The organism is Stenotrophomonas maltophilia (assembly GCF_003970865.1).
In the GTDB taxonomy this organism is placed as follows: domain Bacteria; phylum Pseudomonadota; class Gammaproteobacteria; order Xanthomonadales; family Xanthomonadaceae; genus Stenotrophomonas; species Stenotrophomonas maltophilia_AR.
Window position 1 is genome coordinate 1 of sequence record NZ_RXLZ01000046.1, and the last position, 40,887, is coordinate 40,887.

A 40,887-nucleotide genomic window follows, 5' to 3' on the forward strand; every position below is an offset into this window, starting at 1 on the left:
TTTTTTTTGTTGTTTTTTTTCAGTCTTTTGTTGTTTAAGGTTTGTTTTTATAGTTTTTTCTTATACACGATACGGAAGCCTACCAGACCTCAACGGGTAGAGTGGCAGGCAGGGTCAGATGTTTAAAAGGGACAGGTTCTGGGGCTCGGGGGGATCCTGCTGCTGAGTTTTACAGCGGTGGGCCATCGTGTGCACAGCGATCAGTTGCAGCTGAACGCTTTCGATCGCCTGCTCGCACAGCGGATATATGGCGAAATGATCCGTGCACCGGGCTATACGGATCGGACGCCGGTTGCCGTGGTCAATCGCCGCCTGAGCTGGGCTCATCCGATGTCGTTGGCAACCGCTTGGATGGACCTGAATCTGACGGCGTTTGCCGACAAGCGCGCGTTGAAAGGTCTGCTTGAGCTTTCCAATGGCCGCACTTTGAATCAGGTGCCCGCCGAGCCGGCCGATATCGAAGAATGTGCGGAGCACCCGGCCTGGCCTGATCCAGGTTTTGTTTTGAAGCGACCTGAAGGCGGTATTCTGGTCTGTATTTGACTGCGCACGGAAAGCCGTGCAGCTCATGAATCAATTGCGAAGGGGAAAGATGAGCACGTTTCAATCTGTCATGACGATCAGAACCAAGGATCCCGTCATTCGTCTGCTGCAGGTCTGTGCTGCGGTAGCGGTTATTACTGTCTTTGCGCGATTGCCATTCGTGGTCCAGCATGGCCTGTCCATCGACTCCTACTTCTACGTTCGTGGTTTCCCCACCATGGAGCAGTTGTTTGGACAAGGTCGTTTCGGCCAGTACATGGTGTTCATGGCCGGCGAGTCCCTGGGATTCAATGCTCTGACCTTTGGTACCTTGCTGCAAGGTGTAGGACTGCTGTGCTTCGCAGCCGCCGCCCCCTTGATGTTCACAGCATTCGACCGCAAGGGTGAAGTTTCGCGGACCGGATTGATCCTCAGCAGCTTGCTCATTACCCTCCATCCGTACTCGGCCGAGATTCTTTCATTCTCAGAGGCGTCGTTCACGGCCCAGCTGGCGACCGCGATGGGCATCGGAGCTACTTTCCTGGTCGCGCGCAATCCTCGCCGTTGGTGGGTAGGGGCCATCCTGCTACTACTCGCCCTGTCCATGTATCAGCTGCTGCTGAACTACGTCGCCCTCATGCTGCTGTTCGGAATGATCCAGGTGTTGTTGCAGGATCGCGATGGGCGGTTGCTCGACTGGCGGCGCTATCCGGATGTGGTGGGTACCTTCCTCATGCTCGCTGTGGGGTTTGTTTTCTACATGATTTCCTACAAGCTGGTCATTGCGGCTTATGGCATGAATGAGACCACTCGCAGCCAGTTGTTGCCGCTGGCGATGATCGGCCAGCGACTGGACGAACTGAAGGCTCTCTCGGGGTTCCTTTGGACGCGACCGTACATCGTGCAGGATGCGCCGGTCGCAGCGATGCTTATGTGGATCGCGTCGGCACTGGGATGGCTCAGCCTGCTTGTTTGGGTCTTGATCAAGCGCCCGCGAGGTGCGGTGGCATGCCTGTTGCTGGCAGCGCTTGTTCCAGTAGCGGGCATAGGCGTGATCGCCGCAGGCAAGGCATGGTGGCCGGTGCCCCGTGTCCTGGGAGGCATCGTTGCTATTTGGGGAATGGGGGTGTACTGGTTGTTCTATGTCTTCCGCCGCCGCTGGCAGCTGTGGAGCATCGCAATTCCAGTAGGGGTTTCACTGTTGGGTGCTGCTGCCATCGGTCATCGCATCCATTCCGATCAGATGCTGGTCAATGGATATGACAAGGTTCTGGCAGCAGCCATCTATGATTCACTCAACAAGCATCCTGAGTTCAGCGACTCGACGAAGATCGCAATCGTCAACCGCAACATGCGGTGGGCGCATCCTTCGCCGTTGCCGACAGCCTATATGGACCTGAACATGACGGCGTTCGCTTTGACGGGCTCGCAGCAGGGGGTTCTGCGGATGACTACGGGTCATGAGCTGACCACGATTGAACCCGAGGCGGATCACATCAAGCTCTGCGACACACTGCCATCTTGGCCAAAGGCAGGTTTCTCTACGATCACATCTTCCGGGATTGCGGTCGTCTGCCTGTAAGAAAAAAAGCCCGGCGAACTTCGCCGGGCTTTTTCACATTGCGCTGTTCAGAGCGCCTTCTCTAGTTCTGGCAGGATCGCAAACAGATCCCCTACCAGTCCGATATCCGCAATCTCGAAGATCGGCGCATCGCCGTCCTTGTTGATCGCCACGATCGTGCCGGCGTCCTTGATGCCGGTCAGGTGCTGGATCGCACCGCTGATGCCAACGGCCACATACAGTTCCGGCGCGATGATCTTGCCGGTCTGGCCGACCTGCAGGTCGCTGGGTACGTAACCGGCATCGACCGCCGCACGCGAGGCACCGACGGCAGCACCGAGCTTGTCGGCCAGCTGGAAGATGACCTTGAAGTTCTCTTCCGAACCGACACCACGGCCGCCGGAGACCACGCGCTTGGCGCTCTGCAGGTCCGGGCGGTCGCTGGCACCGGCGGCGAGGCCGACGAAGCGGGTGTGGGTCGGCAGCGCAGCGTCAACGCTGGCCGCTTCAACGGCGGCATTGCCACCCTGGGCGGCTTCCGGCCACGACGCGGCGCGCACGGTGGCGACCACGATCTGGTCGGCCGGGGCTTCAACGGTGATGATCGCGTTGCCAGCGTAGATCGGGCGCTTGAAGGTGTGGCTGCCTTCAACGCTCATCAGGTCGGAGACCTGGTTGACGCCGAGCAGGGCGGCCACGCACGGCATCAGGTCCTTGCCGAAGGTGGTCGACGGGCCGAACACGTGGGTGTAACCCTTGGCCAGCTGCGCGATCTGCGGCGCCAGCACCTGGGCGATGGCCTGTGCGTTGGCGGCATTGGCCACGGTCAGGACCTTGGCGACCCCAGCGATCTTCGCGGCCTCGGCGGCCACGGCAACCGGATCGGCGGCCAGCACCAGCACATCGATGCTGGCACCGCTGATGGCGGCAGCGGCACTGATGGTCTTGGCGGTGGCGGCGTTGAGCTTGCCGTCGTGGTGCTCGGCGATGACGAGAATCCTGCTCATTACAGCAACCCCTTCTGCTTGAGTGCGGCAACCAGTTCGGCCGCGTCCTTGACCATCACACCCTTGCTGCGCTTGGACGGCGCGGCGTACTGGGTGGTCTTGAAGGTGTCGGCGGCTTCAACGCCGAGGTCGGCCAGCTGCAGGGTCTCCAGCGGCTTGGCCTTGGCCTTCATGATGTCCGGCAGTTTGATGAAGCGCGGCTCGTTCAGGCGCAGGTCGGTGGTGACCACGGCCGGCAGATCGACTTCCAGTGTTTCCAGGCCAGCATCGACTTCACGGGTGACCGTGGCCTTGCCGTCGGCAATTTCGAGCTTGCTGGCGAAGGTCGCCTGCGGGCGGCCCCAGAGCGTGGCCAGCATCTGGCCGGTCTGGTTGGCGTCGTCATCAATGGCCTGCTTGCCAAGGATCACCAGGTCCGGCTGTTCCTTTTCGATCAGCTTGAGCAGGGTGCGCGACGCGGTCAGCGGCTGGATGGCCTGGTCGGTGACGACGTGGATGGCACGGTTGGCGCCCATGGCCAGCCCGTTGCGCAGGTGCGCCTGGGCGTCGGCCGGGGCGATGGTGGCAACCACGACTTCGCTGGCGATGCCCTTGTCGCGCAGGCGCAGGGCTTCTTCCAGGGCGATTTCATCGAAGGGATTGGGGGACAGCTTGACGCCGTCGGTGACCACGCCGGAACCGTCCGGCTTGACCTGAATGCGGACGTTGTAGTCCACCACGCGCTTGTACGCGACGAGGATTTTCATCTGGTACGGGGTCCTTCAATAACGGGGAGAACGTCCGGTCCTGAAGCAGCAACCGGTTCGGGGGTGGGACCCCGATTCTAGCTGGCTTGGGGGGACCATGCGAATGCGTATGGTTATGTTGCGATGCGGCAAAGGTGTGCCGGACGCTGTGCCTCGTTCACGGTGCGAAGGCAGTCGTGAAGGTGCCCCCGATGTATCCTGTTGCGCTGAACCGGGTCGCGGCATGCGGCCGATATGAATCATCAACAGGAGAACAGGTAGTGCCCACATGGCTTGTCACCGGCGGTGCCGGATTCATTGGCGGTAACTTTGTTCTCGAAGCTGTCGCCCGTGGTGTCAAGGTCGTCAATCTCGACGCGTTGACCTACGCTGGCAATCTGAAGACCCTGTCCAGCCTGGACGGCAATCCCGATCACGTTTTCGTGCAGGGCGACATCGGTGACCGCGAGCTGGTAGCGCGCCTGTTGGCCGAGCACCGCCCGGACGCCGTGCTCAATTTTGCCGCCGAGAGTCACGTCGACCGTTCCATCGACGGCCCGGGCGCGTTCATCCAGACCAACGTAGTGGGCACCCTGGGCCTGTTGGAAGCGGTGCGGGATTACTGGAAGACGCTGCCGGCCGAGCAGGGCGCGGCGTTCCGTTTCCTGCACGTGTCCACTGACGAGGTGTACGGCACGCTGGGCGAGACCGGCAAATTCAGCGAAACGACCCAGTACGCCCCGAATTCACCGTACTCGGCGTCGAAGGCGGCTTCGGACCACTTGGTGCGCGCCTTCCACCACACCTACGGGCTGCCGGTGCTGACCACCAACTGTTCCAACAATTACGGTCCGTACCACTTCCCCGAGAAGCTGATCCCGCTGGTGATCGCCAAGGCGCTGGCCGGCGAGCCGCTGCCGGTGTACGGCGATGGCAAGCAGGTGCGCGACTGGCTGTTCGTGTCCGACCACTGCGAGGCGATCCGCACCGTGCTGGCCAAGGGCCAGGTCGGCGAGACCTACAACGTCGGCGGCAACTCGGAAAAGCAGAACATCGAAGTGGTGCAGGCCATCTGCGCGCTGCTTGATGCGCGCCGCCCGCGTGAGGATGGCCAGCCGCGCAGCAGCCAGATCACCTACGTCACCGACCGCCCGGGGCACGACCGCCGTTACGCGATCGATGCGTCGAAGCTGAAGAACGACCTGGGCTGGGAACCAGCCTCTACCTTCGAACAGGGCATCGCCTTCACCGTCGACTGGTACCTGGACAACCAGAACTGGGTCAACGGTGTGCTCGACGGCAGCTACCGTCTGCAGCGCATTGGCACCACGGCTTGAACCCAGGAGACACCATGACCCAGCGCAAGGGCATCATCCTCGCCGGTGGTTCCGGCACCCGCCTTTATCCGATCACCAAGGGCGTCAGCAAGCAGCTGCTGCCGGTGTACGACAAGCCGATGATCTACTACCCGCTCAGCGTGCTGATGTTGGCGGGCATCCGTGAAGTGCTCATCATCAATACCCCGCACGAGCAGGCGTTGTTCCAGCAGTTGCTGGGCGATGGTTCGCAGTGGGGCATGGATATCCAGTACGCCGTGCAGCCGAGCCCGGATGGGCTGGCCCAGGCCTACCTGATCGGCCGCGACTTCGTCGCCGGCAAGCCGAGCTGCCTGGTGCTGGGCGACAACATCTTCCACGGCCACGGCCTGCGCGAAGTGCTCAAGCGCGCCGACGAACGCGTGGACGGCTCGACCGTGTTCGGCTACTGGGTGAACGACCCAGAGCGCTACGGCGTGGCCGAGTTCGACACGAGCGGCAAGGTCATCGACCTGGTGGAGAAGCCGGAAAATCCCCGCTCGAACTATGCGGTGACTGGCCTGTACTTCTATGACGGCAAGGCCAGCGATTACGCGGCCGAACTGAAGCCGTCGCCGCGCGGTGAGCTGGAGATCACCGATCTCAACAAGCGCTACCTGGAAGAGGGCAATCTGCACCTGGAGGCACTCGGCCGTGGCTATGCCTGGCTCGATACCGGCACGCACCAGTCGCTGCTGGAAGCTTCCAACTTCATCGAGACCATCCAGACCCGCCAGGGACTGCAGGTCTGTTGCCCTGAAGAAATCGCTTTCGGCAAGGGATGGATAAGCGCCGAACAGTTGCAGGCGCTGGCCGCACCGTTGATCAAGAATGGCTATGGCCAGTACTTGAACAAGCTGGCTGAACGAGGCGTAGTGCCGTGAAGATCGTTGAGACTTCGCTGGCAGGATGTCGGGTGATCGAACCGGCAGTGTTCGGCGACTCGCGCGGATTCTTCTTTGAGACCTGGAATGCCGAACGCTTCCAGGACCAAGGCCTGCCGGGCAGTTTCGTGCAGAGCAACGTATCCTCGTCCGCCCGCGGTGTGCTGCGCGGTTTGCACTACCAATGGCCGCGCCCACAGGGCAAGCTGGTGACCGTGCTGGAAGGCGAGGTCTATGACGTTGCCGTGGACATCCGCCGCGGCTCTCCGACCTTCGGTCGCTGGGAAGCGGTGGTGCTGAGTGCCGAAAACCGGAAGCAGTTCTGGATTCCCGAAGGCTTTGCCCACGGATTTGCCGTGCTGTCCGAGCGCGCACTGTTCAGCTACCTGTGCACAGATGTCTACGTCAAGGAAGCGGATGCGGGGATCCGTTGGAACGATGCCGACATCGCCGTGGACTGGCCGATCAGCGCACCGACGTTGTCGGCCAAGGACGAGAACGCGCCCTTCCTGAAGGACATCGCTGAAGATCGCCTGCCGGTCTACGTGCCGTGACCGTTCTGGTCTTCGGTGGCAATGGCCAGGTTGGCCAGGAGCTGCTGCGCGCGCTGGCGCCGCTGGGCAAGGTGGTCGCGACCACCCGCAGCGGCGTCCTGCCCGACGGCAGCCCCTGCGAAACCGCCGATTTCGGTCAGCCTGACAGCCTGCCAGCCCTGCTGGATCGGCTGCAGCCGTCGCTGGTGGTCAATGCGGCCGCCTACACGGCGGTGGACCGTGCCGAGCAGGAGGTCGATGCGGCCTTCGCCGCCAATGCGGAGGCGCCGGGCGTGATCGCACGCTGGTGCGCGGCCCATGACGTGCCGTTCGTGCATTACTCAACCGACTACGTGTTCGATGGCCAGGGCAGCGCGCCCTACCGCGAAGACGAGCCGACCGCGCCATTGGGCGTGTACGGCACCAGCAAGCGCGATGGCGAGGATGCGGTTCGCGCGGCCGGCGGTCGTCATCTGATCTTCCGCACGGCGTGGGTGTATGCCTCGCATGGCGCCAATTTCCTGCGCACGATGCTGCGGGTGGGCGCCGAGCGCGACCAGTTGCGTGTGGTGGCCGATCAGATCGGCACGCCGACACCGGCTGCGCTGATCGCTGATGTCACTGCGCAGGCGCTGCAGCATCCGGGGCAGCTGTCCGGCACCTGGCATCTGACGGCCGGCGGCCAGACCAGTTGGCATGGGTTCGCCGAGGCGATCTTTGCCGAAGCGCTGACGACCGGTGTGTTGGCGAAGGTGCCGACCGTCGAAGCGATTCCCAGTTCCGAATACCCGACCCCGGCCAAGCGTCCGGCCTGGTCGGTGCTGGACAACCGCAAGCTGCAGCAGGATTTCGGCATCGTGCTGCCGACATGGCAGGACGGCCTGAAGCGGGTGATGGCTGAGACTGCCTGACCGGGAAGGCGACCACCGTTGGTGGTCGCGTGCATCCACAGTGTGCCGACCAACGGTCGGCACCCACTCCAGCCGGCGTGCGCCGGATCAACTGCGCCCGTACGTGTCCTCGAAACGCACGATGTCATCCTCGCCCAGGTAGCTGCCCGACTGTACTTCGATCAGTTCCAGCGGCAGCTTGCCAGGGTTGCGCAGGCGATGGGTCACGCCCAGCGGAATGTAGGTGCTCTGGTTCTCGCTGAGCAGGATCACTTCGTCGCCGCGGGTCACCTCGGCGGTGCCGCTGACCACGATCCAGTGCTCGGCGCGATGGTGATGCATCTGCAGGCTGAGCGTGCCGCCGGGCTTGACCGTGATGCGCTTGACCTGGAAACGCTCGCCGTTGTCGATCGAATCGTACGCGCCCCACGGGCGGTAGACCTTGCGATGCCAGGTGGCCTCGCTGCGGCCTTCGGCTTTCAGCTGCGCCACCACGGTCTTGACCTCCTGCATGCGGTCGGCCTTGCCGACCAGCACGGCATCGTCCGTCTCGACCACGATCACATCGTCCAGGCCGACCAGTGCCACCAGGCGCTGTGCATAGGCATAGGTGTTGCGGCAGTCGATGGCAATCACATCACCCTGGTGGGCGTTGCCGTTGCCGTCCTGCTGCGAGACATCGCGCAGGGCTGTCCAGGAGCCGACATCGTTCCAGCCCGCGTCCAGCGGAATCACCACGGCGTCCGCGGTCTTTTCCATCACCGCGTAGTCGATGGAGTCGGAAGGAACCGCTGCGAAGGCGTCCTTGTCCAGACGGGTAAAATCCGAGTCGCGACGGGCCTGCTGCCAGGCCTGGCGGCTGCCGGCCAGCATGTCGGGCTGGAAGCGCTCCAGCTCCTGCAGGTAGCGCGAGGCCTTGAACAGGAACATGCCGCTGTTCCAGTAGTACTGGCCGCTGCTGACGTAACCGCTGGCCGTCTCCAGGTCGGGCTTTTCGACAAAGCGCTCGACCGCACGCAGGCCCTGCCCATTGGCGGCCTTGATATAGCCGTAGCCGGTTTCCGGTCCGGTCGGCACGATGCCGAAGGTCACCAGCTTGCCGGACTCGGCAGCGCTGGCTGCAGCCTGCACGACTGCACGGAACGCAGCCTCATCGGTGATTACATGGTCCGAGGGCAGCACCAGCAGCAGCGCATCGGCGCCGTCGCGGGTGGCCTCCAGGGCCGCGACCGCTATCGCCGGCGCCGTATTGCGGCCAACCGGTTCCAGGATGATGGCAGCCGGCTCGGCGCCGACCTGCTGCAGCTGCTCGGCAGCGACGAAGCGGTGCTCTTCGTTGGCGATTACCAACGGGCCGTGGGTGGCGATGGGGGCGATGCGCTGCCAGGTGGCCTGCAGCATCGTCAGTTCGCCTGCCAGCGGCAGGAACTGCTTCGGATACGCCTCGCGCGACAGTGGCCACAGGCGGGTGCCGGAACCACCGGACAGGATGACGGGCTGGATATTGCTCATGATCTTCCTTGATTACTGCTGGATAAGGCGGGAGATTTCGTCGGTACGGGCCTGCATCAGCGCTGCGTCGCCGCGGGCTTCAACGTTCAGGCGCAGCAGCGGCTCGGTGTTGGAACTGCGCAGGTTGAAGCGCCAGTCGCCGAAATCGGCGCTGATGCCATCGGTATGGTCCAGCGCCGGCGACTGCGCGGCGAAGTGCTCCATCACGCGTGCCACCGCAGCCTTGGCATCGGCCACCTTGAAGTTGATCTCGCCACTGCATGGATAGGCCGCCATGCGGTCTTCGACCCAGTCGGCCAGCGAGCGGCCACTCTCGGAGATAAGCTGCGCGATCAGCAGCCACGGGATCATGCCGGAGTCGGCATAGGCGAATTCGCGGAAGTAGTGGTGGGCGCTCATCTCGCCGCCGTACACCGCATCTTCGGCGCGCATCTTTTCCTTGATGAAAGCGTGACCGCTCTTGCACAGCACCGGCACGCCGCCTGCCTGTTCAACCATTTCCACGGTGTTCCAGACCAGCCGCGGGTCATGCACGATCTTGCCACCGGGATTGCGTGCCAGGATGGCCTTGGCCAGCAGGCCGACCAGATAGTAGCCCTCGATGAAGCGGCCGGTATGGTCGAAGAAGAAGCAGCGGTCGAAGTCACCGTCCCAGGCAATGCCGAAGTCGGCGCCGTGTTCGCGCACTGCATCGGCGGTGGCGGCGCGGTTTTCCGGCAGCAGCGGGTTGGGAATGCCGTTGGGGAAGTTGCCATCGGGTTCGTGGCAGATGCGGATGAACTCGAACGGCAGGTGCGGTGCCAGCAGGTCGACGATGGCGCCCGCACCACCGTTGCCGGCATTGACCACCAGCTTCAGCGGCTTGAGCTTGGCGGCGTCGACGTAGCTCAGCAGATGCTGGATATAGGCGCTCTTGTCATGCTGGGCGGTCTGCCCGGCGCGCAGCGCCTGGACCTCGGACGTATCCGCGGCGACCGCATCGGAGATCGCGAACAGGCCGGTATCGGAGCTGATCGGACGGGCATTCTCCTTGACCAGCTTCATGCCGTTGTAGTCCATCGGGTTGTGGCTGGCGGTCACCATCACGCCGCCGGCCGCGCCGAGGTGATCGGTCTGGAAGTAGACCTCTTCGGTACCGCACAGGCCGATGTCGATCACTTCGCGGCCGGTACCACGCAGGCCTGCGGCCAGCGCATCCTGCAGCGCCGGGCTGGTCAGGCGCACATCGTGGCCGAGGACCACCGGGCCGGGAGCGAGCTGCGCGGCCAGGGCGACGCCGATGCGACGGGCCAGGTCTTCGTTCAGTTCTTCCGGCACGCGGCCGCGGATATCGTAGGCCTTGAAGGCGGGCAGGGGCATCGATCAGATCCTTTGTGAGCTCAGCCCCCAATTGTAGTCCCAGTCCCGTATGGGAATCGTTTCCACCGGGGAACGCCACCTGACTGGCGTTCGGGGGTCAGGTTCGCGTCGACCGTTTGCCCGCTTTACGGGAACGTTTGCCGGGCAGGCCCGGCAACGGTGCCAGCAGCGCCTGCACGTCTTCCTCGCTGAAGCGTGGCCCCGTAGCGCCGCCGCCTTCGAGAATCGAGTCGGCCAGCGTGGCCTTGCGTTCCTGCAGCTCGGCGATCCGTTCTTCGATGCTGCCTGCGGCGATCAGCCGGTAGACGAACACCGGCTGCTGCTGGCCGATGCGATGGGCGCGGTCGCTGGCCTGGTTTTCGGCCGCCGGGTTCCACCAGGGGTCGAAGTGGATGACGGTGTCGGCGGCGGTCAGGTTCAACCCGACGCCACCTGCCTTCAGGCTGATCAGGAACACCGGTGCCTCGCCCTGCATGAAGCGCTGCACCGGCGTGGCCCGGTTCTGGGTGTCGCCGGTCAGGGTCACATAGGCCAGCCGCAGGTCCTCAAGCGCCTGCGCGATCAGTGCCAGCATGCCGGTGAACTGCGAGAACACCAGGATCCGTCGGCCTTCCTCGACCATCGACGGCAGCATCTCGCGCAGCAGCTCCAGCTTGGCCGAACCGGCATTGCGTGCCGGGGCGTCGCCCGGCAGCAGGCGCGGATCGCAGCAGACCTGGCGCAGCTTCAGCAAGGCATCCAGCACCACGATATGGCTGCGCGCCAGCCCGCTGCCGCTGATGGCCTCGCGCACCTGCTTTTCCATCGCTGCGCGCACGGTTTCATAGAGATCACGCTGCCCGCCCTCCATTTCCACCGCGCGGGTAATGAGGGTCTTGGGCGGAAGCTCTGACGCGACCTGGTCCTTGCGACGGCGCAGGATGAAGGGACGCAGACGCTGCGCCAGCAACGTGGCGCGACGGTGGTCGCTGCCGCGTTCGATCGGATGGCGCCAATGCTGGTTGAACTGCTTCTCGCTGCCGAGCAGGCCGGGCAGCAGGAAGTCGAACTGCGTCCACAGCTCGCCCAGGTGGTTCTCCAGTGGCGTGCCGGTCAGGCACAGGCGATGGCGGGCCTGCAGGGTGCGCAGGGTGATGGCCGCGCGAGACTTCGGATTCTTCACCTGCTGGGCTTCATCCAGAATCAGCAGATGGTAGGCATGTGCCTGCAGCGCCTGCTCGTCGCGCCACAGCAGGGGGTACGTGGTCAGCACAAGATCGTGCTCGGGGATGGCCTCGAACAGTGCTTCGCGCGCCGGTCCGTGCAGGGTCAGCACGCGCAGGCCAGGGGTGAAGCGTGCCGCTTCGCTCTGCCAGTTGTGCAGCAGCGAGGTCGGCACCACCAGCAGCGCCGGCCGGTCCAGGCGGCCACTTTCCTTCTCGACCAGCAGATGCGCCAGTGTCTGCAGGGTCTTGCCCAGCCCCATGTCATCGGCCAGCACCCCGCCCAGCCCCTGCTGGCGCAGGTACTGCAGCCACGACAGGCCTTCACGCTGATAGGGACGCAGCGTCGCCACCAGCCCCGCCGGTGGCGGCACTTCGCCCAGTGCGGGTGCCTGCATCAGCCGTTGCACCAGCGCCTGGGTATCCTTGCGGCCCCGGAACTGCAGGCGCGCCGTGTCCTGCAGTGCCTGCAGGCGGCCACGATCAAGCGCTGACAAGCGCAGCGGCGCGCCACGCTGGGCGAACAGGTCCGCCAACAGGGCCATGATCGGCTTCAGTCGTGCGGCCCGCAGTGCCAGGCGGGTGTTGTCGCCTGCCATCAACAGGATGTTCTCGTCGTCGCCGATGGCGTCCAGCTGGCCACGCATCCAGCGGGGATCGGATTGCAGCACCTGCTGCAGCAGCGGAACCATCGACACGTTGCGACCTTCCACCTGGATGTCCAGACCCAGGTTGAACCAGCTCGCATCCGTCGGGTCCGCCTGGATGTCCAGGTCGATCTCATCCACCCGGGTGATGCGATGGCGGAAATCGTCGTCCGTCTCCACCTTCCAGCCCAGGGCTTCCAGGCGCGGCACGTCATCCAGCAGGAACCGTGTCCAGTCATGGGTGCGCAGCTGGAACTGCGGGCCTGCGCCGTCCAGTGGCGCCCGCGGGGCCGTGTCGCGATGCAGCCCCACCGTGCGCAGCTCGGCCTCACGCCGTGACTCCTCACCCAGGTCACGGGGCAGCAGGGCGAGCTGGCCCTCCGGATCATGTGCGAACAGGCTCGGATCATCCAGGAACCGCACGTGCTCGTCGTATTCGAAGGCCACGGTCGCGATATCGGCCCATTGCGAAGGGTCGCGGGGGCCGAGCCACGGCGGACGGAACTCGACCGTGTGCAGGCGCAGGACGGGAGTCATCGAACTGATCAGCAGCGTTGGCAGCGTGCTGCTGTCGTCGGGCATGGGGGACGTATGATCGATCTGCTGCAGCATCTGCGCCAGCACAGCCGCCACGTGCATGCAATCGTGGCCGAGCGGGCAGGAACACCGGTTCCGCAGCAGGCTGTGCGGAGGGCGGAGGCTGGCGGCCAGGTCGATCTCCACCCGGTAGGAGTACTTGGCCGAGATCTTTACCTCAGCGACCAGCATGTCACCAAACAGACGCATGCTGTGGACTTCCGACAGGCAATGATCGCTCATTTCCAGCGTCCGGCCGTCCATCCAACGGAGCAGGTCTTCTTCGGTGTAGGTATGGGCCATCAACGAGGGTGGGCCGGGCACGGGGTCGGCCATTGGCAGGGGAACCGGGCATTCTACGGAACCCAGTGCGATGCCCGTGCAATGCTGCGGCGCATCCAGGCCCTTCGCCGCCCTCCAGCTAGAATGCGGTCATCCTCAACGTGCAGGGTAGTACAGCAATGCAGCAATCGACTTCCACCGGCAAGCGCAGCAAGCGCTTCGCCAGTGCGGCGGAGGCCCTGCAAGGGGTGGTCGCCGATGGCCAGACGCTGGCCGTGGGCGGCTTCGGCCTGTGTGGCATTCCCGAGGCATTGATCGCCGCGTTGCGCGACAGTGGTGCCAAGGGCCTGACCGTGATCTCCAACAATGCCGGCGTTGATGGTTTCGGCCTGGGCCAGCTGCTGGAAACCCGGCAGATCAAGAAGATGATTTCGTCCTACGTGGGCGAGAACAAGGAGTTCGAGCGCCAGTTCCTGGCCGGCGAGCTCGAGCTGGAATTCAACCCGCAGGGCACCCTGGCCGAGCGCCTGCGTGCCGGCGGCGCGGGCATTCCGGCGTTCTTCACCGCCACCGGCTATGGCACCGTGGTGGCCGAAGGAAAGGAAACCCGCGAATTCGATGGCAAGCACTACGTGATGGAGACCGCGCTGCGCGCCGACGTGGCGCTGGTCAAGGCGTGGAAGGCCGACGAAGCGGGCAACCTGGTGTTCCGCAAGACCGCGCGCAACTTCAATCCGGCCTGCGCGATGGCCGGCAAGGTCTGCATCGTGGAAGTGGAAGAGGTGGTGCCGGTGGGTGCCATCGACCCGGACCAGGTGCACCTGCCGGGTATCTACGTGCACCGCATCGTGCACAACGCGCATCCTGAAAAGCGCATCGAACAGCGCACCATCCGCGCGGAGGGCAACTGACATGGCGTGGACCCGAGATGAAATGGCGGCACGCGCCGCCCGCGAACTGACCGATGGTGCCTACGTGAACCTGGGCATTGGCCTGCCGACCCTGGTCGCCAACCATATTCCCGAAGGCGTGGATGTGTGGCTGCAGTCGGAAAATGGCCTGCTCGGCATCGGTCCGTTCCCGACCGACGCCGAAGTGGACGCCGACCTGATCAATGCCGGCAAGCAGACCGTCACCGCGCGTGCCGGTGCCAGTTACTTCGGCAGCCACGACAGCTTCGCGATGATCCGCGGTGGCCATGTGAATCTGGCTATCCTCGGCGCCATGCAGGTCACCGACAAGGGCGACCTGGCCAACTGGATGGTGCCCGGCAAGATGGTCAAGGGCATGGGCGGCGCGATGGATCTGGTGGCCGGCGTGCAGCGCGTGGTGGTGCTGATGGAGCACACCGCCAAGAACGGCGAGCACAAGATCCTGACCGAATGCACGCTGCCGCTGACCGGCGTGGGTGTGGTCGACCGCATCATCACCGACCTCGCCGTGTTCGACGTGACCGACAAGGGCCTGTTGCTGGTGGAAGCGGCGCCGGGCGTCAACGATGACGAGCTGAAGGAAAAGACCGGCGTTTCGTTCCGTCGCTGAAGTCAGTGGTATTGCCGCGCAGCGCCAGCCTCAGGGCTGGCGTTGTGGCCAAGCGACGATGTAGCCTGCGTTGGCAACAAGATCCGGCAACAACTGCGTGACCGAGTCAAATGCACTGTCGTTGTCCAGCTCAGTGGGATAGCAGTGTGCATCCAGTAGTGATCGCAGCGCCGCCGCCCGCAGCCACATCGTGTCTATTGCCTGCGGCGTTGGCGCGCGCGTCAGCCCAAGCCGGGCTGCCCAGCGCAGATGACTGCGCGAAACGATGATTGCCTCCCGGGTGGATGTCGCGAGCATGCCCAGCGCAGGTTTCTCGCTGAACTGCTGAAGTGCGGCATCGATAGCGGCCGCCCCGGGTAGCTGCTGTCCTGCGTCGCGGCTTCCGCGCAGGTCCAGCCAGCAGGTCAGCAACGATGGATCCGGACCGAAGGTTTCCAGAACCTGCAGGATGCTGGGCAAGGCATTGCCAGCATGGCCGATGATATCGACCGCAGCGTCCTGCGGGCGTAGCGCGGTTGGAATGAACACGCGGTAGCTCACCCCCAGGTCGCACGCGGCATCACAAGCGGTGGCGATCAACTCGGGATCATCAATGAGAACCAGCAGGCAAACCTGCAGGGGGGAGGCGAGCGGAGTCGGGGACAGCGCTTGGCGCGTCGCGTCGAGCCAGGCATGCCCAAGCCGTGCATCAGGTTCCAGCACGGCGCCTTCTGCCCATTCGTTCCAGGCGTTGATGAACACCATCCGCTGGCTCGCCGGCGCCGATGCCAGGCGTTCATGGATCGTGGTCTGCAGCCAGTCGCGGTAGCCACGTGGTGAAGCGTGCAGGTAAACGCGGCCGCGACCGGAACGACGCGCCTCGTTGTCCCAGCCGGGGTTCACGCCCGGGTAAAGCGGATAGTCCGGCAGCGGGCGGGCTGCGATTTCTGCAGCCAGTTCGCGCCAGTCGCGTACATCGCCATTGAAGGCCGGATTGAGCAGCCATTGTTGCGCCGACAGCGAACGCGGATTACTCATGTTCGGTGGGAACTCTACTGCCGCATCGAACCCGATGTCGCGGGGATCCGGGCGCTCGAAGCCCTGCACGTACGCCAGGTGGATCTCGCCGACGTCATTGTCGCGGCACCAGCGGCGCCAGCGTTCGGCGGTCGCCCGGGCGTCGGGCAGCAGGTGCGGGCGATAGACCAGCAGCATCGGCCGGCCCTCGACCTTCAAGGCACGGCGGTCGCGCAGGTAGGGCGCGACATGTGCGATGAAGGCCAGATCATCCTCGGCGCTGTGCTGCTGGCCGATCAGGATGTCCTCGTCGCGGCCGTCCCAGCGTCGTGCCCAGTTCTCGTTGGCCCAGCACAGGCAGAACGGCAATTCGATGCTGTCATCTGCCAGCCATTGGCGCAGCGGATCCTCCATCAGGGTGCGGCCGCTGAACCAGTAGTAGTAGAAGCAGAACGCGCCGATGCCGTACTCAGCTGCGAGGCGTGCCTGGTCCCGCATCACCTGAGGGTTGCGCAGGTCGTAGAAACCCAGGTCTGCCGGCAGGCGGGGCTGGATGTGGCCCTCGAACTGCGGCAGCGCGCGGGTTACGTTGCGCCATTCGGTGAAGCCCTTGCCCCACCAGGTGTCATTCTCGGGGAAAGTGTGGAACTGCGGCAGGTAGAACGCGACCAGCGTTGCCGGCAAAGGAGACTGCAAGGTCGCCTCACGCCATGGCACGTGGCCGATCGCCTGCTCGTCGGCACGCCAGCGTAGCTGGGCGCTGGCGCGCGTGCCCCCCTCGTCCTGCTGGCCCTTGGGTGGCGGCGGTACCCAGTCGCTGTGCCGCGCCAACAGCCGGGTGCGCAACCGGTCACGCTGCGCCTGTGGCAGCGGCAAGGCCCGGAACACGGCGCGCAGCAACGGAAACAGCGACTGGCGCACGCTCATCGGGCTGGGCCCCACGAAAGGCGGCAATCGGACGGCATCGGCATGTGGGCAACGGTCATGGCGCCATTTTCGGTGCTGGCGGCCATGACGGCAAACACTGGCGTGCTAGCGTGTGGCCATGCTGTTCCCCCACGACCTGCCCGATGCCGATGTCCAGCACCTGCCGGGCTGGCTGGCCGCGGCCGATGCCGACCGGCTCCTGTCCGCCCTCCAGGCCGAAGTCCCCTGGGAAGTCCACCGCATCCGCATGTTCGGCAACTGGGTGGATTCGCCGCGGCTGAGCTGCTGGATCGGCGATCTGCAGGCGCGCTACCGCTATTCCGGTGCTGAATTCGTGCCGCACCCCTGGCCACCCGCGTTGCAGGCCATGCGTGAGCGCCTGCAGGCGGAGGGCATCGGCCGCTTCAACAGCGTGCTGCTGAACCGCTATCGCGGCGGCGGTGATTACATGGGCTGGCACAGCGATGACGAGCCGGAGCTGGGGGCGGCCCCGGTGATTGCTTCGCTGAGCCTGGGCGCGGCGCGCCGCTTCCTGCTGCGCCGGCGCGACGACCCGGCGCGGAAGGCCGAGTATCTGCTCGGCCATGGCGATCTGCTGGTGATGGCGGGGCAGACGCAGCAGTTCTATCAGCACGCGCTGCCAAAGATGGCGCGGGTGCAGGGCGAACGGATCAACCTGACGTTCCGCTGGATTACACCACGCTGATCGGTCAGCGCGCGACGGTCGGCTGGTCGGCCTGCCCGCTTGTCAGCGTCCAGCCCACCATCTCCTGTGCCAGCTGCTGCAGGCCACGTTCGAAGGCGGCGGTCACCGCCGGCACGTCGGTACTGCCGACCGGCTGCGCCTGGCGGAAGGTACGGTCGGCAACCACGCGCTGGTCGGCGACGTGGATCAGCTTGGCGTTGACCTCGATCACCACCGTTGGCGTGGCTTGGCCCTGGTAGTCCGATTCGAAGCGGCGCACGTCGGTGGACAGCTTGTAGTCAGCGCGGATGCCAGCGGTGCTGCGGGCCACGCCGCGGATGCGGCCGGAATCCTCGAAGCCCCGCAGCAGGGTGTCCTCGATCATGTCGGTGGCCGGCTGTGCCCAGCTGGCCCCCTTGTAGATCTCCAGCTGCGACGGCGTCGGCCGCACGTTGATGCGCGGGCTGTCGACCATGCGCGCCGCGCTGGGCTTGGCCAGTACCAGCTGCCAGCTGGCCTGCGGCCACGCCGGGTCGGCCTTCACCTGCACCGAGGGCGAGTACAGTGTCACTGCGGTTTTCTCGCTGCTGCCAAGGATGGAGCAGCCGCCCAGCAGGGTGACCATCGAAGCGGCCAGCAGCAGGCGCGGAAGGGTGGTCGGGCTCATTTGGGTTCGAACTCCTTCGGTGCGTCGCGGCCCAGCAGGTAGCGCGCGGGGTTGTTCTCGAGGCGGTCGCTGACCCGGCGCAGGTCGCGGATCAGGCCGCGCAGCTCGGTCAGCGTCGGGCCCAGCTGGCCAAGGCCATCGTTGGCGAAGCTGTTGATCGCGGCACGGTTCTCGCCGAGGATCGAATCGGCGTTGCCGGCGGCCGAATCCAGCTTGGCCAGGGTGCCGTCGAGCTTGTCGATGATGCCCGGCAGCTGCTGCACCAGGTTCTTGTCCAGGCGCTCGATGGTGCCGTTGGTGGTCTTCAGTGTGGTGTCCAGGCTGCGGGCGGCATCGCGCGCGCTGAGGAGCAGCGCCTGGGTACCCTGGTCACGGTCGGCCAGGCCGCCGCTGATCGTCTCCAGGTTGGCCAGCGTGGCGTTGATCGAGGCCACGTTGCGGTCGCTGAGGATCTGATCCATGCGCTCGACGATGCGGTTGGCAACGTCGGTGATGTTCTGCAGCGCCGACGGCGTGGTCGGAATGATCGGGGCCGGGTCCTTGTTGACCGTGGTCAGTGCCGGCGACTGCGGCGTGCCGCCGCTGAGCTGGATGATCGACGGGCCGGTCAGGCTGGTGATCGCCAGCTTGGCACGGGTATCGGTCTTGACCGGGGTGGTCGAGTTCAGGCGGATGCGTGCGACCACCTGGCGCGGGTCGTCCGGCACCAGGTTCAGTTCGATGATCGAACCCACCGCGATGCCGTTGTACTGCACCGGGCTGCCCACCGACAGGCCGGTCACCGCCTCGCGGAACACTACGCGGTATTCCTGCCAGGTGCGGTCAGAGGAGTACTTGGCGGCCCACAGGCCGAAGGCCAGCAGGGCCAGGCCGGTGATCAGGGTGAACGCGCCGATCAGCACGTAGTTGGCTTTGGTTTCCATGGCTCAGGCACTCTCGATCTGTTCGCCGCGCGCGGCACGCGCACGCGGTCCGTGGAAGTATTCCTGGATCCACGGATGATCCAGTTTCTCGATGTCCGGCAGTGGCGCGTTGGCCACCACTTTGCGGTCGGCGATCACCGCGACCCGGTCGCAGATGGCGTACAGCGTGTCCAGGTCATGGGTGATCAGGAACACGGTCAACCCCAGTGCTTCCTGCAGGGTCTTGATCAGGCGGTCGAAGGCGGCCGCGCCGATCGGGTCGAGGCCAGCGGTCGGTTCATCCAGGAACAGCAGCGGCGGATCCAGCGCCAGCGCGCGGGCCAGGCCGGCGCGCTTGCGCATGCCGCCGGACAGCTGCGAGGGCAGTTTGTTGATCGCATCGGCGGGCAGGCCGGCCAGCTTCACCTTCAGCAGCGCCAGTTCGTAATGCCAGCGCTCCGGCAGTTCGCGGTGGTGCTCCTTCAGTGGCACCTGAACGTTCTCGCCCACGGTCAGCGACGAGAACAGCGCGCCGTCCTGGAATAGCACGCCGGTGTTGCGCTCGATGTGCAGGCGGCTCTCGGCATCGTCGGCACGCGCGTCGCGGCCGAGCACTTCGATCTGCCCGGCATCGGGCACGCGCAGGCCGAGGATCGAACGCATCAGCACCGATTTGCCGGTACCCGAACCACCCACCACGCCCAGGATCTCGCCGCGGCGCACATCCAGGTCCAGGTCCTCATGCACAGTCTGGCTGCCGAAACGGTTGACCAGGCCACGCACGCGGATGGCCAGCTCGTGGCCGTTGTCGTCCTGCATGGGAATGTCTTCGGGCGTCGGATGCGTGCTCATGTCACCAGTCCATGTGCATGAACCACAACGCCGCGAAGGCGTCGATGATGATCACCAGCGAGATGGTCTGCACCACGCTGGAGGTGGTGCGTTCGCCCACCGACTGCGCCGTGCCTTCCACCTTCAGCCCTTCCAGGCAGCCGATCAGGCCGATCACCAGCGCGAACACCGGCGCCTTCGACAGGCCGACCAGCATGTGCCGCACTTCCATCGTCTCGTGCATGCGCGCGATGTACATCTGCGGCGGGATGTCGAGGTCGAACGCACCGACGGTGATGCCGCCGGCCAGGCCGGCGACCATTGCAATGAAGGTCAGCAGCGGCAGGGTGACCAGCAGGGCCATCAAACGTGGCAGTACCAGCAGGTCGATCGGATCTAGGCCCAGCGTGCGCATCGCATCGATTTCCTCGCGCGCCTTCATCGCACCGATCTGCGCGGTGAAGGCGCTGGCGGTGCGGCCGGCCAGCACGATCGCGGTCAGCAGTACCGCAAATTCGCGCAGGAAGGCGATGTTGACCAGCTCGACCACGTAGATCTCGGCGCCGAAGTCGCGCAGGATGGTCGAGCCGAGGAAGGCGATCACCGCGCCAACCAGGTAGGACAGCAGCGCCACCAGCGGTACCGCATCCAGCCCGACCTGCTCCATCTGGTGCACGGTGGCCGTCATCCGGAAGCGGCGGGGTTCCTTGACCAGGCGCGCCGCCTTGACCAGGTTCTCGCCGAGGAAACTGCACAGCGCCTTGATGTTGTGGCCGGTGGCATGGACGCTGACACCCAGCCGTTCCAGGGCCGCCAGCACGCCGAAGTCGCGCTTGGGCTTGGGCCGGTCGTCGGCCACTTCCTCGATGGTGCACACCAGCGCCTGGTGATCCGGGCGGAACTTCAGTGCGTCCTCGCCGAGGTCGGCGCGATGGGCCACGCGCAGTACCTGCAGCACGCCGGCCGAATCCATCTTCTCGATGGCGGTGGCATCGATGCCGGTCAGCGTGTCGGGAACGCCGCGCAGGACTTCGGCCGCGGCCAGCGCGGTCTTCAAGGTCCAGGTGCCGGACAGGCGGATCACGCCCGGGTCATGGGCATCCTGTTCGAGCTGGGGGGCGTGGTTCGGGGTCACTTGGGCCATTCGGGTCGCAGCATAACCGTTCTGTATTGGGCTTCGCGTCGAACTCGGATGAATTTCTCCGGTAAGGCCCAGCCTAGGTAATACTACGGCGCATGTCCGCAGACGCTCACACGATCCCCACGCCCCAGGCCACCTACGCGCAGCGCGTGGCCTTCGTTTCCGAGATCGCCGGACGCCTGCACAGCTATGGCACAACGGCCCAGCGCCTGGAAACGGCGGTGGTGGCACTGGCCCGCCAGCTCGATCTGGATTGTGAACCGTGGTCGAATCCCACCGGTATCATCCTCAGCTTCAGCGACCCGGCGCAGGCGATCGGCTCCAGTGACATCACCCGCGTGATCCGTCTGGCCCCCGGTGAAAACGATCTGCACAAGCTCAGTGTGGCTGACCATATCGCCGAGGAAGTGGCCAACGGGCGGATGAGCATCGCCCAGGGCCACACCGCGCTGCGCCAGCTGGACAAGGATCCGGGCCGGCGCGGCAAGCTGCGCACCATACTCTCGTTCACCCTTGGCGCGGCCGGCGTGGCCGGCATGTGGAAGCTGCCGTGGCTGGACATCGCGACCGCCGGTGTCATCGGCCTGATGATCGGCCTGCTCGGCATGGTCACCGACCGTCGCCCGGCCACCCGCGAAGCCGCCGAGGCGCTGGCCGCACTGCTGGCCGGCCTGGTCGCCACGCTGGTCGCATCCTTCATCGGCGCGCTCAACCTCAACACGGTGATCATCGCCTCGCTGGTGGTGCTGCTGCCCGGCATGTCGCTGACCAATGCGGTCAATGAACTGGCCAGCCAGCACTGGGTATCGGGTACCGCGCGCTTCGCCGGCGCGCTGACCACCATCATGAAGCTCAGCGTCGGCGCGATGATCGCGGTGACCCTGGCCGATGTGCTCGGCCTCGATCCGGTAATCCGCGCCACGCGGCCGCAGGGGCCGTGGGTGGAATGGGGTTCGCTGCTGACCGCGGCGTTCGCCTTCGCGATGCTGTTCAAGGCCAACCGCCGTGATTACCCGTGGGTGATCGCTGCCTCGGTGGCCGGTTATGCGATCTCCAAGTTTGGCGGCCATGCCTGGGGCGCACCGGCCGGCATCTTCCTGTCGGCGATGCTGCTGACCGCCGGTGGCAATCTGTTCGGCCGCCTCGTTGGCCGCCCAGGTGCGATCATCCGCCTGCCCGGCATCATCATGATGGTGCCCGGCAGCACCAGCCTGCGCGGCGTGCTGACCCTGGTCCAGCAGCAGGACGTGGGTGCCGGCCAGAGCGTGTTCCTCACCGTGCTCAACGTGGTGATGGCGCTGGTGGCCGGCCTGCTGTTCGGCAACCTGCTGATGCCCGCTCGCAAAACCCTGTAGGTGGGACCGTTGGTCCACACACCGAAGAATGAAAAACGCCGGCTTTCGCCGGCGTTTTTCAATGCATTCCAATCCGGCCTCAGGCCTTCTTGATCAGGAAATCTTCCGGCTTCTTGTTGCCCTTGGCGGTCAGCTCGGCCATCCAGCGCGGCTGCTTGCCACGGCCGGTCCAGGTTTCCTTGGGGTTGGCCGGGTTGCGGTACTTCGGCGCAACCTTGCCCAGCTTGCGGCCAGCGGTCTTCGACGGTGCCTTGGCGACCTTGGCCACCTTGCGCGCGCGCGGGGCCGGGGCGTCGCCGAACAGCTCCTCGATGGTGTAACCCTCGGTCTTGGCCAGCTTGGTCAGCTGTGCCCGGACCTTGGTGATCGGCCGGCGCTTGGCGACGATGGTCTGCTGTTTCTTGGCGGTGCGGATCAGGGCGCCCAGCTCGCGTGCCGACAGGCCGGTCAGGTCAATGCTCATTTACGGTTACTCCGGAAACTAATAAGTGGACGGGACGAGCCAGTCCATGGCGTCGCGGGACAGAATAAAGATGAATTAATCCCAGCACAAATGCAGACGGGTCATGGCCTGGCAGCATCCCGGCTGCATTGCGTCGATTCTGACCGGATTATGTCCGCTGCAATATTGCTCAAATGGGCGTCAGGTAAAAAAAGACCGGGGCATGCCCCGGTCCTTTCCTGATCAGTCCTGCAGGCGCTGCAGCAGCGTGGCCTTGTCCAGGTTTTCCGCTTCGCTGGCGCGGCGCGAGCGGTACTCGTAGGTACCGGCGGCCAGGCCGCGTTCGCTGACCACCACGCGGTGCGGGATGCCGATCAGTTCCATGTCAGCGAACATCGCGCCCGGGCGCAGGCCACGGTCGTCGAGCGCCGCGTCCAGGCCTGCATCGCGCAGCTCCTGCAGCAGGTTGGCTGCGGCGTCGGCCACGGCGGCGTCACCCTTCGGGTTGATCACGCACACCACCACCTGCCACGGCGCCATCGCGTCGGGCCAGATGATGCCGGCATCGTCATGGTTCTGTTCGATCGCGGCAGCCACCACGCGCGAGATGCCGATGCCATAGCAGCCCATCGCCATCACCGCCGCCTTGCCGTTCTCGTCCAGCACGGTGGCGTCCAGCGCTTCGGCGTACTTGCGGCCCAGCTGGAACACGTGGCCGACTTCGATGCCACGGGCGATCTTCAGTTCGCCACCGTCCAGCGCGCGGTCACCGGCACGCACGTTGCGGATGTCGGCCACTTCCGGTTCCGGCAGGTCGCGGTCCCAGTTGACGCCGGCCAGGTGGAAACCGGCTTCGTTGGCGCCGACGACGAAGTCGGACATCGCCGCCACTTCGCGATCGGCGACCACGCGGATGGCCTTGGCCGGGGCGACCGGGCCGAGGAAGCCCGGCACGCTGCCCAGGTGCTCGGCGATTTCCGCCTCGCTGGCGAAGCGCTGTTCGTCCAGGCCGGCAACCTTGGCCAGCTTGATCTCGTTGACCTCATGGTCGCCGCGCACCAGCACCAGCACGAACTGCTGTGCCTTGCCTTCGCCAGCGATCAGCGCCACCGACTTCACCGTGCGCTGCAGGTCGATGCCGAGCAGCGCCGCGACATCCTCGCAGGTCTTCTGGGTGGGGGTGTCGACCTTGCGCATGGCTTCGCTGGCGGCCGCACGCGGTGCCGGATCGGCGGCGATCGCCGCTTCCATGTTGGCCGCGTAGTCCGAGCCGGTGGAGAACACCAGCGCGTCCTCGCCGGAATCGGCGATCACGTGGAATTCCTGCGAGGCATCGCCGCCGATCGCGCCGGAGTCGGCCTGCACCATGCGGAAGTCCAGGCCGAGGCGGGTGAAGATGCGGCTGTAGGCCGACTTCATGTTCTCGTACTCGCGCACCAGGCACTCATCGTGCAGGTGGAACGAATAGGCGTCCTTCATCAGGAACTCGCGCGAACGCATCACGCCGAAGCGCGGACGGATCTCGTCGCGGAACTTGGTCTGCACCTGGTAGAAGTTCACCGGCAGCTGCTTGTAGCTGGACAGCTCGCTGCGCGCGAAGTCGCAGGCGGCTTCTTCGGCGGTCGGGCTGTAGCAGAACACCTGGTCCTTGCGGTCCTTGATCTTCAGCAGCTGCGGGCCGAACTTCTGCCAGCGCCCGGTCTGCTCCCACAGTTCCTTCGGCTGGATGGTCGGGATCTGGAATTCCACGGCACCGGCGCGGTCCATTTCCTCGCGCACGATGCGTTCAACCTTGCGCAGCACGCGCAGGCCCAGCGGCGACCAGGTGTACAGGCCCGATGCCAGCTTGCGGATCATGCCCGCGCGCAGCATCAGCCGGTGGCTGGTGAGCTCGGCATCGCTGGGGGTTTCCTTGGTGGTGTGCAGGTGGAACTGGGAGAGGCGCATCGTCGGCTTCGGATAACGGCAGAGACGTCTATTCTGCCAGCCCGGCCGGGGGGAGGGGTATCGGCAGGGCTGCGCCCTGCACCCGCCTCAAGCAACGTCAACTGCAACAGCAACAGCGGCTTCCTGTGGGATGGCGGGGTGGGTCCGGTTGCGGGGGACGCCGTAAATACGTCCCTGTAGGCTCGGTCGCGCCATCCATGGCGCTCACGCCCCCGCAACCGGACCCACCCCGCCTTCGACAGTTTTCCGCGATCTGTCGCCCTTTTGTAGAGCCGAGCCATGCTCGGCTGCTGTTCGATCAATTCTCGAAATATTCGATTTCCATGGAGATTCATCCACGCATGGCGTGGATCTACTGGCCACCGTCCAACTCTCGGGGGTCACTTCATGGACGGGTTCACGGCGGCCCCGCAACCCCACAGTGCCATGCCATCTCCCAGGAAGCCGCTTTGGCATTTGACGTTGCCGTTGCTTGAAGCAGGTGCAGGGCTGCAAGCCCTGCCGATACCCTCACTCTGCCGGGCAGTAGGCCTTGATGGCGGCCTCCGCCAACCCCTTCTGCGCACTGCGTTGCTCCGGAGCCAACGGGGTATCGGCCTTGCCATCGCCATTGGTGTCCTGCATCACCTGGCCGGACCCTTCCAGCAGGGCCAGGTTGGCCCGGGCCGTGCTGCACTGCTCGGGCACCGGTGCGGCTGGGGTCTCGGCGCTGGCCGCCGCCTGTGGGCTGCGGGCCTGCTCGCGGGTCTCGAACTTCCTGCCCGCCGGCGGGGTCTCCGAGTACTGGGTCACGCCATTGGCGTCCTTCCATTTATAGACCGGGCCGGCCACGGCGTTGGCACTGGCCAACAGCAGCAGGCATCCAAGGCAGGACAGGGCACGCATGGCAAACTCCGCGGAATGGGCGTAGAACGCCGATTGCAGCATTGGCGCCGAGCACTGGCAAGTCGATTAAACTGGATTCCATGGACCCGATCACACCGCCGCCGCGTTCGCGCACGATTTACCTGCTGCCCAACCTGTTCACCACCGCCGGCCTGTTTGCCGGCTTCTACGCGATCATCGCCGCGGCCAACGGGGACTTCGTCAACGCCAGCATCGCCGTGTTCGTGGCAGCGGTGATGGATGGCCTGGATGGCCGCGTGGCGCGGCTGACCGGTACCAGCAGCGAATTCGGCGTGCAGTACGACTCCCTGGCCGACCTGGTCAGCTTCGGCATGGCCCCGGCACTGGTGATGTATCACTGGTCGCTGTCGTGGCTGAAGTTCGATGACCCGCTGCTCGGCCGCGTCGGCTGGGCCGTGGCCTTCCTGTATGCCGCCTGCGCGGCGCTGCGCCTGGCCCGCTTCAACACCCAGGTGGCAGTGGTCGACAAGCGCTGGTTCGTCGGCCTGGCCAGCCCGGCCGCGGCCGGCCTGATGATGTCCTTCGTCTGGGCGTTCGCCGATGGCAAGCTGGGCTGGGACGGCAACCAGCTGCGTTACGTGGCGCTGGCGGTGACGATCATCGCGGCGCTGCTGATGGTCAGCCGCATCCGCTTCTGGAGCTTCAAGGGTGGCGGTGCCAAGGGCACCCGTTCCGACCGTGTGCCGTTCCTGGTACTGGCCCTGGTGCCCGTGGCCATCGCCATCGCGGTGATCGACCTGCCGCGCGTGCTGTTCGCGGTGGGCATCCTGTACGCCCTGTCCGGCCCGGTGATGTGGGCCGTGCAGCGCCTGCGCAAGAAGCCCGAGGCCGCGTGAGCGGGGACCTGCCCGTGCTGTGGTCTCCGGCCCAGCAGGCCTGGCTGCAGGCCATGGGCTACACCGTCTATCACGACGGCCAGTTGGCTGCCGAGCTGGATGCCGCGCTGCAGCTGAGTGTGGCTGAAGCCGAGGCGGCTGCCGTGCCAGCGGTGGAGCAGGTGCGGGCACCAATCGCACCCGCGCGCGAGCCTCCGGCTGAAGCCATACCGTCTTCCCGCCAGGAACGCCCGGCGCCGCCGCGTCGCGAGACCCCGGTCAGCGCACCGGACACCGCGCCCGCCGCTGCCCGCCCGCTGCCGGGTGGCAATGCCCGGCAACCGGTGGTGCGCCTGCCGGATCGCCTGCAGATCGCCTTGCTGCGCGCGTCCGGCTGCAATCCCAATGATCCAGCCACGCAGGCGCTGATGGACAGCTGGCCGCTGGACCAGCTGCGTCGGGACCCGGCCGCCAAGCGCGCGCTGTGGCCACAGCTGCGCGCCCTGCGCAAGCGGGGCGCGCCATGAGTGCGGTCAGCCAGCCCGGTCCGGTCAGCCTGCGCGCGCTGCGCGAGAGCGACCTTAATGCGGTGATGGCGATTGAAGTACGCGGCTATCCGTTTCCCTGGACCCGTGGCATCTTCGTCGACTGCCTGCGTGCGGGCTATCCGGGCCTGGCCATGGAGCGCGATGGCCAGCTGATCGGCTATGGCGTACTCAGCATCGCGGCCGACGAGGCCCATGTGCTGAACGTCTGCATCGACCCGCTGACGCAGTCGCGTGGGCTCGGACGTCAGCTGCTGCGCGCGCTGGTACAGCTGGCCGGCGACCGCGGGGCGCAGCGTGTGTTCCTGGAAGTGCGTCCGTCCAACACGCCGGCGTTGGCGCTGTACCACAGCGAAGGCTTCAACGAGATTGGCCGCCGCCCGCGTTATTACCCGGCCGCACAGGGCCGCGAAGACGCGGTGGTGATGGCGATCGAACTGGTCGACGGCGACCTGCAGGCGATGCCGCCGTTGTAACGGGGAGGGTTGCCGGCCAGCGGCCGGCACTACCGATGGATCTCCGCTGTCATCGACACATCACCTGCCGTGGTAGGTGCCAACCTTGGTTGGCACGCTTTCCTCACGCCATCCGCAGTGCAAGTACACCGCCCACAATCAACGCCGCCGCCAGCCAGCGCGCGCGCGGAATCCGTTCGCGCAACACGAACACCGAGATCAGCAGCGCGAACAGGATCGACGATTCGCGCAGCGCCGAGACCATCGCCACCGGTGCCTGGGTCATGGCCCACAACGCCATCGCGTAGGACGCCGTGGTGCCGACGCCACCGGCCAGCCCCAGCGGCCAGTGCTGGCGCGCATAGTCCAGCACCGCGCCACCGCGGGTGTACAACGCCCACAGGGGCAGTGGAATGCCTGACAGCAGGAACAGCCACAACGTATAGCTGAGTGCGCTGCCGGACTGACGCGCGCCCTGCGCATCGACCAGGGTGTAGGTGGCGATCATCGCGGCAGTCAGCAGCGGCAGCCGCAGCTGGCCGCCACGTGCGCCCAGTGCCATGCACAGGATGCCGGTGCTGACCAGCACCACGCCCAGCCACGCCGCCGGGGGCAGCTGCTCGCCCAGCAGGGTGCCCGCCAGCGCGACCAGGATCGGTGCGCTGCCGCGCATCAGTGGATAGGCCAGGCTCATGTCGACCTGCTGGTAACAGCGTGCGACCAGCCCGTAATAGGTCACCTGCAGCAGCACCGAAGTGGCCAGCCATGGCCAGCTGTGCGCGGCGGGGAAGGGCAGGAAGGGCAGGGCAGCGGCGGACAGCAGCGCGGCGCTGCCGGTGACCAGCACGGTGCCGAGGAACTTGTCCGGCCCACGTTTGACGATCGCATTCCAGCTGGCATGCAGGGCCGCGGCCGCGAGGACCAGCAGGAAAATGGAAAGAGGCATCCAGCGATGATGCCATGCGGGAGAAATGGAAACGCCGGGCATCGCCCGACGTTTCCGATTCCGCTTCGGTGGGTGCCAACCTCTCCCACCGTGGTAGGTGCCAACCTCTCCCGCCGTGGTAGGTGCCAACCTTGGTTGGCACGCACCAGAGCGCGGCGCTTACAGCTTCGCGCGCTGCTCGCGCAGGCCGGCCAGCTGGGTGTTCCAGTCGACCAGGCGCACGCGCTCCTGCTCGACCACGGCCGGCGGCACCTTGTCGGTGAACTTGGCCAGCTTGGTCTCGCTCTTTTCCTTTTCGGCTTCGACGCGGGCGATTTCCTTGTCCAGGCGCACGCGCTCGGCATCGAGATCGACCAGGCCTTCCAGCGGCACCAGCAGCTTCAGCTCGCCGACGATCGCGGCGGCAGCCGGCGGTGCGCTTTCGCCTTCGGCCAGCCACTGGATGCTGTCCAGCTTGAGCAGGAACGACAGCGAGGCGCTGAAACGTTCGATGCGCACGCGGTCCTGCTCCAGGCCGGCCTGCAGGCGCAGCGGCACCTGCTTGGACGGGGCGACGTTCAGTTCGCTGCGCACGCGACGCACGGCACTGATCACGGCCTTCAGCCATTCCACGTCGGCCTCGGCCTGGGCGAAATCGCCTTCGAACTCGGCGGCGGTCGGGTACGGGCGCAGCGACAGCGTGGTTTCGGCCAGCCCCAGGCGCGGGGCCAGCTGCTGCCACAGCTGTTCGGTGATGAACGGCGTGAGCGGGTGCAGCAGGCGAAGCAGCGCTTCCAGCACGTACAGCAGCGTGTGACGGGTGCTCTCGGCATCCGCTGCGTCGGCACCGTTCAGTGCCGGCTTGCTCAGTTCCAGGAACCAGTCGCAGAACTCGTTCCAGGCGAACTCGTACAGGCACTGCGCCAGCAGGTCGAAGCGGTAGTTGGCGTAGTGGCCCTGCGCCTCGGCGGACACCGCGGCCAGGCGCGCCAGGATCCAGCGCTCGGCATCGGTGCGCGGCGTCGGCACGCCGTTGAACGCAGCGCCCTCGGTGTTCATCAGGGTGAAGCGGCTGGCGTTCCACAGCTTGTTGCAGAAGTTCTTGTAGCCCTCGGCGCGGTTCATGTCGAACTTGATGTCGCGGCCGTGGGTGGCCAGCGCGGCGATGGTGAAGCGCAGCGCATCGGCACCGTGGGCAGCAATGCCGTCCGGGAATTCCTTGCGGGTGGCCTTCTCGATCTTCTCCACCATCTTTGGCTGCATCAGGCCGCCGGTGCGCTTGGCGACCAGGTCGTCGATGGTGATGCCGTCGATGATGTCCAGCGGATCGAGCACGTTGCCCTTGCTCTTGGACATCTTCTGGCCCTGGCCGTCGCGGATCAGGCCGGTGAAGTAGACGTCCTTGAACGGGATCTTCCCGACCAGGTTGTCGGTGGCCATGATCATGCGCGCCACCCAGAAGAAGATGATGTCGAAGCCGGTGATCAACACCGACGACGGCAGGTAGCGGTCGAAGCCACGCTCGGCCATGGCCTGTTCGTTGGGCCAGCCCAGGGTGGAGAACGGCCACAGCTGCGAGGAGAACCAGGTCTCCAGCACGTCGCTTTCCTGGTTCAGCACGACGTCGCTGCCCAGGTTGTGCTTTGCCCGCACTTCCTCTTCGCTGCGACCGACATAACAGGTGCCGGTGGCTTCGTCGAACCACGCCGGGATGCGGTGGCCCCACCACAGCTGGCGACTGATGCACCAATCCTGGATGTTGTTCATCCAGTGGCGGTAGGTGTTGATCCAGTTCGGTGGCACGAAGGCGATGGTTCCGTCTTCGACCAGTTCCAGGCCACGCTTGGCCAGGTCGTCCATCTTCACGAACCACTGGTCGGTCAGGTACGGCTCGATCACCTGGCCGGTACGGTCGCCGCGCGGCACCTGCAGCTTGTGCGCCTTGGTCTCGACCAGGATGCCCAGGTCTTCCAGCTCGGCCAGCACCGCCTTGCGCGCGGCGTAGCGGTCCAGGCCCTGGAAGCGTTCCGGCGCATTTTCATTCAGCGCCGCCACCGGGGTGAACAGGTTGATCATCGGCAGGCTGTGGCGCACGCCCACTTCGTAGTCGTTGAAGTCGTGCGCCGGGGTGACCTTGACCACGCCGGTGCCGAACGCGCGGTCCACGTAATCGTCGGCGATCACCGGCACGCGGCGGCCGGTCAGCGGCAGCACCACGCTCTTGCCGATCAGGTGCGCATAGCGCTCGTCTTCCGGGTGCACCATCACCGCGGTATCGCCCAGCAGGGTTTCCGGGCGGGTGGTGGCGACGACCAGGTAGTCGCGGGTTTCGCGCAGGGTTTCCACGCCGTCGGCATCGCGCTCGACGTGCTCGTAGCTCAGGCCGTCATCCAGCGTGTAGGCGATCGACCACAGGAAGCCGTCTTCCTCGGCGCTCTCCACTTCCAGATCCGAGATTGCCGTTTTCAGCACCGGGTCCCAGTTGACCAGGCGCTGGCCACGGTAGATCAGGCCCTGTTCGTACCAGCGCACGAAGGCTTCGTTCACTGCCGCCGACGGCTGCGGGTCCATGGTGAAGGTGCTGCGCGACCAGTCGGCCGACGTGCCCAGGCGGCGCATCTGGCGTTCGATGGTGTCGCCGGACTGCTGCTTCCACTCCCAGACCTTGCCGATGAAGCCTTCGCGGCCCAGCGAATCGCGGGTCTCGCCCTTGCCTTCCAGCGCCAGGTTGCGGCTGACCACCATTTCAGTGGCGATGCCGGCGTGGTCGGTACCGACCTGCCACAACGTGTCGTAGCCGCGCATGCGGTGGTAGCGCACCAGCGCGTCCATCAGGGTCTGCTGGAAGGCGTGGCCCATGTGCAGGGTGCCGGTCACGTTCGGCGGCGGCAGCAGGATGGTGTACGGCTCGCCCGTGCCGGACGGCTTGAAGTGGCCGGCCTTCTCCCAGGCCTCGTAGAGGTCGGTCTCGAAGGACTTCGGGTCGTAGCTGGAGGCGAGTTGGGTCATGCGGGGGAACCGGTAATCAAGGCGGAAGGGAGATCAGCGCGACCCGAGGGCGCGCCGGATCTTCTGGTCGGTGTGGTACTGGCTGACCGCATAGGCGGCCCAGATGGCGGCGGGCAGCCAGCCGATCAGGGTGATCTGCAGGATCAGGCAGACGATGCCGGCAAACGGTCGGCCGATGGTGAAGAAGGACAGCCAGGGAAGAATCAGGGCGATCAGCAGGCGCATCAAGGGGTCCTCGCGGGACTTACATGTCGTGCTTGTTCAGGTCGTAACCGGCGGCCTTGTACTGGCGCCAGCGTTCGCGCAGCGGTTCGCGCGCTTCCGGGTCGGCCGGTACCACTTCCAGCACGCGTTCGCACTGGCCGAGCCAGGGTTCGTCGCGCAGGTTGATCACAAGCGGACGCGCCGGTGCCTCGGTGCCGGGCACGGCGATCAGCACCAGGGCTTCTTCCTCGTCCATGTCCTCGCCGGCGATCTGGTGCGGGATGTAGGCATCGTTGTCGAACGCCCACAGCAGCTCGTCCAGCTCCTCGGCCTGGGCCTGGTCGCGGGCCAGCACCAGGGTGAACAGCCCGGCGTCGTTGGCCTTGCGCGCCAGCTCGCAGACCAGGCGCAACGGCTCGGTCAGGAAGCGGGGCTTGGCGATCAGGTAGAAGTCGGCGCGGGGCATGGCAGGGTCCGGGTCAGGCAGGGTTCCGGCGGTGCCGGGCGAGGCCCCGGCCGACAGGCGCCGGCCAGGGTCGGGTACGGCATCAGGCGCGGGCGGCCTGGTCCAGCAGCCACTGGCTCAGCAGGCCGACCGGGCGGCCGGTGGCCATGCCACGCTTGCCTTCATCGCTGGCCACGCCGGCGATGTCCAGGTGGGCCCAGCGCTGGCCTTCGGCGAAGCGCGACAGGAAGCAGCCCGCGGTGATCGCGCCGGCCCAGCGGCCGCCGATGTTGTAGACGTCGGCGAAGGTCGAATCCAGCATCGGCTGGTACTCGTCCCACAGCGGCAGGCGCCAGGCGCGGTCGAACACGTGCTCGCCGGCGGCCAGCAGCTCGTTGGCCAGGTCGTCGTGCTTGCTCATCAGGCCGGCGGTCTGGTGGCCGAGGGCGACCATGCAGGCACCGGTCAGGGTGGCGACGTCGACCAGCGCGGCCGGCTCGAAGCGCTGCGCGTAGGTCAGCGCATCGCACAGGATCAGGCGGCCTTCGGCGTCGGTGTTGCCGACTTCGATGGTCTTGCCCGACATTGAGGTGATCACGTCGGACGGGCGGTAGGCGTTGCCGTCGATGGCGTTTTCCACCGCCGGCACCACCACCACCAGGTTCAGCGGCAGCTTGGCCTTGACCGCGGCGACGAAGGTGCCGATGACGTTGGCGCCACCGCACATGTCGTACTTCATCTCTTCGATGCCGCCCTGGGTCTTCAGGTTGACGCCACCGGTATCGAAGGTGATGCCCTTGCCGACCAGCACGTACGGCTTGGCGTCGCCGGCGCCGGTCCACTTCAGCACGACGAGGCGCGGGCGGTTGGCCGAACCGCGGGCCACGGCCAGCAGCGAGCCCATGCCCAGCGCTTCCATCTGGGCCTCGTCGAGGATCTCGGCCTCGGCACCGTCGTGTTCGCCGGCGAACTTCACGCCCACTTCGGCCAGGTAGGCCGGGGTGCAGTAGTTCGGCGGCAGGTTGCCCAGCTCGCGGGCGAACTCGACACCGGCGGCGATGGCCTGGCCCTGGGCCAGGGCCTGCGCGTCGTCACCGGCGATGGCCAGCTGGGCCAGGCCGGCGTCGTCGGCCTTCTTCTTGCCCAGGGTGGCGGTGTAGCGGTACGCGGCGTGATCGGCGGCGATCACCGCCTGGCGGATAGCCCAGGCTGCGTCGCGGTCCTTCACCGCCACTTCGGACAGGGTGAACAGTGCGCTGCGGGCAGCGCCGGCCTTCAGCGCGCGCACGGCGTCGCCGACGGCCTTCAGGTACTGCGGCACGCCGAAACGGGCGACTTCGCCCAGGCCGACCACCAGCACGCGCGGGGCGGTCACGCCCGGCAGGTCATGCAGCAGGGTGGTGGCGCCGGTCTTGCCGGACAGGTCGCCGCGCTGGGCCAGGGCGGCCAGGCGGCCACCGCTGGCGGCGTCCAGGGCCTGTGCGGCCGGGGTCAGGGTATGGTCGGCATACGCGCCAACCACCAGGCAATCAACGGTGGCGGCGGCCGGAGCAACGTGGTTCAGGGTGAATTCGAGGGCCATTGAGCAGATTCCATTGGCGAGTCCGTACAATCGCAGGCCGTTTACGCCCAGACAGTAGACTGGGCGGCACCGCGAACGAACCCCAGAGTTTAAACCACCGCCCCATGCTGAAGCTCGACCGATACCTGCTGGGCGATTTCGTCCAGAGTTTCCTGGCTACCCTGATCGTCCTGCTGGTGGTCAGCGTGGGCGGCGTGCTGGTGGACATCCTCGGCAACATCGCCGACGGGCGCCTGCCGGCCAAGCTGCTGTTCTCGCAGCTGGGCCTGCAGTTCATCGCCTACCTGCCGCTGATCCTGCCGCTGGCGCTGATGCTGGGCCTGCTGCTGGCCATCGCCCGCCTGTACCGCGACTCGGAAATGGCGGTGATCACCGCCATTGGTGTCGGCCCCAAACGGCTGCTGCGGCCACTGCTGATGCTGGTGGTGCCGGTGGTGGCCCTGGTGGGCGCCTGCTCGCTGTGGCTGGGCCCGTGGGCCGGCCGGGTGGCCGAGCAGATGATCATCGAGGCCAACCGCAGCGTGCTGATGGCCGGCCTGGAGCCGGGCCGCTTCACCCCGCTGCCCAATGGCGGCGTGGTCTACCTGTCCTCGATCTCGCCCGATGGCACCCAGCTGGGCAAGGTGTTCCTGCAGCGGCAGAAGGATGACCGCCTGGAGGTGGTGTCGGCCAATGGTGGCCGCATGTTCTTCGAGGGTACCCGCCAGCGCTTCCTGGAGCTGGATGACGGCCACCAGGTGGAAGGGCCGGTGGCCGGTGGGCTGGACTACCGCCTGGCGACCTTCGCCCGCAATGACGTGGCCCTGCCCGATGGTGCGCAGACCCGCACCGAGGATGACCCGGAACTGATGCCGACCCTGCAGCTGATCGGCGATGAGCGTCCGCAGGCGCAGGCGCAGCTGCACCGCCGCCTGGCGCCGCCGCTGATCGCGCTGGCGTTCGCCCTGCTGACCGTGCCGCTGGGCCGCAGCTCGCCGCGCCAGCAGCGCTACGGCCGCATGATGCTGGCGCTGATGGCCTACATGGTCGGCACCAACCTGATGTTCATCGGCAGCGGCTGGATCGCCAACGGCAAGATCCCCCCTGCGCTTGGGCTGTGGTGGTTGACCCTGCCGTTGCTGGCGCTGGCAATCTGGATGTATGCACGTGATGGCCGCCTGGGCCGCCCGAAGGGAGCCCGCGCATGAGGCTGCGCCCGATGCGTTTCGACCTGTACCTGGGCCGGTCGGTGTTCACCACGGTGCTGCTGACCTGGGCCGTACTGGTCGGCCTGGACGTAGTGATGGCGTTCTCCGGCGAGTTCAAGGACATCGGCAAGAACGGCTACACGCTGGGCCATGCCGCCGCATGGGTGCTGTACACGGTGCCACGCCGTGCCTACACCATGTTCCCCACCGCCGCGGTGATCGGTGCACTGATGGGCCTGGGCCAGCTGGCGGCGACCTCGGAGCTGACCGCGCTGCGTGCGCTGGGCCTGTCGCGCAAGCGCCTGAGCGTTTCGGTGGCGATCGCGCTGTCGCTGCTGACCGCGGTGATGGTGCTCAGCGCCGAGACCCTGGGCCCCTGGGGTCAGGACCGCGCCGATGCGTTGAAGTCCAGCGCCAAGTGGGGGCGGGATATCGCTACCAGCCGCTACTCGGGCCTGTGGGCACGCGAGGGCGATACCTTCCTCAACGCGCAGAGCGGCGAGGAGCAGCTGGTCGGCGACAAGGGCACGCGCCTGATCCTGCGCGACGTACGCCTGTACCGCATCGCCGAGAACGGGGGCATCGCCTCGTTGACCCATGCCGACACCGCCGAGCACGACAAGGATGGCTGGGTGCTGACCGGGGTACGTCGCGATACCTTCGGCGAGCGCTCGGCGACCCGCCAGGAAATCGCGCGTGAGCCGTGGAATTCGAAGCTGGATGCGGCCGCATTGGCGACCGGCATCGCCAAGCCGCGCAACCTCAGCCTCGCGGAACTGAGCACCAGCATCACCTACCGGCAGCGCAACGGGCTGGATGCGCGTGACTTCGAGGACGTGTACTGGAGTCGCTGGTTCTATCCGTTGAACGTGCTGGCGCTGTGCCTGGCGGCGGTGCCGTTCGCGTTCGGTTCGCTGCGCAGCGGCGGCATGGGCAAGCGCCTGTTCCTGGGCATCCTGTTCGCGCTGGGCTTCTGGCTGCTGCAGCTGTTCTTCGGGCGCATGGCCGGCGCGTTGAAGTTCGATTACCGCATTGCCTATGCGCTGCCGCCGATCGTGATGCTGGCGGTGTCAGGACTGCTGTTCCGGCGCAAGTCGGGCTGACCCCCATGGAGCCGGGCCTGGCCCGGCTGTTTCCGCACTGCGCCCGTGAGTCGAGCATGGCTCGACGCGACAGAGCGCGGATCACCGTTTCGGCATGCGCACCAGGCGGGTGCCGCTGGCACGGTCGTGCCAGGTCAGGCGTTCGCGATCGACCCACGCCCACCAGAACCCCAGCCCACCCAGCAGCAGCGACAGCGTGCCCACGGCGAAACGCAGCCACAGCTGGCTGCGTCGCAGCGGCGCGCCATCCCCTGAGTGCAGTTTCAGCCGCCACGGCCGCATGCCCAGCGTCTGCCCGCCGCGGCGCCAGCTTGCCGTCGCGTACCACCCCGTGATCGCCCAGCACACCGCCCACAGCAGCCACTGCCAGGCACTGAACGGCGCGATGTTCTCGCGTTGCGCGTGGCCGCTGATGGTGTAGGCGAGGGTGAACAGTGCGCCGGCGAGCATCCACAGCGCCAGTACCGGCAACGCGTCGTAGAGCATTGCCAGCAGGCGCCACAGCAGCAGTGCGCGAGGGTGGGGCAGTTCGCTGGCGGCCGCAGGGGCCGTGTCGGTGGCAGGGCGGGACATGCGCCGAGCATACGCAAAGCTGGCCGTGCCCGCAGTGGCCCTCGTATCCTGCACGCATGGCCCTTGTTTCCACCCCCGCCGACCGCCGCCAGCTGGTCCAGCAACTGCCCGAGCTGCGCGCCGACGACAGCATGCGCATCCAGCGCTTCCTCGATGCGATCTGGGCCGAGAACGGTCTGGCCCGCGCCACCCTCGACAGCTACCGGCGCGACCTGGAAGGGCTGGCGCGCTGGATGGATGGGCGCGACGGTGGCCTGGCCGGCGTCGAGCGCCCGGGGTTGTTCGACTACCTGGCCTGGCGCACCCGTCATGGCTGGTCGCCGCGCAGCAATGCGCGGTTGCTGTCGGCGCTGCGGGCGTTCTTCGCCGATGGCGTGCGCCGCGGTGAACGCAGCGAGGACCCCAGTGCGCTGCTGGATCCGCCCAAGCTGCCACGCTTGCTGCCCAAGGCGCTGGCCGAAAGCCAGATCGACGCGCTGCTGGCAGCGCCGGATATCGACAGCCCGCTGGGCCTGCGCGACCGCGCCATGCTGGAACTGATGTATGCCGCCGGCCTGCGCGTGAGCGAACTGGTGCTGCTGCCGGCCACCGCGGTGAACCTGCGCCAGGGCGTATTGCGGGTGACCGGCAAGGGCAGCAAGGAACGGCTGGTGCCGCTGGGTGAGGAGTCGCAGCACTGGCTGGAGCGCTATCTGCAGGCGTCGCGCCCGCTGCTGGTCGGCAAGGGCAAGGTGCAGGCGCTGGCCGATGGGCAGACCCCATTGTTTGTCGAGCCGGCGCTGCATGCGCTGACCCGCCAGGCGTTCTGGCACCTGGTCAAGCGCCACGCGCAGGTGGCCGGCATCGACCCGGTGCGGATCAGCCCGCATGGCCTGCGCCACAGCTTCGCCACGCATCTGCTCAACCGCGGTGCCGACCTGCGCGCGCTGCAGATGCTGCTCGGCCACAGCTCGCTGTCGACCACCCAGATCTACACCCTGGTGGCCCGCGAACACCTGCAGAAGCTGCACGCGCGCCACCATCCGCGCGGCTGAGCAGAGGCCTGAACCCCGGCCTCAAGCGGCGGGCGGTGTCGCGGCCTGGTCGCGGCGGCTGTGTCAGAATCCGGGGTCTTCTTCTGTCGCGGACCGCTCCATGCTCCGATTTGCCATCGCCGCCGTGTTCGGTGCGCTCAGCCTGACCGCCTGTGCCCAGCCGGCTCCGCCGGCCGCCAAGGCACCCGCCGCCGCTGCGGCCAAGGCCAGCCCGGCCGCGAATGCGCCCGCCGACCAGGCGGTACGCGCCGCGCTGACCGCGCTGAACCCCGGTTTCCAGGTGGACTACATCGGCCCCGCGCCGTTCCCCGGCTTCCGCGAGGTCGTCGTTTCCGGCCAGCTGCTGTACGTGTCCGATGACGGTCGCTACCTGTTCCAGTCGCAGCCGTACGACACGCGTGCCAAGGGCCCGGCCAACAGCGAAGGCCTGCTCGGCTACCGTCGCGATCTGCTGGCCAAGGCCAACCATGGCGACCGCATCGTGTTCGCCGCGCCGAATGCCAAGTACACCATCAGCGTGTTCACCGACATCGAGTGCGGCTACTGCCGCAAGCTGCACCAGGACATCGCCGAGCTCAACCGCAACGGCATCACCGTCGAGTACCTGGCGTTTCCGCGCATGGGCCTGGGCAGCAAGGACTACACCGACATGATCTCGGTCTGGTGTGCAGCGGATCGCCGCCAGGCCCTGACCAACGCCAAGCGCGGTGGCAATGTGCCGGCCAAGAACTGCACCAACCCGGTGGCGATGCAGTACGCGCTGGGCCAGCAGCTGGGTGTGAACGGCACGCCGGCGATCTTCGCGCCGGACGGCACCCAGCTGGGTGGTTACCTGCCGCCGGCGCAGCTGCGTGCGGCGCTGGAAAAACTGTCGGCCAAGCGCTGATCGACGCCGACCTTTTCCTGTAGAGCCGAGCCCATGCTCGGCTGTCGAAACATCAGCCGAGCATGGGCTCGGCTCTACAGGTGGGAAGCCGGGGATGCGTGTCGCATCCCCGGCTTTTTTCTTACTTCAGGCCATCACTGACCGCCTTGGTCAGCGTGCCCTGTGCATCGTCACCACTGAACTCCCAGACGAACGCGCCGCCCAGGCCCTGGGTCTTCACATAACCCATCTTGCGGGTGATGTTGGCCGGGGTGTCGAAGCTCCACAGCGTGCTGCCGTTGTAGATCCAGGTGGCACCTGCGGTGTTGTCGGTGTAGCCCGGCCACGCCAGATTCTTCAGCACCTTCCAGTCTTCGATGCCGGCCTCGTAGGTACCCGGCGCGGCGCCGGTCGCGGTCTGGTACAGGCCGTTGTTGGCGTTGGCCACACCGGTCCAGCCACGCCCGTAGTAGCCGATGCCCAGGTTGAGCTTGGCCGCGGGCACGCCTCGGCTGATGAAGGCCTCGATGGCGTCGTTGCTGTTGTACAGCTTCTGGTCGCCGGTGGACGGATCATTGGGCGAATCGAACAGCGCCGACTGGTGATTGGTCTTCGCATCCCACGCGCCGTGGAAGTCGTAGGTCATCACGTTGATGTAGTCCAGGTACGGGTGGTACGCGGCCGGATCGGTGACGCGGATCTTGTCGATGCCGGCACCCACCGCCACCGTCAGCAACAGGCCCGGACGCACCGCATCGAGCTGGCGGCGGAACTCGGCCATCAGCGCGGTGAAGTTGGCGTTGTCCTCCGGCTTGCCGCATTCGATGCCGCAGGCCACCGGGTATTCCCAGTCGACGTCGATGCCGTCGAACACACCCAGCGCGGCACCGGCACCACCGGCACCGTCGGTCACCGGCAGGTTGCCCTTGATGTAGGCGTCGATGCACGAGGCGACGAAGGCCTGGCGGTTCTCCGGGCGCGCCGCGCTGGAGAAGCCACGCGACCAGGTCCAGCCGCCCAGCGAGATCAGCACCTTCATGCCCGGGTACTTGGCCTTGAGCTGCTTGAGCTGGTTCCAGTTGCCGCGCAGCGGCTGGTCCCAGGTATCGGCGCTGCCGCTGACACTTTCGGCGGCACTGAAGGCCTTGGTGTAATCGGCGAAGGCATCGCCACCGGCGCCGCTGTTCGGATCCGACGGCTGGGTGATGCCCACTTCGCAGCGATTGTTGCGAACGTTGCCGAACGCGTAGTTGATGTGGGTCAGGCGCGCGGCCGAGCCACTGCTGTCGATGTTCTTGACCCGGTAGTTGCGGCCGTAGATGCCCCACTGGGTGAAGTAACCGATGACCCGCTTGCCGGTGGTGCCGCCGTCGCCGGCCAGCGTGGTGGCGCTGATCTCGGTGCCCTGGGCCGACGCATTGCCGGCGTTGTCGCGGGCACGTACGCGGTAGCGGTAGGTGGTCGACGCGGTCAGGCCGCCATCGACGTAGCTGGCACTGGACGGCGAGCCGACCAGACTGCCGTTGCGGTACACGTCGTAGCCTGCCACGCCGCTGCCCCCGGTGTTGTCGGTGGATGGGCTCCAGCTGAGCGCGATGCTGTTGGCGGTGCGGGTGCCGACCGCCAGTCCGCCCGGCACGCTCGGTGCGGTGGTATCGCCGCCGGCGGCGTTGACGGTGATGGTGATGGTCGCGGTGCTGCTGGTAGCGTTGTTGTTGTCGGTGGCTACCGCGCGCAGGGTGTGGCTGCCGGCGCTGGCATTGGCCCAGCTGGCCGCATACGGCGCACTGGTGGCCACGCCCAGCGTGCTGCCATCGCGGAAGAATTCGACCTTGGCGACGCTGCCATCCGGATCACTGGCGTTGGCGGTCACGTTGACCGTGCTGCCGGCACTGAAGGTGGCGCCATTGGCCGGCGAGGTCAGGCTGACCACCGGCGGCTGGTTGGCGCCGCTGCCATCACAGGCGCCGAGGTTGGTGTAGTAGGGCGCACCGGCCGGATGGTCCGGCGGCGCGTTCCAGATGTCCTGGTTCGCCCGATAGAGGACGCCTCCTTTCTGCAGGGTATCGCCGGCCCGGTAGATCTTGGCCTGGTCCCACTGGGCCACGCCGGCACAGCTGGCGGCCTGCGCCAGGCCGGGCAGGGCGGCGGTACCGGCGGCCAGGGCAAGCAGCCAGGCCAGGCGGCGGGGACGACAGCTTTGGGTCGAACGTTCGGCACTGCGCACAATCGGGTCGTACATGGGTAAGTCTCCGATCAAAGGGCGCGCGGGCCCCGATGGCGCCGCGCGTGACGCAGGTCCGGGCATCGCCCGGGAAGGCGACGGGTGGGGCCGGACGGAGGCACCTGGGAGGCCGGGGAGAGAGTCCGGCACCAGGTAGGGACAACGTTGTCATCAATCGCGTGGTCAATCCGTGAGCAAGTGCATGGTTCGGGGATTAGGGCGGAGCGCGCGCTGGCGCGCGGTCGGCGGCCATCGGCGGAGCCCCTCGTGGCTGGGGTTTTCCGCGAAAAGCAGATTTCTGGGGTTGGCCGGGCGGGTGGGCGGCGCAGGGGGCGCTGCAAGTACGTCCATGTAAGCTCGGTCGCCGCTTGCTCGTTCGCTCATTCCTGCTCACAAGAGCAAGGCAAGGCTGAGGCGTCTTGCCCTGCCACCCCGCGTGCCACCCTGGCCACCGCCGGTCACGCCCCCTCCCCACCCCCCCCCCCCGCCCCGGCCACGGCCCCCCTGCGCGCAGCCCCAGCACCA

General features: G+C 66.4%; 37 protein-coding genes. 17 read left to right on the forward strand and 20 right to left on the reverse strand.

Annotated features, from left to right (window positions below; genetic code table 11):
* The first annotated feature begins 189 nt into the window (after positions 1–189).
* Both EKL94_RS15235 and EKL94_RS15240 read left to right on the forward strand, forming a co-directional pair.
* Positions 190–543, forward strand: coding sequence for a hypothetical protein (locus EKL94_RS15235; protein ID WP_126929722.1), 354 nt, complete (start codon positions 190–192; stop codon positions 541–543).
* Between the two features lie 49 nt (positions 544–592).
* Complete coding sequence (locus EKL94_RS15240; RefSeq protein WP_185830040.1) at positions 593–2,104, forward strand: glucosyltransferase domain-containing protein; 1,512 nt, start codon at positions 593–595, stop codon at positions 2,102–2,104.
* A gap of 47 nt (positions 2,105–2,151) precedes the next feature.
* On the opposite strand, the gene EKL94_RS15245 is transcribed toward EKL94_RS15240, so the two are convergent.
* Both EKL94_RS15245 and EKL94_RS15250 read right to left on the reverse strand, forming a co-directional pair.
* Positions 2,152–3,090 (reverse strand): electron transfer flavoprotein subunit alpha/FixB family protein, encoded by a 939-nt coding sequence (locus EKL94_RS15245; protein WP_126929724.1) that lies wholly within the window; start codon positions 3,088–3,090, stop codon positions 2,152–2,154.
* Positions 3,090–3,836, reverse strand: a complete 747-nt coding sequence (locus EKL94_RS15250; RefSeq protein ID WP_012509979.1) for an electron transfer flavoprotein subunit beta/FixA family protein — start codon at positions 3,834–3,836, stop codon at positions 3,090–3,092. Before EKL94_RS15250 ends, EKL94_RS15245 begins: the two co-directional genes overlap by 1 nt.
* A 260-nt stretch (positions 3,837–4,096) precedes the next feature.
* Here EKL94_RS15250 and rfbB point away from each other — a divergent pair, with 260 nt between their 5' ends.
* From rfbB to rfbD, 4 genes are read left to right on the forward strand one after another with little or no spacing between them, the layout of a single operon-like run.
* Positions 4,097–5,152 carry a dTDP-glucose 4,6-dehydratase gene (rfbB, locus tag EKL94_RS15255; RefSeq protein WP_126929725.1) on the forward strand — a complete coding sequence of 352 codons (1,056 nt, stop codon included), beginning with the start codon at positions 4,097–4,099 and terminating at the stop codon, positions 5,150–5,152.
* A gap of 14 nt (positions 5,153–5,166) precedes the next feature.
* Complete coding sequence (gene rfbA, locus EKL94_RS15260; protein ID WP_126929726.1) at positions 5,167–6,054, forward strand: glucose-1-phosphate thymidylyltransferase RfbA; 888 nt, start codon at positions 5,167–5,169, stop codon at positions 6,052–6,054.
* Positions 6,051–6,608 (forward strand): dTDP-4-dehydrorhamnose 3,5-epimerase, encoded by a 558-nt coding sequence (gene rfbC, locus EKL94_RS15265; RefSeq protein ID WP_126929727.1) that lies wholly within the window; start codon positions 6,051–6,053, stop codon positions 6,606–6,608. The genes rfbA and rfbC overlap by 4 nt, the downstream gene beginning before the upstream one ends.
* Complete coding sequence (gene rfbD, locus EKL94_RS15270; protein WP_126929728.1) at positions 6,605–7,498, forward strand: dTDP-4-dehydrorhamnose reductase; 894 nt, start codon at positions 6,605–6,607, stop codon at positions 7,496–7,498. The genes rfbC and rfbD overlap by 4 nt, the downstream gene beginning before the upstream one ends.
* A gap of 87 nt (positions 7,499–7,585) precedes the next feature.
* Here rfbD and EKL94_RS15275 read toward each other — a convergent pair whose 3' ends face one another.
* The 3 genes from EKL94_RS15275 to EKL94_RS15285 form a co-directional block, all read right to left on the reverse strand.
* Positions 7,586–8,989: a mannose-1-phosphate guanylyltransferase/mannose-6-phosphate isomerase gene (locus EKL94_RS15275; RefSeq protein ID WP_126929729.1), complete on the reverse strand. Its 1,404-nt coding sequence runs from the start codon at positions 8,987–8,989 to the stop codon at positions 7,586–7,588.
* A 12-nt stretch (positions 8,990–9,001) separates the two neighbouring features.
* A complete protein-coding gene (locus EKL94_RS15280; protein WP_126929730.1) occupies positions 9,002–10,348 on the reverse strand; it encodes a phosphohexomutase domain-containing protein in 1,347 nt (448 codons plus the stop codon).
* 97 nt (positions 10,349–10,445) lie between these two features.
* Positions 10,446–13,076, reverse strand: coding sequence for a DEAD/DEAH box helicase (locus tag EKL94_RS15285; protein WP_126929750.1), 2,631 nt, complete (start codon positions 13,074–13,076; stop codon positions 10,446–10,448).
* 158 nt (positions 13,077–13,234) lie between these two features.
* Between EKL94_RS15285 and EKL94_RS15290 the strand changes: the two genes are divergently transcribed.
* Positions 13,235–13,966, forward strand: a complete 732-nt coding sequence (locus tag EKL94_RS15290; RefSeq protein ID WP_019660976.1) for a CoA transferase subunit A — start codon at positions 13,235–13,237, stop codon at positions 13,964–13,966.
* Position 13,967: 1 nt separating this feature from the next.
* Positions 13,968–14,597, forward strand: a complete 630-nt coding sequence (locus EKL94_RS15295) for a CoA transferase subunit B (RefSeq protein ID WP_126929731.1) — start codon at positions 13,968–13,970, stop codon at positions 14,595–14,597.
* Positions 14,598–14,627: 30 nt separating this feature from the next.
* Here EKL94_RS15295 and EKL94_RS15300 read toward each other — a convergent pair whose 3' ends face one another.
* Entirely contained in the window at positions 14,628–16,520 is a 1,893-nt protein-coding gene (locus tag EKL94_RS15300; protein ID WP_126929732.1) for a glycoside hydrolase family 99-like domain-containing protein, read from the reverse strand.
* A gap of 118 nt (positions 16,521–16,638) precedes the next feature.
* Here EKL94_RS15300 and EKL94_RS15305 point away from each other — a divergent pair, with 118 nt between their 5' ends.
* Complete coding sequence (locus tag EKL94_RS15305; protein WP_126929733.1) at positions 16,639–17,226, forward strand: alpha-ketoglutarate-dependent dioxygenase AlkB family protein; 588 nt, start codon at positions 16,639–16,641, stop codon at positions 17,224–17,226.
* 4 nt (positions 17,227–17,230) lie between these two features.
* Here the strand turns inward: EKL94_RS15305 and EKL94_RS15310 are convergent, their stop codons facing one another.
* The 4 genes from EKL94_RS15310 to EKL94_RS15325 are packed head-to-tail and all read right to left on the reverse strand — an operon-like array spanning position 17,231 to position 20,749.
* The gene (locus EKL94_RS15310; protein WP_032127996.1) at positions 17,231–17,872 is read right to left on the reverse strand and encodes an ABC-type transport auxiliary lipoprotein family protein; all 642 of its coding nucleotides are present in this window, start codon (positions 17,870–17,872) and stop codon (positions 17,231–17,233) included.
* Positions 17,869–18,795 carry an MlaD family protein gene (locus tag EKL94_RS15315; RefSeq protein WP_033835489.1) on the reverse strand — a complete coding sequence of 309 codons (927 nt, stop codon included), beginning with the start codon at positions 18,793–18,795 and terminating at the stop codon, positions 17,869–17,871. Before EKL94_RS15315 ends, EKL94_RS15310 begins: the two co-directional genes overlap by 4 nt.
* Positions 18,796–18,798: 3 nt before the next feature.
* The gene (locus EKL94_RS15320) at positions 18,799–19,626 is read right to left on the reverse strand and encodes an ABC transporter ATP-binding protein (protein ID WP_126929734.1); all 828 of its coding nucleotides are present in this window, start codon (positions 19,624–19,626) and stop codon (positions 18,799–18,801) included.
* A gap of 1 nt (position 19,627) precedes the next feature.
* On the reverse strand, positions 19,628–20,749 hold the full coding sequence (locus EKL94_RS15325; RefSeq protein ID WP_126929735.1) for an ABC transporter permease: 1,122 nt from the start codon (positions 20,747–20,749) through the stop codon (positions 19,628–19,630).
* Between the two features lie 92 nt (positions 20,750–20,841).
* Between EKL94_RS15325 and EKL94_RS15330 the strand changes: the two genes are divergently transcribed.
* Positions 20,842–22,101: a threonine/serine exporter family protein gene (locus EKL94_RS15330; RefSeq protein WP_049398420.1), complete on the forward strand. Its 1,260-nt coding sequence runs from the start codon at positions 20,842–20,844 to the stop codon at positions 22,099–22,101.
* 79 nt (positions 22,102–22,180) lie between these two features.
* Here the strand turns inward: EKL94_RS15330 and EKL94_RS15335 are convergent, their stop codons facing one another.
* From EKL94_RS15335 to EKL94_RS15355, 3 genes are all read right to left on the reverse strand, one after another.
* A complete protein-coding gene (locus EKL94_RS15335; protein WP_005415203.1) occupies positions 22,181–22,564 on the reverse strand; it encodes an H-NS histone family protein in 384 nt (127 codons plus the stop codon).
* Positions 22,565–22,786: 222 nt separating this feature from the next.
* Entirely contained in the window at positions 22,787–24,490 is a 1,704-nt protein-coding gene (locus EKL94_RS15340) for a proline--tRNA ligase (RefSeq protein ID WP_126929736.1), read from the reverse strand.
* Positions 24,491–25,000: 510 nt separating this feature from the next.
* Entirely contained in the window at positions 25,001–25,375 is a 375-nt protein-coding gene (locus EKL94_RS15355) for a DUF4124 domain-containing protein (RefSeq protein WP_126929738.1), read from the reverse strand.
* Positions 25,376–25,455: 80 nt separating this feature from the next.
* Between EKL94_RS15355 and pssA the strand changes: the two genes are divergently transcribed.
* The 3 genes from pssA to rimI are packed head-to-tail and all read left to right on the forward strand — an operon-like array spanning position 25,456 to position 27,232.
* On the forward strand, positions 25,456–26,232 hold the full coding sequence (gene pssA, locus EKL94_RS15360) for a CDP-diacylglycerol--serine O-phosphatidyltransferase (RefSeq protein WP_126929739.1): 777 nt from the start codon (positions 25,456–25,458) through the stop codon (positions 26,230–26,232).
* Positions 26,229–26,738, forward strand: a complete 510-nt coding sequence (locus tag EKL94_RS15365; RefSeq protein ID WP_126929740.1) for a hypothetical protein — start codon at positions 26,229–26,231, stop codon at positions 26,736–26,738. Before pssA ends, EKL94_RS15365 begins: the two co-directional genes overlap by 4 nt.
* Positions 26,735–27,232, forward strand: coding sequence for a ribosomal protein S18-alanine N-acetyltransferase (rimI, locus tag EKL94_RS15370; protein ID WP_032128003.1), 498 nt, complete (start codon positions 26,735–26,737; stop codon positions 27,230–27,232). Before EKL94_RS15365 ends, rimI begins: the two co-directional genes overlap by 4 nt.
* Before the next feature lie 103 nt (positions 27,233–27,335).
* On the opposite strand, the gene EKL94_RS15375 is transcribed toward rimI, so the two are convergent.
* The 5 genes from EKL94_RS15375 to EKL94_RS15395 all read right to left on the reverse strand — a co-directional run bounded on the left by EKL94_RS15375 (position 27,336) and on the right by EKL94_RS15395 (position 33,376).
* Positions 27,336–28,157 (reverse strand): EamA family transporter, encoded by an 822-nt coding sequence (locus EKL94_RS15375; RefSeq protein WP_126929741.1) that lies wholly within the window; start codon positions 28,155–28,157, stop codon positions 27,336–27,338.
* Positions 28,158–28,316: 159 nt separating this feature from the next.
* Positions 28,317–31,145, reverse strand: coding sequence for a valine--tRNA ligase (locus tag EKL94_RS15380; RefSeq protein WP_126929742.1), 2,829 nt, complete (start codon positions 31,143–31,145; stop codon positions 28,317–28,319).
* Positions 31,146–31,178: 33 nt separating this feature from the next.
* Positions 31,179–31,370 carry a YqaE/Pmp3 family membrane protein gene (locus EKL94_RS15385; protein ID WP_126929743.1) on the reverse strand — a complete coding sequence of 64 codons (192 nt, stop codon included), beginning with the start codon at positions 31,368–31,370 and terminating at the stop codon, positions 31,179–31,181.
* A 19-nt stretch (positions 31,371–31,389) separates the two neighbouring features.
* The gene (locus EKL94_RS15390) at positions 31,390–31,815 is read right to left on the reverse strand and encodes a DNA polymerase III subunit chi (RefSeq protein ID WP_005415211.1); all 426 of its coding nucleotides are present in this window, start codon (positions 31,813–31,815) and stop codon (positions 31,390–31,392) included.
* 82 nt (positions 31,816–31,897) lie between these two features.
* Entirely contained in the window at positions 31,898–33,376 is a 1,479-nt protein-coding gene (locus EKL94_RS15395) for a leucyl aminopeptidase (protein WP_126929744.1), read from the reverse strand.
* 104 nt (positions 33,377–33,480) lie between these two features.
* Between EKL94_RS15395 and lptF the strand changes: the two genes are divergently transcribed.
* On the forward strand, positions 33,481–34,563 hold the full coding sequence (lptF, locus tag EKL94_RS15400) for an LPS export ABC transporter permease LptF (protein WP_032128008.1): 1,083 nt from the start codon (positions 33,481–33,483) through the stop codon (positions 34,561–34,563).
* On the forward strand, positions 34,560–35,666 hold the full coding sequence (lptG, locus tag EKL94_RS15405; protein WP_126929745.1) for an LPS export ABC transporter permease LptG: 1,107 nt from the start codon (positions 34,560–34,562) through the stop codon (positions 35,664–35,666). The genes lptF and lptG overlap by 4 nt, the downstream gene beginning before the upstream one ends.
* 81 nt (positions 35,667–35,747) lie before the next feature.
* Here the strand turns inward: lptG and EKL94_RS15410 are convergent, their stop codons facing one another.
* Positions 35,748–36,239 (reverse strand): RDD family protein, encoded by a 492-nt coding sequence (locus EKL94_RS15410; RefSeq protein ID WP_126929746.1) that lies wholly within the window; start codon positions 36,237–36,239, stop codon positions 35,748–35,750.
* A 56-nt stretch (positions 36,240–36,295) separates the two neighbouring features.
* Here EKL94_RS15410 and xerD point away from each other — a divergent pair, with 56 nt between their 5' ends.
* Positions 36,296–37,273 carry a site-specific tyrosine recombinase XerD gene (gene xerD, locus EKL94_RS15415; RefSeq protein WP_126929747.1) on the forward strand — a complete coding sequence of 326 codons (978 nt, stop codon included), beginning with the start codon at positions 36,296–36,298 and terminating at the stop codon, positions 37,271–37,273.
* A 100-nt stretch (positions 37,274–37,373) separates the two neighbouring features.
* On the forward strand, positions 37,374–38,159 hold the full coding sequence (locus tag EKL94_RS15420) for a thioredoxin fold domain-containing protein (protein ID WP_126929748.1): 786 nt from the start codon (positions 37,374–37,376) through the stop codon (positions 38,157–38,159).
* A 121-nt stretch (positions 38,160–38,280) separates the two neighbouring features.
* Here the strand turns inward: EKL94_RS15420 and EKL94_RS15425 are convergent, their stop codons facing one another.
* Positions 38,281–40,380, reverse strand: a complete 2,100-nt coding sequence (locus tag EKL94_RS15425) for a glycosyl hydrolase family 18 protein (protein ID WP_126929749.1) — start codon at positions 40,378–40,380, stop codon at positions 38,281–38,283.
* Positions 40,381–40,887: the final 507 nt, after the last annotated feature.

What these genes read in the sequence shown, in the direction of transcription:
- EKL94_RS15320 (WP_126929734.1), bottom strand. Translation starts at nt 19,626, where the DNA reads ATGAGCACGCATCCGACGCCCGAAGACATTCCCATGCAGGACGACAAC.
- EKL94_RS15245 (WP_126929724.1), bottom strand. Translation starts at nt 3,090, where the DNA reads ATGAGCAGGATTCTCGTCATCGCCGAGCACCACGACGGCAAGCTCAAC.
- pssA (WP_126929739.1), top strand. Translation starts at nt 25,456, where the DNA reads ATGGACCCGATCACACCGCCGCCGCGTTCGCGCACGATTTACCTGCTG.
- EKL94_RS15420 (WP_126929748.1), top strand. Translation starts at nt 37,374, where the DNA reads ATGCTCCGATTTGCCATCGCCGCCGTGTTCGGTGCGCTCAGCCTGACC.
- EKL94_RS15315 (WP_033835489.1), bottom strand. Translation starts at nt 18,795, where the DNA reads ATGGAAACCAAAGCCAACTACGTGCTGATCGGCGCGTTCACCCTGATC.
- EKL94_RS15285 (WP_126929750.1), bottom strand. Translation starts at nt 13,076, where the DNA reads ATGGCCCATACCTACACCGAAGAAGACCTGCTCCGTTGGATGGACGGC.
- EKL94_RS15280 (WP_126929730.1), bottom strand. Translation starts at nt 10,348, where the DNA reads ATGCCCCTGCCCGCCTTCAAGGCCTACGATATCCGCGGCCGCGTGCCG.
- EKL94_RS15390 (WP_005415211.1), bottom strand. Translation starts at nt 31,815, where the DNA reads ATGCCCCGCGCCGACTTCTACCTGATCGCCAAGCCCCGCTTCCTGACC.
- xerD (WP_126929747.1), top strand. Translation starts at nt 36,296, where the DNA reads ATGGCCCTTGTTTCCACCCCCGCCGACCGCCGCCAGCTGGTCCAGCAA.
- EKL94_RS15410 (WP_126929746.1), bottom strand. Translation starts at nt 36,239, where the DNA reads ATGTCCCGCCCTGCCACCGACACGGCCCCTGCGGCCGCCAGCGAACTG.
- EKL94_RS15425 (WP_126929749.1), bottom strand. Translation starts at nt 40,380, where the DNA reads ATGTACGACCCGATTGTGCGCAGTGCCGAACGTTCGACCCAAAGCTGT.
- EKL94_RS15375 (WP_126929741.1), bottom strand. Translation starts at nt 28,157, where the DNA reads ATGCCTCTTTCCATTTTCCTGCTGGTCCTCGCGGCCGCGGCCCTGCAT.
- EKL94_RS15385 (WP_126929743.1), bottom strand. Translation starts at nt 31,370, where the DNA reads ATGCGCCTGCTGATCGCCCTGATTCTTCCCTGGCTGTCCTTCTTCACC.
- lptF (WP_032128008.1), top strand. Translation starts at nt 33,481, where the DNA reads ATGCTGAAGCTCGACCGATACCTGCTGGGCGATTTCGTCCAGAGTTTC.
- EKL94_RS15275 (WP_126929729.1), bottom strand. Translation starts at nt 8,989, where the DNA reads ATGAGCAATATCCAGCCCGTCATCCTGTCCGGTGGTTCCGGCACCCGC.
- rimI (WP_032128003.1), top strand. Translation starts at nt 26,735, where the DNA reads ATGAGTGCGGTCAGCCAGCCCGGTCCGGTCAGCCTGCGCGCGCTGCGC.
- EKL94_RS15335 (WP_005415203.1), bottom strand. Translation starts at nt 22,564, where the DNA reads ATGAGCATTGACCTGACCGGCCTGTCGGCACGCGAGCTGGGCGCCCTG.
- EKL94_RS15250 (WP_012509979.1), bottom strand. Translation starts at nt 3,836, where the DNA reads ATGAAAATCCTCGTCGCGTACAAGCGCGTGGTGGACTACAACGTCCGC.
- EKL94_RS15380 (WP_126929742.1), bottom strand. Translation starts at nt 31,145, where the DNA reads ATGACCCAACTCGCCTCCAGCTACGACCCGAAGTCCTTCGAGACCGAC.
- EKL94_RS15300 (WP_126929732.1), bottom strand. Translation starts at nt 16,520, where the DNA reads ATGAGCGTGCGCCAGTCGCTGTTTCCGTTGCTGCGCGCCGTGTTCCGG.
- EKL94_RS15240 (WP_185830040.1), top strand. Translation starts at nt 593, where the DNA reads ATGAGCACGTTTCAATCTGTCATGACGATCAGAACCAAGGATCCCGTC.
- EKL94_RS15395 (WP_126929744.1), bottom strand. Translation starts at nt 33,376, where the DNA reads ATGGCCCTCGAATTCACCCTGAACCACGTTGCTCCGGCCGCCGCCACC.
- EKL94_RS15310 (WP_032127996.1), bottom strand. Translation starts at nt 17,872, where the DNA reads ATGAGCCCGACCACCCTTCCGCGCCTGCTGCTGGCCGCTTCGATGGTC.
- lptG (WP_126929745.1), top strand. Translation starts at nt 34,560, where the DNA reads ATGAGGCTGCGCCCGATGCGTTTCGACCTGTACCTGGGCCGGTCGGTG.
- rfbA (WP_126929726.1), top strand. Translation starts at nt 5,167, where the DNA reads ATGACCCAGCGCAAGGGCATCATCCTCGCCGGTGGTTCCGGCACCCGC.
- EKL94_RS15290 (WP_019660976.1), top strand. Translation starts at nt 13,235, where the DNA reads ATGCAGCAATCGACTTCCACCGGCAAGCGCAGCAAGCGCTTCGCCAGT.
- EKL94_RS15340 (WP_126929736.1), bottom strand. Translation starts at nt 24,490, where the DNA reads ATGCGCCTCTCCCAGTTCCACCTGCACACCACCAAGGAAACCCCCAGC.
- EKL94_RS15305 (WP_126929733.1), top strand. Translation starts at nt 16,639, where the DNA reads ATGCTGTTCCCCCACGACCTGCCCGATGCCGATGTCCAGCACCTGCCG.
- EKL94_RS15355 (WP_126929738.1), bottom strand. Translation starts at nt 25,375, where the DNA reads ATGCGTGCCCTGTCCTGCCTTGGATGCCTGCTGCTGTTGGCCAGTGCC.
- EKL94_RS15295 (WP_126929731.1), top strand. Translation starts at nt 13,968, where the DNA reads ATGGCGTGGACCCGAGATGAAATGGCGGCACGCGCCGCCCGCGAACTG.
- EKL94_RS15330 (WP_049398420.1), top strand. Translation starts at nt 20,842, where the DNA reads ATGTCCGCAGACGCTCACACGATCCCCACGCCCCAGGCCACCTACGCG.
- EKL94_RS15325 (WP_126929735.1), bottom strand. Translation starts at nt 20,749, where the DNA reads ATGGCCCAAGTGACCCCGAACCACGCCCCCCAGCTCGAACAGGATGCC.